41 protein-coding genes (2 of these 41 cut by a window edge) are annotated in these 57,671 nt (G+C 66.7%); 28 read left to right on the forward strand and 13 right to left on the reverse strand.

The window, feature by feature from the left end; all coding sequences use genetic code 11:
* The 10 genes from IEQ11_RS12030 to IEQ11_RS12080 all read right to left on the reverse strand — a co-directional run.
* Positions 1 to 1,807, reverse strand: partial view of a bi-domain-containing oxidoreductase gene (locus IEQ11_RS12030; RefSeq protein ID WP_191820568.1) — the 5' portion only. 347 nt of this gene lie to the left of the window's left edge; the window shows 1,807 of its 2,154 coding nt (coding positions 1-1,807); the start codon lies at positions 1,805 to 1,807; its stop codon lies off the left edge, out of view.
* Positions 1,808 to 1,861: 54 nt separating this feature from the next.
* Positions 1,862 to 2,626 (reverse strand): hypothetical protein, encoded by a 765-nt coding sequence (locus IEQ11_RS12035; protein ID WP_036107299.1) that lies wholly within the window; start codon positions 2,624 to 2,626, stop codon positions 1,862 to 1,864.
* Entirely contained in the window at positions 2,623 to 3,720 is a 1,098-nt protein-coding gene (locus tag IEQ11_RS12040) for a glycosyltransferase family protein (RefSeq protein WP_057921621.1), read from the reverse strand. The genes IEQ11_RS12035 and IEQ11_RS12040 overlap by 4 nt, the downstream gene beginning before the upstream one ends.
* Positions 3,721 to 3,774: 54 nt before the next feature.
* Positions 3,775 to 4,968 (reverse strand): O-antigen ligase family protein, encoded by a 1,194-nt coding sequence (locus IEQ11_RS12045; protein ID WP_191820569.1) that lies wholly within the window; start codon positions 4,966 to 4,968, stop codon positions 3,775 to 3,777.
* A 7-nt stretch (positions 4,969 to 4,975) separates the two neighbouring features.
* A complete protein-coding gene (locus IEQ11_RS12050; protein ID WP_051547375.1) occupies positions 4,976 to 5,494 on the reverse strand; it encodes an acyltransferase in 519 nt (172 codons plus the stop codon).
* 10 nt (positions 5,495 to 5,504) lie between these two features.
* Positions 5,505 to 6,797, reverse strand: coding sequence for an oligosaccharide flippase family protein (locus tag IEQ11_RS12055; protein WP_096414512.1), 1,293 nt, complete (start codon positions 6,795 to 6,797; stop codon positions 5,505 to 5,507).
* Positions 6,798 to 6,828: 31 nt separating this feature from the next.
* On the reverse strand, positions 6,829 to 8,085 hold the full coding sequence (wecC, locus tag IEQ11_RS12060) for a UDP-N-acetyl-D-mannosamine dehydrogenase (protein ID WP_191820570.1): 1,257 nt from the start codon (positions 8,083 to 8,085) through the stop codon (positions 6,829 to 6,831).
* An 85-nt stretch (positions 8,086 to 8,170) separates the two neighbouring features.
* Positions 8,171 to 10,528 (reverse strand): non-hydrolyzing UDP-N-acetylglucosamine 2-epimerase, encoded by a 2,358-nt coding sequence (gene wecB / locus IEQ11_RS25950; RefSeq protein WP_191820571.1) that lies wholly within the window; start codon positions 10,526 to 10,528, stop codon positions 8,171 to 8,173.
* Between the two features lie 608 nt (positions 10,529 to 11,136).
* The gene (locus tag IEQ11_RS12075) at positions 11,137 to 13,362 is read right to left on the reverse strand and encodes a polysaccharide biosynthesis tyrosine autokinase (protein ID WP_191820572.1); all 2,226 of its coding nucleotides are present in this window, start codon (positions 13,360 to 13,362) and stop codon (positions 11,137 to 11,139) included.
* A gap of 51 nt (positions 13,363 to 13,413) precedes the next feature.
* Entirely contained in the window at positions 13,414 to 13,848 is a 435-nt protein-coding gene (locus IEQ11_RS12080; RefSeq protein ID WP_046656608.1) for a low molecular weight protein-tyrosine-phosphatase, read from the reverse strand.
* A gap of 646 nt (positions 13,849 to 14,494) precedes the next feature.
* Here IEQ11_RS12080 and IEQ11_RS12085 point away from each other — a divergent pair.
* The 14 genes from IEQ11_RS12085 (at position 14,495) to IEQ11_RS12150 (ending at position 31,812) form a co-directional block, all read left to right on the forward strand.
* Positions 14,495 to 15,598 (forward strand): polysaccharide biosynthesis/export family protein, encoded by a 1,104-nt coding sequence (locus tag IEQ11_RS12085; RefSeq protein WP_191820573.1) that lies wholly within the window; start codon positions 14,495 to 14,497, stop codon positions 15,596 to 15,598.
* 178 nt (positions 15,599 to 15,776) lie between these two features.
* Positions 15,777 to 17,612: a CocE/NonD family hydrolase gene (locus IEQ11_RS12090; protein WP_191820574.1), complete on the forward strand. Its 1,836-nt coding sequence runs from the start codon at positions 15,777 to 15,779 to the stop codon at positions 17,610 to 17,612.
* Between the two features lie 631 nt (positions 17,613 to 18,243).
* Positions 18,244 to 19,863 carry a methyl-accepting chemotaxis protein gene (locus tag IEQ11_RS12095; protein WP_191820575.1) on the forward strand — a complete coding sequence of 540 codons (1,620 nt, stop codon included), beginning with the start codon at positions 18,244 to 18,246 and terminating at the stop codon, positions 19,861 to 19,863.
* 105 nt (positions 19,864 to 19,968) lie between these two features.
* Positions 19,969 to 20,430, forward strand: coding sequence for a chemotaxis protein CheW (locus IEQ11_RS12100; RefSeq protein ID WP_247024817.1), 462 nt, complete (start codon positions 19,969 to 19,971; stop codon positions 20,428 to 20,430).
* Complete coding sequence (locus IEQ11_RS12105; RefSeq protein ID WP_191820577.1) at positions 20,427 to 21,719, forward strand: CheR family methyltransferase; 1,293 nt, start codon at positions 20,427 to 20,429, stop codon at positions 21,717 to 21,719. Before IEQ11_RS12100 ends, IEQ11_RS12105 begins: the two co-directional genes overlap by 4 nt.
* Positions 21,720 to 21,729: 10 nt before the next feature.
* Complete coding sequence (locus IEQ11_RS12110) at positions 21,730 to 22,332, forward strand: chemotaxis protein CheW (RefSeq protein ID WP_191820578.1); 603 nt, start codon at positions 21,730 to 21,732, stop codon at positions 22,330 to 22,332.
* On the forward strand, positions 22,329 to 24,638 hold the full coding sequence (locus IEQ11_RS12115; protein ID WP_191820579.1) for a hybrid sensor histidine kinase/response regulator: 2,310 nt from the start codon (positions 22,329 to 22,331) through the stop codon (positions 24,636 to 24,638). Before IEQ11_RS12110 ends, IEQ11_RS12115 begins: the two co-directional genes overlap by 4 nt.
* Positions 24,635 to 25,654: a chemotaxis response regulator protein-glutamate methylesterase gene (gene cheB, locus IEQ11_RS12120; protein ID WP_046656614.1), complete on the forward strand. Its 1,020-nt coding sequence runs from the start codon at positions 24,635 to 24,637 to the stop codon at positions 25,652 to 25,654. Before IEQ11_RS12115 ends, cheB begins: the two co-directional genes overlap by 4 nt.
* Positions 25,651 to 26,664 (forward strand): GGDEF domain-containing response regulator, encoded by a 1,014-nt coding sequence (locus IEQ11_RS12125; RefSeq protein WP_046656615.1) that lies wholly within the window; start codon positions 25,651 to 25,653, stop codon positions 26,662 to 26,664. The genes cheB and IEQ11_RS12125 overlap by 4 nt, the downstream gene beginning before the upstream one ends.
* 201 nt (positions 26,665 to 26,865) lie before the next feature.
* Entirely contained in the window at positions 26,866 to 28,365 is a 1,500-nt protein-coding gene (locus tag IEQ11_RS12130; RefSeq protein ID WP_191820580.1) for an XVIPCD domain-containing protein, read from the forward strand.
* A gap of 213 nt (positions 28,366 to 28,578) precedes the next feature.
* Positions 28,579 to 29,814, forward strand: a complete 1,236-nt coding sequence (locus tag IEQ11_RS12135) for a DUF4331 family protein (protein ID WP_191820581.1) — start codon at positions 28,579 to 28,581, stop codon at positions 29,812 to 29,814.
* Positions 29,811 to 30,416: a HupE/UreJ family protein gene (locus IEQ11_RS12140; RefSeq protein ID WP_191820582.1), complete on the forward strand. Its 606-nt coding sequence runs from the start codon at positions 29,811 to 29,813 to the stop codon at positions 30,414 to 30,416. Before IEQ11_RS12135 ends, IEQ11_RS12140 begins: the two co-directional genes overlap by 4 nt.
* Complete coding sequence (locus IEQ11_RS12145) at positions 30,413 to 30,931, forward strand: hypothetical protein (protein ID WP_191820583.1); 519 nt, start codon at positions 30,413 to 30,415, stop codon at positions 30,929 to 30,931. Before IEQ11_RS12140 ends, IEQ11_RS12145 begins: the two co-directional genes overlap by 4 nt.
* 50 nt (positions 30,932 to 30,981) lie before the next feature.
* Positions 30,982 to 31,812, forward strand: coding sequence for a DUF4198 domain-containing protein (locus IEQ11_RS12150; RefSeq protein ID WP_247024819.1), 831 nt, complete (start codon positions 30,982 to 30,984; stop codon positions 31,810 to 31,812).
* 91 nt (positions 31,813 to 31,903) lie between these two features.
* Here IEQ11_RS12150 and IEQ11_RS12155 read toward each other — a convergent pair whose 3' ends face one another.
* Complete coding sequence (locus tag IEQ11_RS12155; protein ID WP_191820584.1) at positions 31,904 to 32,290, reverse strand: hypothetical protein; 387 nt, start codon at positions 32,288 to 32,290, stop codon at positions 31,904 to 31,906.
* Between the two features lie 227 nt (positions 32,291 to 32,517).
* Positions 32,518 to 33,354 carry a hypothetical protein gene (locus IEQ11_RS12160; RefSeq protein ID WP_191820585.1) on the reverse strand — a complete coding sequence of 279 codons (837 nt, stop codon included), beginning with the start codon at positions 33,352 to 33,354 and terminating at the stop codon, positions 32,518 to 32,520.
* A gap of 240 nt (positions 33,355 to 33,594) precedes the next feature.
* Here IEQ11_RS12160 and IEQ11_RS12165 point away from each other — a divergent pair, with 240 nt between their 5' ends.
* The 11 genes from IEQ11_RS12165 to IEQ11_RS12215 all read left to right on the forward strand — a co-directional run bounded on the left by IEQ11_RS12165 (position 33,595) and on the right by IEQ11_RS12215 (position 52,277).
* Positions 33,595 to 34,488 (forward strand): M15 family metallopeptidase, encoded by an 894-nt coding sequence (locus IEQ11_RS12165; protein WP_247024821.1) that lies wholly within the window; start codon positions 33,595 to 33,597, stop codon positions 34,486 to 34,488.
* A gap of 134 nt (positions 34,489 to 34,622) precedes the next feature.
* Positions 34,623 to 34,886: a PAAR domain-containing protein gene (locus tag IEQ11_RS12170; RefSeq protein WP_096418357.1), complete on the forward strand. Its 264-nt coding sequence runs from the start codon at positions 34,623 to 34,625 to the stop codon at positions 34,884 to 34,886.
* 101 nt (positions 34,887 to 34,987) lie between these two features.
* Positions 34,988 to 36,478, forward strand: coding sequence for a hypothetical protein (locus tag IEQ11_RS12175; protein WP_191820586.1), 1,491 nt, complete (start codon positions 34,988 to 34,990; stop codon positions 36,476 to 36,478).
* 39 nt (positions 36,479 to 36,517) lie between these two features.
* A complete protein-coding gene (gene tssM / locus IEQ11_RS12180) occupies positions 36,518 to 40,300 on the forward strand; it encodes a type VI secretion system membrane subunit TssM (protein ID WP_228464378.1) in 3,783 nt (1,260 codons plus the stop codon).
* Positions 40,300 to 41,286 (forward strand): type VI secretion system-associated protein TagF, encoded by a 987-nt coding sequence (gene tagF, locus IEQ11_RS12185; protein WP_191820588.1) that lies wholly within the window; start codon positions 40,300 to 40,302, stop codon positions 41,284 to 41,286. The genes tssM and tagF overlap by 1 nt, the downstream gene beginning before the upstream one ends.
* A 2-nt stretch (positions 41,287 to 41,288) precedes the next feature.
* On the forward strand, positions 41,289 to 42,107 hold the full coding sequence (locus tag IEQ11_RS12190) for an OmpA family protein (RefSeq protein ID WP_191820589.1): 819 nt from the start codon (positions 41,289 to 41,291) through the stop codon (positions 42,105 to 42,107).
* A gap of 573 nt (positions 42,108 to 42,680) precedes the next feature.
* Positions 42,681 to 44,927, forward strand: coding sequence for a type VI secretion system Vgr family protein (locus IEQ11_RS12195; RefSeq protein WP_191820590.1), 2,247 nt, complete (start codon positions 42,681 to 42,683; stop codon positions 44,925 to 44,927).
* Between the two features lie 11 nt (positions 44,928 to 44,938).
* Positions 44,939 to 46,558: a hypothetical protein gene (locus tag IEQ11_RS12200; protein ID WP_191820591.1), complete on the forward strand. Its 1,620-nt coding sequence runs from the start codon at positions 44,939 to 44,941 to the stop codon at positions 46,556 to 46,558.
* A 164-nt stretch (positions 46,559 to 46,722) separates the two neighbouring features.
* Positions 46,723 to 51,462 carry an RHS repeat-associated core domain-containing protein gene (locus IEQ11_RS12205; protein ID WP_191820592.1) on the forward strand — a complete coding sequence of 1,580 codons (4,740 nt, stop codon included), beginning with the start codon at positions 46,723 to 46,725 and terminating at the stop codon, positions 51,460 to 51,462.
* On the forward strand, positions 51,463 to 51,942 hold the full coding sequence (locus IEQ11_RS12210) for an Imm26 family immunity protein (protein WP_096414536.1): 480 nt from the start codon (positions 51,463 to 51,465) through the stop codon (positions 51,940 to 51,942). It begins immediately after the preceding gene.
* Complete coding sequence (locus IEQ11_RS12215) at positions 51,942 to 52,277, forward strand: Imm51 family immunity protein (protein ID WP_191820593.1); 336 nt, start codon at positions 51,942 to 51,944, stop codon at positions 52,275 to 52,277. Before IEQ11_RS12210 ends, IEQ11_RS12215 begins: the two co-directional genes overlap by 1 nt.
* Before the next feature lie 298 nt (positions 52,278 to 52,575).
* Here the strand turns inward: IEQ11_RS12215 and tssA are convergent, their stop codons facing one another.
* Positions 52,576 to 53,634 (reverse strand): type VI secretion system protein TssA, encoded by a 1,059-nt coding sequence (tssA, locus tag IEQ11_RS12220; RefSeq protein WP_191820594.1) that lies wholly within the window; start codon positions 53,632 to 53,634, stop codon positions 52,576 to 52,578.
* A 313-nt stretch (positions 53,635 to 53,947) separates the two neighbouring features.
* Between tssA and IEQ11_RS12225 the strand changes: the two genes are divergently transcribed.
* From IEQ11_RS12225 to IEQ11_RS12235, 3 genes are all read left to right on the forward strand, one after another.
* Positions 53,948 to 56,791 (forward strand): type VI secretion system Vgr family protein, encoded by a 2,844-nt coding sequence (locus IEQ11_RS12225; RefSeq protein WP_191820715.1) that lies wholly within the window; start codon positions 53,948 to 53,950, stop codon positions 56,789 to 56,791.
* A 68-nt stretch (positions 56,792 to 56,859) separates the two neighbouring features.
* On the forward strand, positions 56,860 to 57,402 hold the full coding sequence (locus IEQ11_RS12230) for a hypothetical protein (protein ID WP_191820595.1): 543 nt from the start codon (positions 56,860 to 56,862) through the stop codon (positions 57,400 to 57,402).
* 13 nt (positions 57,403 to 57,415) lie between these two features.
* On the forward strand, positions 57,416 to 57,671 hold the 5' end (the start) of the coding sequence (locus IEQ11_RS12235) for a M23 family metallopeptidase (RefSeq protein ID WP_191820596.1). Its footprint extends 1,013 nt past the window's final position; only the first 256 of its 1,269 coding nucleotides appear in the window; the start codon lies at positions 57,416 to 57,418; the stop codon falls past the right edge of the window.

The raw sequence follows: 57,671 nt of genomic DNA on the forward strand, positions 1-57,671 counted from the left end.
CGTTGCCGACCGCGGTGAGTTGATGGCTCACGATCGGCGAATCGGCGAGGAAGCGCAGCAAGTCGACGAAGTGGCAGGCTTCGCCGATCAGGCGTCCGCCGCCGAGCTGCGGGTCCTGGGTCCAATGATCGGCCGGGATCGCGCCGGCATTGACGGTCATGACGAAGGCCTTGGGTTCGCGCACGCCGGCCAGCAGCGCGTGCATCTTGCGCACCTGCGGGGCGAAGCGGCGGTTGAAGCCGACCATCAGCACCGGCGGGATGCCGTATACCGATTGCTCCGAATGGGCCTTTTCGATGGTCTGCAGTTCTTCAAGCGTCAGGCACAGCGGTTTTTCGACGAACACGTGCTTGCCGCGGCGCAGCGACTTGAACACCAGTTCGGCGTGGCTGCCGTGCTGGGTCGCGATCACCATCGAGCCCACGCTGGCATCGCGCAACACCGCGTCGGTATCGGTGCTGGCGTTGCGGAAACCGAACTTCTTGCCGTAATGGACGCTGCCGACGCCGTTGTTGGTGATCAGCGTGTGCAGCTTGGCGCCGGTGCGCGCGAACGCCGGGATCAGCACCCGGCCGGCGTAATTGCCGGCGCCGACGAAGGCGATCGCGCTGCCGCCGGCCTCGCTGGGCACTTCGTTCGCGGACGGTTTTGCGTGCAGCGGCACCTTGCGCCGCATCAGCTGTTCGGGAATGTCTTCGCCCAGGCCGTAATCGAGCACGATGCCGAGCGAAGGTTCGCCGCCGCCGAGCACGGCGTAGGCGTGCTCGGCCTCGGCGATGCCGTAGCGATGGGTGACCAGCGACTGCACCTGCACCGCGCGGCTGGCCATCATGTCGAGCACGGCCTCGAAATTGCGTTGCTCGGTCCAGCGCACGAAGCCGACCGGATAATCGTTGCCGCGTTCTTCGTAGGACGGGTCGTAGCGGCCCGGGCCGTACGAGCACGAAACCTGAAACGACAGCTCCTTTTCGTAGAAATCCGCGCGCGACAGTTCCAGCCCGGTCACGCCGATCAGGACGATGCGGCCGCGCTTGCGGCACATGTGCGCGGCCTGCGCGACCGGTTCGTTGCTCTTGGTCGAGGCGGTGATCAGCACCGCATCGACGCCGCGCCCGCGCGAGAACGCCGCCGCGGCCGCGAGCGGGTCCTCGTTTTTGGACAGATCGACGGTTTCCGCGCCGTACTCGCGCGCGATCGCCAGCTTGGCCGGGTCGTAGTCGATGCCGAGCACACGACAGCCGTGCGCGCGCAGCAACTGCACGGTGATCAGGCCGATCAGGCCCAGGCCGGTAACGACCACGGTTTCGCCCAGGGTCGGCTGGACCAGGCGGATGCCCTGCAGCGCGATCGCGCCGAGCACGGTGAACGCCGCGGCCTCGTCGCCGACGTTGTCGGGAATCTTCGCGCACAGGTTGACCGGCACCGCGACCACTTCGGCGTGCTTGCCGTTGGACGCGACCCGGTCGCCGATCTCAAAACCACTGACGCCGGGGCCGACGCCGATCACCGTGCCGACGTTGCAATAGCCCAGCGCGAGCGGTTGATCGAGCTTGCTGCGCACCGCGTCGAGGGTGGTGGCCAGGCCGTCGGTGCGGATCTTCTCCAGCACCATGCGCACCTTGTCGGGCTGCTGGCGCGCCTTCTGCAGCATGTTGGCCTTGCCGAACTCGACCAGCATGCGCTCGGTGCCGGCCGACACCAGGGTGATGTGGCTGCGGATCAGCAGATGACCGCGGCGCAGGGCCGGGGCGGGCACGTCGGCGACTTCGGTGCTGCCGTCGCGCAGGTTTTGCAGGACTTGTTGCATGGTGATTCCAATGCGTGAGCGAGTATTCGGGAAGGGACAGGGCGTTGCGTGCGCTCAGCGCTCGGGCGCGGCGCGCGCGGCCTTGTCGAGGAAACTGCGGGTGACCGGCACCCAGTCGCGGTCGCCGCCGTCCACGCGCTTGCTCCAGATCACCGCGCCGTCGGCGGCGCGCTGGAGCTGATCGAGCTGGAAGCGCCAGTAATCGGCGGGCACGAACTGCGCGCTGCGCGGGGTGGCGTCGTGGTACTGCGGCCAGATGAAGGCCAGCACCGGTTTGCTCGGATCGAGCTTGCGCGCCGCGGCGACCATGTTGTCCATGCGCCGGCGCCAGCGATCGCGGTCGTCGTCGACGGTGTACAGCGAGGGGAAAAACAGATCGACCGAGGCCGCCAGTTGCCTGGCGCGTTGCGGATCGGCGTGGTCGATCGCGCCGGGAAAACCGTAGTAGCCGATCTTGCGGCCCGGCGCGGCCTCGTGCGCCCAGCGCGCCAGGGTCTGCAGCATCTGCAGATGCTTGGCCGACACCTCGGCGTCGCGGCTGAGGTTGATGTGTTCGAAATCCAGCACCAGCGGGCCGGGATTCTTCACGTTCGCCTTGACCGCGGCCTTGAAGCGCTGCTCGTCGGGCATGATGCCGTCGCGCAGTTCGGGCAGGTGCGGTTCGCCGACCAGGTTGGAGCGCGCGATCGCCAGGCGCTGGTCGACCAGGTCGGTGTACTTGGTGTTGTTGTACAGGACGAAGCCGCGCTCGCCGGCGCGCGCGCCGAGCGGCGCGGTGACCAGCAGCATCGTCAACAACAGCGTGCCGCGCCGGCTCATGGCGCCAGCCTCACGCATTCGGCGATCACCCGCGCCATCGCGGTGTCCCAGGCTTCGTAGCGCAGCTGGCGCAGGCCGGCGCGGCGCGTTTCCAGCAAGGAACGGTCGGCGGCGATCCGCAGCAGTTGCTCGGCCAGTCGCTCGCCGTCGCCGTACTCGCACAGGAAGCACGCGTCGTGCTGCTCGAACGGCGCCGAGGTCAGCAGGCCGGGGTTGGTGACGAAGGGAATCTGCAGCGCCGCGCAGTCGAACCATTTGTTCGGCTCGGCCAGGCGATTGATCTCAAGCGCGGGATCGTAGAACGCCAGCACCAGGTCGGCGCTCAGCAGCAGCGCCAGCGCATCCTCGTTGCTGACGATGCCGCGATAGTCCGGACCCATGCGTTCGGCCAGGCGTTGCGCGTCCTCGCCGAGCAGGCGGCCGGCGCCGATGAATTCGACCTGGCCGGCGGTGCGTTCGATCGCCTCGCGCATCATCCGCGCGCCGCGTTCGGGCGAGATCAGCCCGCTGATCAGCACCCGCAGGCGGCCGCTGCGCGGCGGCAGGCGCTCGGCCAGACTGCGCGCGCGTTCGATCACCTCGGTGTGCGGGGTGTTGCGCACGATCCGCAGATTCTCGCTGTCGTTGTCGCCAGCGCGCGAGGACCCGGGCACCACGTGCAGGCTGGCGCGACGGCCGACGAAGCCCTCGATCGCTTCGATCATGCGCTTGACCGGCGCCGGCCAGGCATAACTCTTGGACAGCTTGTCGCGATCGAGAAACACATACCGGCAGCGGCGCACCGAGGCGACGATCGCGCACGGCAGCGCCGCGTCCAGGCGCGAGCAGAAGTACACCCCGGCGCGCGGCTGGGCGAACACGCGCACGGTCAGCCAGGCCACCCATAGCGCGTAGCCCAACGCATTGACCGCGCCGCCGCCCCAGGAGCCGAAGTTCAGCAGCACCTTGACCTTGGGCAGATCGGCGGGCTGTTTGTCGCGGCTCCATATCCAGAACTCGTACGGCACGCTGGCGCTGTCGAGCACTTTCGACAGTTTGCTCAGGTACGGATTCTTCAGGTAGGGATTGCCTTGGCCCAGGATGATCGCTTGCATGGCTGGCTCGGGATTCGTGATTGGGGATTCGAGATTCGGGATGGGGCGATTCGCTCAGGTCGGGATTGGATGCCGGGGTGGTGGCGATGGCTGCGGCGTCCGCCGCACCACCAGCGCGGTCGACAGCGCGAAGAACAGGCACAGGTACAGTTCCTTCGGGCTGGTGATGTCGCCGCTGAACATCGCGTTGGCCAGCGAATAGATCGCCAGCGCGCACAGGAAGGTCGGCACCAGCTCGCGGCCCTGATCGCGCTTGGCGCTGAGGTACAGGCGCCGGATCGCGTAACCGATCAAGGCGAAGAAAAACACGCTGAAGATCAGTCCCGGCTCGATCAGCGCTTCGATCAGCAGGTTGTGCGGATACGGCTGCAGCGCGCCGCTGGCCTCGAACGCGCCGAAGCCGTGGCCGAACAAGGTTTCGCGCAACATGCCGAACGAGACCTCGTACAGATTCATGCGCAGCACGTCGCTGCCGCTGTAGTTGCTGACGAACAGGCTGGCGAGGCGATCCTGGATGCCCTGCGGCGCCAGCACCACCGCCGCGATCGCCAGCAGCACGACCACAAGCCCCGCCGCCCAGACCTTGCGCGACAGCAGCAGCGCGCCGCGGTTGGTCATCAGCAGCAGCGCGCCCAGGCCGAGCATCAAGGACAGGATCGGGCCGCGCGAACCGGCCAGGATCAAGGCCGCCACGCACGGCAGCAGCGCGAGCAGGCGCAGGCCGCGATGACGCGGCTCGATCAACAAGCGGTAGGCGAAGTACATGATCGCGGTGCCGGCGGCGCGCGCGATCCAGATCGGGTTGCCGTCGCCCTGCATCAGGCGCTGCGCGCCGGTGTCGGCGGTGCGGTTGAAGCCCAGCGCGGCCAGGCTCAGGGCGAAGCACAACGCCACGTAGATGCGCACGAAATGCTCGGCCGCCGCGCCGCGCAGCACGAAGCAGGCGCAGTAGGCGCAGAACACCAGGATCAGATAGAACTTCAGTTCCTTGGGCGGATGCGGCTGGCGCGTGTCCAGAAAAGAAATCTGCGCGAACACGATCAAGGTGGCGATGATCGGCAGCAGGAACGCGAACCGGTTCAAGCCCGAATACGACAGCGAAAACGCACCCAGCACGATGGTCGCGGCGATCGCCGCGTACTGCACCAGTTCGGTGTCCACGCTGAAGAACACCGAGGCCCAGCCCGACAGCAGGAACGCGCCGAGCGCGGCCGGTGCCAGGAACAGGCGGGGAGCGGGAATGCGCATGGACGGCTCAGGCCTCGCGGCCCTTGCGCAGCGATTTGTCGACGTAGTCGCTGACCGAGCCGACGATCTGGCTGGGATTGCCGATCACGATGCTCAACGGCGGAATCGTGCCGCGCACCACCGTGCCGGCGCCGACGATGCAGCCCGCGCCGATGTCGGTGCCGGGCATGATGATCGAGCCGGTGCCGATGAAGGCGTGGCGGCCGATCGAAATCGGCCGGATCCGCCCTTGCGGCGTGTCGAACTTGAGCCCGAGTTCCTTGGCGACGGTGTGGATCGCCCAGTCGTGGGTGAGGATGCGCACGTTGCTGGAGATGGTGCAGCCGCGGCCGAGGCTGATCAGCGAATAGTCGGTGCCGTCGAACCAGATCTTGGCCGACAGGTAATTCGGATCGGCCTCGACGTTGGCGCCTTCCGAACGCAGGAACCAGGCGTACAGACGCGTCACCAGGCCGGGCTTGATGAACCAGCCGACCCGGATCACGGTCAGGACCACGGCTTTCTTGATCAATCGCAGGACTTTCATGGGAATGCTCTCATCGGCTGCCGCCGGGGGCCGAGTTCCAGCGGAACTCGTGGCGGTTGCACAGGGAATAGGTCGCCAGTTGCAGGCTCGAAGCGATCAGGTAGGCGATCGCCAGCCCGGTCGCGCCGCCGTGCAGATGCAGCGAGGCCACGCTGGCGCCGATCAACGCCAGCGCGAACACGCCGTTGCCGGCCAGCAGCACGCCGGGGCGTCCGTCGGCGGTGGCCTTGCGCATCAGCACCGTGGTCGGCGCGGTCGCGATGGCCGACAACAGCAGCCATTGCAGCGGCACGATCGCGTCGATGTAAGCCGGCGCGAGGCGATGGATGAAGAACGGCGCGGCCATCGCCAGCACCATCGCGATCGCGCTGGTGGCGATCACCAGCAGGGCGATCGAATGGCGCAGGGCGGTACTGGCTTCGCCGCTGGCGCCGCGCGCGGCCGCCGAGGCCAGCAGGGGCAGGGTGGCGTTGGCGACCACGCCCATGCCGAACAGCAGGATCGAGCGGGCCTGATTGCCGAGCGAGAAATTGCCCAGCTCGGTCGCGCCGCCGACGCTGTGCGACAGCATCGCCATCGACAGCCAGATCGCCGGCATGGTCAGCAGGCCCGACAGCGACGAGGGCAGGCCCAGCCGCCACACCACCGACCAGTCCTCGCGCCGGGGCGCCGACCACGACAAGGCGCAATCGTGCTCGCGACGGTAGCGGCGCAATACGCGTTCCTGACCGATCACGATCAGCCATTGCGCCGCGATCGATCCGTACACCGCCCAGCCGATATCGCGCCGGCTCGCCGCCAGCAGCATGATCGCGAACACCAGCGGCGCGGTGATCAGGTTCGCCAGCGCCTGCTGCTTGACCTTGTGCAAGGCCAGCGCGACCCCGTTCTGGACCGCGCCGATGAAACCGGTCAGCACCAGCAACGAAGAACTCGCGTACACCGCGACCAGGTCCGCCGATCCGCCGACGCGCAGCGCCAACGGCTGCGAAAACACCAGCAGCAGACCGGCGAACAGCAGCGACGCCAGCAGCGCCGAGCCGTAGGACACGGTCAGCGCCGCGGCGATGCGATCGGGCCGGGTCGCCACCGCCTCGGACACGATCTTGGTCGCCATCTGGCCCAGGCTCAGCGCGCAGAACGTGGTGAACAGCAGCGCGGTGGTCTGGATCAGGGTGAACTGGCCGAACGCGGTCGGGCCGAGGAAATGCGCGGCCGCGAGCACGCCGGCGAACAGCGCGCCGCGCGAGGCGAGCGCGCTGAGCGCGGACAGACTGGCGGTGCCGATCAGGCGTCGCATCATGGGCCGTGGTCCGAATCGAGCGCGCGGGCGCTCAGGTCCAGATGCCCTTGGTGTCGATGATCTTCATATGGCTGGGCAGGCTGTGGTCCTTGAACGGTTTGTGATCGACCAGCAGCACCGCGATATCGGCCTGGGCGCTGGCGGTCGGCAGATCCACCAGAATCAACTTCGATGAATCGAGCTTGGCCGGCAGCACCGAGATATGCGGCTCGACCGCGAGCACGCGGCCGGGATGGCGGCCGGCCAGTTCGACCGCGATGTCCAGCGCCGGGCTTTCGCGCAGATCGTCGATATCGGGCTTGAACGCCAGGCCGAACACCGCGATGGTCAGGTCCTCGTTCTGTTTGCCGTCGGCCTTGGCCTGCGCGATCGCTTCGTCGATCTTGTTGATGACCCAGCCGGGCTTGCCGTTGTTGACCTCGCGCGCGGTGCGGATCAGTCGCGCTTCTTCCGGCGCGCTGTCGACGATGAACCACGGGTCGACCGCGATGCAGTGGCCGCCGACGCCCGGACCGGGCTGAAGGATATTCACGCGCGGATGGCGATTGGCCAGACCGACCAGGTCCCAAACGTTGATGCCGAGCTTGTCGCAGATGATCGACAGCTCGTTGGCGAAGGCGATGTTGACGTCGCGGAACGCGTTCTCGGTGAGCTTGCACATCTCCGCGGTGCGCGCGTTGGTGACGATGCATTCGCCGCGCACGAAGCTCTTGTACAACTCGCAGGCGCGCTGCGAGCAACGCGCGGTCATGCCGCCGATCACCCGGTCGTTCTCGATCAGTTCGCGCATCACATGCCCGGGCAGCACGCGCTCGGGGCAGTAGGCGATGTTGACGTCGGCCTGCTCGCCGGCGTCCTGCGGAAAGCTCAGGTCGGGACGCGCGGCGGCCAGCCAGGCGGCCAGCTGTTCGGTCGCGCCGACCGGCGAGGTCGATTCGAGCACCACCAGATCACCCTTGCGCAGCACCGGCGCCAGCGATTTCGCCGCCGCTTCGATATAGCTCAGGTCGGGTTCGTGATCGTTCTTGAACGGCGTCGGCACCGCGATCAGGAAGGCGTCGGCGGCCTCGGGCCGCAGCGAGGCGCGCAGGAAGCCGCCGGATACCGCGGCGCGCACCGCGGTGTCGAGCTCGGGTTCGATGATGTGGATCTCGCCGCGGTTGATGGTGTCGACGATCGAGGCGGTGACGTCGATGCCGATCACGCGCTTGCGCGCGGCCGCGAAGGCGGCGGCGGTGGGAAGCCCGATGTAACCCAGGCCGATGACGCTGACGGTGTCGAAACTCATGGAAACTCCGGTAGGCCCCGTGGGGAGGCGCAATGGGTGTCGTATCCGCCGCGGACGCAGAGGTCCGCGGCGAAGGGAAGGGAACTCAGGCGGCCAGGCGCGATTCGCCGTGCTTGAACAGGGCCAGCGCTTCGACGATGCGCTGGCAGGCCTTGCCGTCGCCGTAGGGGTTATGCGCGAAGCTCATCGCCTCGTAGGCGGCGCGGTCTTCGAGCAACGCGGTGATGCCGTCGGCGATCAGCTTGCGGTCGGTGCCGACCAGCTTGACCGTGCCGGCCGACACCGCTTCGGGACGTTCGGTGGTGTCGCGCATGACCAGCACCGGCTTGCCGAGCGACGGCGCTTCTTCCTGGATGCCGCCCGAGTCGGTCAGGATGATGTACGCGGCGTTCATCAGGTAGACGAAGGGCAGGTAGTCCAGCGGCTCGATCAGGTGGATGGTCGGAATATCGCGCAGCAGACGGTTGACCGGTTCGCGTACCTGCGGATTGAGATGCACCGGGTAGACGATGTCGACATCGGGATGGCGCAGCGCGGTGTCGCGCAGCGCGTGGCAGATGCGTTCGAAACCGCCGCCGAAGCTTTCGCGACGGTGACCGGTGACCAGCACCACCCGCCGCTTCGGATCGAGGAACGCGAACTGCGACTCGAGCTCGCTGCGCAACGCGGGGGTGTTCTCGATTCTGAGCAGCACCTCGCGCAAGGCATCGATCACGGTATTGCCGGTGATCTGGATGCGCCCGGTCGGAATGCCTTCGTCGAGCAGGTTGCGCCCGGACAGTTCGGTCGGTGCGAAATGCATCGACGCCAGCGCGCCGGTGAGCTTGCGGTTGGCTTCTTCCGGCCACGGCGAATACAGGTTGCCGGTACGCAGACCGGCCTCGACGTGGGCGACCGGAATCTGCTGGTAGTACGCGGCCAAGGTGGTCGCCATGGTGGTCGAGGTGTCGCCGTGGACCAGCACCACATCGGGCTTGAGTTCCGACAGCACCTTCTTCATGCCGGTCAGGATCGCGGTGGTGATGTCGGTCAGGTCCTGGCCGGGCTTCATGATGTCCAGATCGAAATGCGGCTGGATCTCGAACAACTGCAGCACCTGGTCGAGCATCTGCCGATGCTGGCCGGTGACGCACACGCGGGCGTCGAAGCGCGGGTCCTGGGCCAGCATCAGAGCCAGCGGCCCCATCTTGATCGCTTCGGGACGGGTGCCGAACACGCACAGGGTCTTGATCGTGCGCGCGGCCTGCGGCATCGCGCCGGCAGGCATCGGCGCGGGCGCGGCCGCGAGTTCGCCGGCCAGACCGTTGCGGGCGTACGCCAGCGGCACCGGCGCTTCGGCGTCGGGCAGTTTGACCGGGTTCTGCGGCGAAAACGCCAGTTCGCCGTCGTTGTCCGCGGCCGGTTCGAGCAAGGCGCGCTTGAGCTTGCCGCCGTACGACAGAGTGATCGCATACACGCACAGCGCCGCGGCGAACAGCAGCAGGCCGATCCCGACCGGTTGCTGGCGCAGCGCATAGCCCAGCGCGATCAGGCTGCAGGCGATCCCGATCATGGTCAGCAGCGCATTGTTCGGCGAACGGCCCTGGTCGATCAGCATGTAGTGCAGGTGCTGTCGATCGGGCTTGAACGGCGACAGGCCCTTGCGCACGCGGCGGTACATCACGGTGAGGGTTTCGAACACCGGCAGGGCCACGCACCATGCCGCCTCGGCCGCGTCGATGCGCGGCGAGCCGCGCTGGCTCAGCCAGATCAGGCTCCAGGCGAGCACATAGCCGATCAGCATGCTGCCGGCGTCGCCCATGAACAGTTTGCGCCCGGGCACGCCGCCGAGATTGACGAACAAATACGGCGTCAATGCGGTGAACAGCAGCAACAGCACCGGCAGCGCGCCGCCCACGCCGGCGCTGCCGCCGCCGAACAGGAAGATCGCGCCGATGCAGACCAGGGCCAGGCTGCCGGCGAGTCCGTCGATGCCGTCGAGCATGTTGAAGGCATTGATCATGCCGACCACCGCGATCAGCGTGACCGGAATGCCGAGCCAGCCCAGGCGGATCGCGCCGGTGCCGAACAGATCGCCGAGGTGATCCAGATACAGGCCGCTGCCGGACATCATCAAGGCGGCCGCGCCGGTCTGCACCAGCAACCGGGTGCGCACGCTCAAGTCCCTGGCGTCGTCGACCGCGCCGATCACCACGATCAGCGCGGCGCTGCCGAGCAGGCATAGCGCGAAACGATCGTGCAGGCCCAGATAGACCGCGCCGGCGAGCAGCCCGGCGAAGAAACACAGGCCGCCGATCACCGGCACATGGCCTTTGTGTTTTTTGCGCGCGTTGGGACGGTCGATCAGCCCCAGCGCGTTGGCGGCGGGGTACATCGCGTACATCGCGATGCAGGTGACCAATAAAGTCAGCGCGCACGCTATGACGAATTGTTCTTTCAACATGACCGTGAGTCCAAGGAAAGTCTTCGGTGTGACCAGCCGACGACCGCCCCCTCGGTCAATCCTGTTCTTTATTTTTGCTTGTTTCGCTTCGCTGCTTTGGTTGCTTTGCGCGGCTACCCGTTGCTCCTGTCGATCCGGCGGAGCGTTCGATCTTGTTGAAACGTTATGGCGATGCCGGCTTGTTATGGTTGTTGTCGCCGCCGCATCCCTGCAGCCGTATGTGCACGCTGCTCAAGTCGAGCATGGTCAAGTCGATGTGGTGCGCGTCGCGTCGAGAGAATCGGATGGATCCGCCTCGAATACCATCCTGCCACTTCGGGTTGCGCGATACTGTGAGTTGGTAAGGAGTTTATCGCTGTTTTCACGATTGCTTCCCGGAAACGTGCGCGAAGTTCATAAGCTGTAAACAGATGTTTCGTGGTTGATGGTGTCGTGCAAATGTTTCTGTTGTTAGCGATTGATGCTCGCCGGGCATGCCGTTATTGCGATGCGTTATCAAGCGCTCATTTTGATTGCGATCGCGCGCTTGGAATCGCGCGATCCCGTGGCGGCGGTCGCGCTGTTTCCGGGCCGCGCGACGCGGCTTCGCGAACAGGCTGCCCGCGTGCTCACGCATCGGTCTTGCCCTGGTACTGATAGCCGTAGACGTAATGGGTGTCGTGACGGCGCTCGACCGCGTTGAAGATCGCGCCGCGCAGTTCGATGCCGTTGTGTTCGAAGCGCTGTTTGGCCAGCGCCAGTTCCTTGGCCGGATTGAGGCCGAAGCGGGCGACCATCAGGCTGGTCGCGGCGTGGCGGCCGATGATCGCCGCGTCGGTCACCGCCAGGATCGGCGGCGTGTCGACGATCACCAGGTCGTACTGCTGCGCGGTGGTCTGCAGCAGCGCGGCCAGATTGGGGCGCATCAACAGTTCGGACGGATTCGGCGGCGCTTCGCCGCGCGGGATGAAGTGCAGCCCGTCGATGGCCGACGCGCGCGTGGCCCTGGCCAGATCGATCTTGCCGGCCAGAAGGTCGGCCAGGCCGTTGTCGTTGCTGTGTCCCATCACCCGGTGCAGGGTGCCGCGGCGCATGTCGCCGTCGATCAGCAGCACGCGCTGGCCGCCCTGGGTGATCACCGCGGCCAGGTTGGTCGAGACGAAGGTCTTGCCGGCGCCGGGGCTGGAGCCGCAGATCATCAGGATGTTGTTCTTCGCTTCCAGCCGGGCGAAATGCAGCGAAGTGCGCAGGCTGCGGATCGCTTCGATCGCCAGATCCGACGGCGCGTCCAGGGCCAGCAGGTGCGGACGGTTGCTGCGTCCATTGCCGTTGCGCAGCTTGCGGCCGTTGCTTTCGTGGTCGCGCTGGTAATCGCTCATCGGGATCGAGGCGTACACCGGCAGGCCGAGTTCCTCGATCTGCTTCACGTCCTCGATGCCGCGGTTGAGCATCTGCCGCAGGAACACCCAGGCGACCGCGAGAAAACCGGCGAGGAAGGTGCCGATCACCAGCAACTGCAGGCGCTTGGGCTTGATCGGCTGGCTCACGTCGACCACCGACTTGTCGACCACGCGCGCATTGCCGACCGTGCCGGCGCGGGCGATGTCGAGCTGCTGCGCCTGGTTCAACAGATTGGTATAGGTCAGCGTGCTGACCTGGACCTCGCGGGTCAGCCCGAGCAGTTGCTGCTGGGTCTGCGGCAGGCCGCCGATGCGGTCGTTGATTTCCTGCTTTTTCCCTTCCAATTCGCCCAATTGCGCCATCAGGGCGCGATAGGCCGGGTGCTGCGGAGTGAAGCGGCGGCTGACTTCGGCCTGTTGCAGCTTCAACTGCGAGACGTTGTTGTCCAGCGCGACGACCTGGTCGAGCAGCGACTTGGCTTCCAGGGTCACATCGACGGTATGCGCCTGCGACTGATACTCGGCCAGCGCGTGCTCGGCCTTTTCCAGATCGGCGCGCACGTTGGGCAACTGCTTCTGCACGAACTCCAGGCTGCTGGCGGCTTCGGCGGAATTGCGCTCGACGTTCTGGCGGGTGTATTGGCGGGTGATCGCGTCCAGCGTCGCCACCGCGAGATCGGGATCGCCGTTCTCGTAGCTGAGCTGGATGATCCCCGAGTCCTTGGCCTTCTCGCTCGCGGTCAGGTTGTTCTGCAGCGCGGTGAGGATGGCCAGCCGCGGCAGTTGGGTGATCTCAAAGCGCATGCCCGGATGCGCGCTCATCTGTTCCACGCGCAGGCTGACCGCGCCCGCGCTGGCCTTCTCGCCGACCTTGCCGTTGAGCAGCAATCGGTCTTCATCGTCGTACAGCGCGTATGCACCGGATTCGGCGGCGACCAGCACCAGCGGCTTGGCGACCAGTTCCTCGGGCACGCTCAACTGCGACAGCGCCAGGGTTTCGCCGCCCCAGCCGTAGCTGGTCATGCCGAGCCACGGCGCGGCCAGATCGCCCGGCGCGGCGGGCTGAAAGCGCCGCGCCAGCAACGAGCCGATCAAGGGAAAGCGCTTGGGCTCGACCTGCACGTCGAGCCTGAGATCGTCGACGGCCTTGCCGACCACGGTGCGCGAAGTCATCAGCGCGATCTCGGTGACCGCCTGCGGCGCCGAATCGGTCAGCGCCTGCGAGACCGCGGTCAGGCCGGGCAGGGTGGGCGAGTTCGACTCCACCTGCACCATCGCATTGGCCTGATACACCGGCGAGGCCAGCAGCACATACATCAGGCTCAGCACGAAACCGGCCGCGGTGACGGTGCCGATCAGCCAGCGATGGTCGAGCAAGGTGCCGAGCAACGCGGCCAGATCGATCTCGTCGTTGCTGTCCTGGCGCGAGCCAGGTGGCGTTGATACTGCCGACATTAGGGTGAGTACCTGTTAGGTGAAGCCTGCCGCGAACTACGATGCGACAACTTATAGATAGCCCCGCCAGCTACTCACCCCTGAGCTGATCAACTGGTAGGACTGTTCGAAAACGCTGTGCGATTGCCGGTACGGATCGGGAATGCTGGTGTTGTCCAGCCATTTCCCGAGCAGATACGTCTTGCCTCGCGCATGCGGCGAAATCCGGAGCACGGCATCGATATGCCATGGCTCCATGGTCAACACCAGATCGGCCGCGTCGATCATCGCGCGGTCGATCTGTCGAGCAACATGCGATTGCCCCGACATTCCATGTTGATTGAGCACAGCCTGCGCTGTGGCGTCGATCGGGTGGCCCTTGACGGCGGCCAGCCCCGCGGATTCGACGGTGACGTCCAGGTCGTGGAGTTGTTGGCGCAACAGCACTTCAGCGGTGGGACTTCGGCAGATATTGCCGACGCATACGATCAGAACTCGACGGAACACACGTTATGAGACCTCAATCGTTGCGGAACTATCGTTTCAGTACGGCGACGACCGCGAAACTTTCCTTGCGATCGTGCGTGCATCGCTGCGCGAGGCACATCGGATGTGACGGCCGAAAATGTAAGAGCTGACCGTGACAGGGTCAACACACACGTGAATTTTCGCCATGAAGCCGTGACGCAAGTCACCGCGATGTTTGCGACATGAGGGCAGAGGCTTGCTGGGCGGGGCATTGCGCTCGCGTCGCGTCGCGTCGGCAATGCGAAGGCGTCGTTAAATAAACGTCAAATGCAGCGTAAATTCATGCGTATTCCGAATGCGAGCTGTACCCGGCGCGCGCGCGATGACTAAAACGTGATCGCGTTCCGATCGTCGCGACGATGAAGTAGAAGCGCTCGCTATACTTTCGCGACAGGGCGGCAAGATCGATTTCATCGTTGAGGTTTCATGCAAGATCCGTACCGCGACTGCCTCGCCCGCGCAGTCGACCGCCCGCATCGCTCGCCGCGCGTCGCCACGCCGGCCGCGCCGTCCCATCAAACCGTAACGTCGCGTCGACAGGATCGTCGATTCCACGCGCGTGCCTGATCTCGAGCTCTCACCCAGAGTTCTCACCTTGAGTTCGCGACTTAGAGACGATCCACTCATGAGAAAGCTTTCGCGCGCCCTGGCCCTCACGGCCATCGCCGGCCTCGGCGGCTGCATGTGGGCGCCCGGGCAGTACATGTCGCCCAAGCAGTTCGCGCCAGGCAAGACGATCGAGGACGGGCATATCCAGTTGGTCACGATCACCCCGCAGTTCCTGGCGAGCGAGCATGCGGCCAGCGCCGCCGCAGCGCTGCCGACCGAATTGCTGAGCTATCAGCCCGAGCCGTATCGCATCGGCGCCGGCGATACCTTGTACATCACCATCTGGGATCATCCCGAACTCACTTCGCCGGCCGGCACCCAGCAGCAGCCAGCGGCGAACGGGCGCCTGGTCCGGCCCGACGGCACCTTGTTCTATCCCTACGTCGGCGTGGTCGAGGCGCGCGGCAAGACCATCGAGGAACTGCGCACGATCATCACCCAGCGCATCGCGCGCGTGGTCGAAAGCCCGCAGGTCGACGTCAGCATCATCGACTACGGCAGTCAGCGGGTGACCTTGCAGGGCGCGTTCGTGAAGACCGATCGCCAGCCGATCACCGCCACGCCGCTGACCTTGTCGCAGGCGATCGGCGCGGCCACCGTCGATCCCTTGCGCGCGGACCTGTCCGGGCTGGTGCTCACGCGCGCGGGGCGCCAGTACCGGCTCGATCTGGATGCGCTCAATCGCGGCGACAGCAATGCGCCCGACATCTATCTCAAGGCCGGCGATCATCTGTTCCTGCCGTACAACGACCGCAAGGAAGTGTATGTGGTCGGCGAGGTGATGCGCCCGCAGGCGCTCAACTTCAAGACCACCGACATGACCCTGACCCAGGCCCTGGGCCGGGTCGGCGGGCTCAACCCGCAGACCTCCAAGGGCGAGGCGGTGTATGTGATCCGCGGGGTCGAGGACATGCAGCAGAAGCCGGCGACGATCTATCACCTCAACGCCAAATCGCCGGCGTCCTACGCGCTGGCCAGCCAGTTCGCGGTGCGGCCCGGCGACGTGGTGTTCGTCGGTCCGGCAGGGGTGACCCGCTGGAACCGCTTCGTCAATCAGCTGCTGCCGTTGTCGAACGTGATCAACAACGCGGCCAATACCCAGGATCTGTTGGGGCGCTGAGTCGCGTCGTCGTCCGGCTCGCCATGCGGGCCGGCGCGAGTCGGCATGCCGTGAACCGCGCAGCGAGCCTGCGCGGTTCGCGGCGCGGGCGTTTTTCGCAATTCCGGCACGATGCCGCATGGTCCGGGTCTGCTAGCCTGCGCGCATCCCGTGTTACCTCTCGTGACGGAGCGCAATCATGAAGGCAGGCGTCGCAAGCTGGATGCTCGGCGGGCTACTCGCCGCCGTGAGCCTCGCGTCGATGGATGCGTACGCGCAGGACGCCAAGCCCGACAGCAAGCCCGACGCCAAACCCGAGCCCGGACCGTTCGATTTCCGCTGGGACGTGCGCATCCCCTTGCGCGACGGCGTCAAGCTCAGCGCGACCCAATACCTGCCGCGCGGGCTCAAGCGCGCCGGCCCCTGCGTGTTCTCGCTGACCCCGTACACCGCGCAGCGCAATCACGAACGCGGCAAGTACTTCGCCAGCCACGGCTACGCCTATTACGCGGTCGACGTGCGCGGCCGCGGCAATTCCGAAGGCGAGTTCACCCCGTTGCTGCAGGAGGCGCGCGACGGCCACGACGTGGTCGAATGGCTGGCGCGGCAGCCCTCGTGCAACGGCAAGGTGGCGATGAGCGGCGGCTCCTATCTGGGCTACGCGCAATGGGCCACGGTGAAGGAATTGCCGCCGCATCTGGCCACGATCGTGCCGATCGCATCGGTCGGGCCGGGTGTGGACTTCCCGATCCTCAACAATATTCCCTACACCTACAACATGCAGTGGCTGACCTTCGTCAGCGGCCACACCTCGCAGGACCGGATCTTCGGTGACTTCGGCTTCTGGGCCTCGCAGTACCGGCGCTGGTACGAGGCGCATGCGCCGTACACGCAACTCGATCAGTACATCGGCAACCCGTCGCCGACCTTCCAGACCTGGAACGCGCATCCGTACCAGGACGCCTATTGGGACAGCCACCGGCCCACGCCGGAGCAGTACGCCAAGCTCGAGGTGCCGATCCTCAGCGTCACCGGCCATTACGACGACGATCAGCCCGGCGCGATGAGTTATTACAAAGGCCATATGCGCTACGGCAACGAGCGCGCCAAGGCCATGCATTACCTGGTGATCGGGCCGTGGGATCACACCGGCACCAGCAGCCCGCAGGCCGAGGTCGGCGGACTGAAGTTCGGCGAGGCCTCGCTGGTCGACATCAACGCGCTGCACGTCGCCTGGTACGACTGGACGATGAAGCAGGGCAGCAGGCCGGAATTCCTCAAGGACAAGGTCGCGTTCTACGTGGTCGGCGAAGAGGCCTGGCGTTATGCGCCGTCACTGCAGGCGGTGACCGCGAGCACCCAGACCTGGTACCTGGATTCGCAAGGCCGCGCCAACGACGTGTTCGAATCGGGCCAGCTGCGCGCGACCCAGTCCGGCGGCGGCGTCGATCGCTACGTTTACGATCCGCTCGACACCAGTCCGCTGGAATACGAGGACCGGCCGGACGTGCTCACGCCGACCTATGCCTACCTCACCGATCAGCGCGGGCTGGTGATGTCCTCGGGCAAGCAGCTGATCTATCACACGCCCGCGCTGGATCGCGACACCGACATCGCCGGCTTCTTCAAGTTGTCGGCGTACATCGCCCTGGATCAGCCCGACACCGATTTCTCGGCCAAGATCTATGAGATCAAGGCCGACGGCGGCAGCGTGTTCCTGGCCCAGGAACTGATGCGCGCGCGGTATCGCAAGAGCCTGCATCAACCTGAGCTGGTCACGCCCGGGCAGGTCGAGCGTTACGACTTCGAGCGTTTCAACTTCACCGCGCGGCGTCTGGCCAAGGGCAGCCGCCTGCGGCTGGTGATCGCGCCGCTCAATAGCCTGAGCATGCAGAAGAACTACAACAGCGGCGGCGTGGTCGCCGAAGAATCGGGCAAGGACGCGCGCAAGGTCACCGTGTCGCTGTACCACGACGCGCAGCATCCCAGCGCCTTGTACGTTCCGATCGCGGCGAAGTCGTCGGTGCGCAAGTAAGCCCGACCTGAGCACCGAACCGATCGGCCACACCCGGTCTCCGCCAGCCTCGCCCGTCAGCACAGCCCGCCCCCTGTAGGAGCGGCGCAAGCCGCGACCGCGACACCGCGCCCACGACGCAAGCATCGGCGGGCGCGATTCGCGCCGTGCCTGCGATGCAAGCCACAACACTCATGGCAAACGGCCGGGCGACCCCGTCTGCGCAGCCCGGCCACGGCCCGCGTCCGTCATGGCGGACGACCGCGCCGCCACGCGATCGGGCAACCACCCGCCGACACCGCCCTCAGCGAAACCGTTCCCCGAAGCATTCACCTCGACGCATCGGTCGCGTCCGATCCGTATGCAACGTATCCGTATGGAAGTGGCTCGAGCGAACGTGCCCATAGCGGCCGGGCCGCGGCCGCCCAGGGCTGTCGATAATCACCATAAAAGGTGTGTTTTAAGTGCCAATTACTGGCATCAGGTATAACTTATGCTGCAAGAATATACGTGCTGGAGCAGGTCGGCGTCGCCGGCCTGAGGCGACCGGACTCCAGTGGAATCAAGCACATACCTTAATCGGCGTGGCCGCCGTTCGGCCATCGCCAGGGCGCGCGGGCAGGGCGTTCGGACGACACAACGGGAACCGGTCATGAGCCAATTCACGATCCGCCAGCGGATCATGTTCAGTTTCGCGATGATTATCGCGGTGATGGTGTTGATGGGCGCGATCGCCCTGCAGCGGCTGAATCACATCCAGATCGAAGAAAGCGCCCTGCGCAGCGATTCGATTCCCGGCCTGTATTCCTCGGGCACGATCGAGACCGAATGGCATGCCTATTACACGGCCCTGCACGGGCTGTCGGCGCCGGCCGCGAGCGACCGGGCGGCGGCGGTGGAGAACCTGCGCGCCCGCCACGACGCGTTCGAGGAGGCGATGGGGCGCTATCGGGTGACCATCCACGCGGCCGAGGACCGGCGCAGCTTCGAGCAGTTCGGCCGCCTGACCGCCTCGGTGTTCGCCCTGCAGCCCGAACTGATCAAGGCCGGCGAGACCAGCGATCAGGCGTTGCAGGAGGCGCTGCGCACGCGGATCAGCCCGACCTTCCACAAGTCGGCCGAGCAGATCCGTTCGATCATCCAGTACAACTACAAGCAGTCGGTGGCCTCGGGCATCCGCATCGACGACGCGGTCAAGTCGGCCCAGTTCGGCATCGCCCTGGCCTTCGCCGGCGCGCTGCTGCTGGCGGCGCTGGCCGGTTTCTTCCTGTGGCGGGCGATCACCCGGCCGCTGGATCAGCTGGCGCGCGCGTCGGCGGTGATGGCCAAGGGCGATTTCAGTCAGCGCCTGGGCTTCGCCCGCAGCGACGAGTTCGGCGCGGTCGCGCAAGGCTACGACCGCATGAGCACCGATCTGTCGGAGCTGGTCGGGCAGATCCAGACCTCGGGCATCCAGGTCAATTCCTCGATCAACGAGATCACCGCGACCCTGCGCGAACAGCACGCCACCGCCGCCCAGATCGCCGCGACCACCACCGAGATCGGCGCGACCTCGCGCGAGATCGCCGCCACCTCCAAGGAGCTGGCGCGGGCGATGCGCGATGTCGCCGGCAGCGCCGAGCAGACCGCCGACCTCGCCGGCGACGGCCAGGAGGGCGTGGCGCAGATGGAAGACACCATGGGCCGGATGATCGACGCGACCGCGGCGATCAGCAGCAAGCTCGCGGTGCTGGCCGAGAAGGCCAGCAACATCAGCCAGGTCGTCACCACCATTACCAAGGTCGCCGACCAGACCAATCTGCTCTCGCTCAACGCCGCGATCGAGGCCGAGAAGGCCGGCGAATACGGCCGCGGCTTCTCGGTGGTGGCGGTGGAAATCCGCCGTCTGGCCGATCAGACCGCGGTCGCCACCCTCGACATCGAGCAGATGGTGCGCGAGATCCAGTCGGCGGTGTCGGCCGGCGTGATGGGCATGGACAAATTCTCCGAGGAAGTCCGCCGCGGCACCGGCGACGTGCAGAAGGTCGGCGGCCAGTTGTCGAAGGTGATCGAGCACGTGCAGGCGATGGTGCCGCGTTTCGAAACCGTCAACGAGGGCGTGCAGGCGCAGACCGCCGGCGCCGAGCAGATCAACCTGGCCCTGGCCCAGCTCAGCGAAGCCGCGCAGCAGACCGTCGACGCGCTCAAGCAATCCAATCAGGCGATCGACGAACTGCATCAGGTCAGCGCCGGTCTGCGCGACGGCGTGTCGAAGTTCAAGCTGCTGGCTTGATTGTCCGCGTTCGATGCAGGCCGGTCGAAGCAAGTCAGTCGAATCAAGTCAGTTGAAGCAGGCGCGATGATGGTTGCGCGGACTCAGGCTCGGGAGAACGATGCCGTGTTATTGCTGGTGTTCCATCTCGATCGCGACCGCTACGCCATCGACGCGGCGCAGGTCGTGTCGGTGCTGCCGCTGGTGCGGATCAAGACGATCCCGCAGGCGCCGGCCGCGGTCGCCGGCCTGTTCGATTACCGCGGCGAACTGGTGCCGGTGATCGATCTGTGCCAGTTGGCCCTGGGCCGCGCGGCGCGGCAGTTGCTGAGCACGCGGATCATCGTGGTGGACTACCCGGGCGACGACGGCCGCATGCGCAAGCTCGGCCTGATCGCCGAGCAGGTGCTGGAAACGCTGCGGCGCGATGCGCACCAATTCGAAGCCAGCGGCATCGACAGCCCGGATGCGTCCTACCTGGGCCCGGTCGTCAGCGATGCGCGCGGGCCGATCCAACTTGTCGGCGTGGCCGAGCTGTTGCCCGAATCGGTGCGCGAACTGCTGTTCAAGGTGGCGGCGCAGGCATGAAACTCGACGGCTTCCAGCAATGGCTCAAGGACACGATGGGGCTGGACGCCAGCACCATCGGCCCGACCCTGGTCGAGCGCGCGGTGCAGCGGCGCATGAGCGCCTGCGGTCGCGCCGGCCTGGCCGATTATTGGCAATGGCTGCGCGACTCCACGCTGGAACAGCAGGAGCTGATCGAAGCGGTGGTGGTGCCGGAGACCTGGTTCTTCCGCGACGCGCAGGCGTTCGCCACCCTGGCCCGGCATTTCGATCCGCTATGGGCCGCGACCCATGCGGGCGAGCGGCTGCGGCTGCTGAGCCTGCCGTGTTCGAGCGGCGAAGAACCCTACACGATGGTGATGAGCCTGTTCGAGGCCGGGTTTCCGATCGAACGGCTCGACATCGACGCGGTCGACATCAGCGAACAGGCGCTGGGCAAGGCGCGACGCGGGCTGTACGGCAGCAACTCCTTCCGCGGCGGCGATCTGGGATTTCGCGACCGGCATTTCCAGGCCGTGGCCGGCGGCTGGCAGTTGCCGGCCTCGATCCGCGCACGGGTCAATTTCATTCAGGGCAATGTGCTCGACCTGGGGTTCCTGCCGGGCGAAGCGCGTTACGACGCGATTTTCTGCCGCAATCTGCTGATCTATTTCGACGAGCCGACCCAGGTGCGCACGGTGGAAATCCTGGCGCGGCTGCTGAAACCCGACGGGCTGTTGTATGTCGGTCCGTCCGAGGCGAGCCTGCTGCTGTCGCGCGGGATGAGTTCGGCGCAGTTCCCGATGGCGTTCGCGTTTCGCAAGGCCGCGCCCGCGCCGAACCCACTCGCCGGCACGGCGCTGCAGACGAACAGGCGCGTCGCGAGCGAGCCGCCGCGTCGCGCCGCCACGCCGCTCGCGTCCGTGCCTGCGTCGTCGTCGCGGGTTTCGTCGGCATCGCAGCGCAAGCCCGCGCCGGCGACACCGATGTCGACCAAGCCGGCGTCCGCCGCCACACAGTCGTCGCTGCTCGACACCGCGCAATCCCTCGCCGACGGCGGACGTTTCGTCGAAGCCGCCGCGGCCTGCGACGCGTATCTGCAGGCGAAGGGGCCGTCGGCGCGCGCCTTGTATCTGTCCGGCCTCATTCACGGCGCGATGGGCCGCGATGCGCAGGCCGAGGACCATCTGCGCAAGGCCTTGTACCTGGATCCCTGCCACGAGGAAGCGTTGATGCATCTGGCCCTGTTGCTGGAAACCCGCGGCGACGCGGCCGCCGGCCGCGTGCTGCGACTGCGCGCGCAGCGTTGCCGCACGGCGGCGAGCCGATAGGACCGCATCGATGACCGACCATCCCGCCATCGACGCCTCGGCCAGCGCGGTCGCGCAACTGCTCGGCCGCGCGCCCGATTCCGACGCGCTCAGCCGCGCCACCGGCGAAGTCGCGGCCCAGGCCGAGGACTTGCGCGCGTTGACCCGTTCGCTGTTCGTGTTCCGCCTGCGCGGCGAATGGCTCGGGTTGCCCGCGGCGATCGTCGACGAAGTGCTGGAGCCGCGCCCGATCCACAGCCTGCCGCATCGCCGCGAAGGCCTGGTGCGCGGCCTGGTCAACGTGCGCGGGCAGCTCACGGTGTGCGTGGCGCTCGAATCGCTGCTGCAGATAGACGCGGCGCGCGCCGATCCGGAGCGCTCCGCCGCCGGCGCGGCCAGCGTGCTCGGGCGGCGGCTGGTGGTGCTGTCGATGCAGGACCAGCGGCTGGCGTTCGAATCCGACGAAGTGCACGGCGCGCATCGCTACGATCCGGCGCTGGTCGGCGAGGTGCCCGGCACCGTCGCCCTGGCCAGCGCGGCCTTCAGCACCGGCGTGCTGGCGATGCAGGCCCGCAGCGTGGGTCTGCTTGACGACGGCCTGATGCTGAGCGCAATCAATCGGCGGCTGGGATGAGCACGGGCGACCTGCGGGATTTTTCGCTGCACGACCTGTTCCGCATGGAGGTGGACGGGCAGGCGCAGTTGCTGACCGACGGCCTGCTGGTGCTGGAAGGCCAGCCCGATGCCGCCGCGCAACTGGAGTCGTGCATGCGCGCGGCGCATTCGGTCAAGGGCGCGGCGCGGGTGGTCGGCTTGTCTGCGGCGGTGACCATCGCGCATGCGATGGAGGATTGCCTGGTCGCGGCGCAGGAACATCGGCTGGTTCTCGATCATGCCGCGATCGACGCGTTGTTCAACGGCGTCGATCTGCTCAGCCGCATCGCCGCCACGCCGGCCGAACAGGCCGAGCCGTGGATGCGCGACGACGCGCCCGAGGCGAAGCGCTACTGCGAGGTATTGGCGCAGGCCTTGCGTTCGGGCGTCAGTCCCGCGCGCGAATCCGCCGCCGCGCCGCATACCCAAACGCCGCTCGCCAATTTCGCTCAAGCAGACACAACCGCGGTGGGCCCGAGCGAATCGCATCGCACCGAATCGCCGCGCAATGAATTGGTCGGCGATCCGATCGGCGAGGAACGGGTCCTGCGCATCACCGCGCGCAGCCTCAACCGCCTGCTCGGATTGGCCGGCGAATCGCTGGTCGCCTCGCGCTGGCTGGACCCGTACATCCACTCGCTCGGGCGGCTCAAGCGCCTGCAAGGCGACAGCGCGGCCGCGCTGGACCGGCTCGCCGAGGTCGCGCCGAGTCTGGCGCGCGATCAGCACGCCGCCGCGCTGTTGGCCCAGGCGCGTTCGCAGATCGCCGAATCGCAGCGCCTGCTGGCCGATCGCATCGCCCAGCTCGATCTGTTCGAGCGCCGCACCGCCAGCGTCGCTCATCGCTTGTACGACGAAGCGCTGTCCAGCCACATGCGCCCGTTCGCCGACGGCACCCGCGGCTTCAAGCGAATGGTCCGCGACCTGGCGCGCGAGTTGGGCAAGCAGGCGCAGCTCGAGATCGCCGGTGCCAAGACCCAGGTCGACCGCGACGTGCTCGCGCGTCTGGAAGCGCCACTCGCGCATCTGCTGCGCAACGCGGTCGATCACGGCATCGAGTCAGCCCAGGCGCGTCGCGCCGCCGGCAAACCCGATGCCGGCACGATCCGGCTCGAAGCCCATCACGTGTCGGGCCTGCTGGAAATCGTGGTCGAAGACGACGGCCGCGGCATCGACCTGGAACGCATCCGCGAGACCGTCGTCGTGCGTCGCCTCACCGATGCCGACACCGCTTCGCGCCTGAGCCCGGCCGAACTGATGGAGTTCCTGTTCCTGCCGGGCTTCACCCTGCGCGAGGTGGTCACCGAGATTTCCGGACGCGGCGTCGGCCTCGACGCGGTCCAGACCATGGTCAAGGAACTGCGCGGCAGCGTGCGGCTGTCGTCGCGGCCCGGCGGCGGTTCGCGTTTCCAGCTGCAACTGCCGTTGACCACCTCGGTGCTGCGCGGCCTGGTGGTGGAGATCGGCGGCGAGCCGTACGCGTTTCCGCTGACCCAGATCAGCAGCACCGCGATGGTTCCGCGCGAACAGGTGCAGTGGCTGGAAGGTCGGCAGCATTTTCAATTGAACACACGCAGCATCGGCCTGGTGTCGGCGGCGCAGGTGCTCGGCGGCGCCGAATCGCAGTCTTCGCCGGAACAACTGCAAGTGATCGTGGTCGCCGCCAGCGGCGGCGGGCACGAATACGGACTGGCGGTCGAACGCTTCATCGGCGTCAACGAACTGGTGGTGCAACCGCTGCCCGGTCAGCTCGGCAAGGTCAAGGACATCAGCGCCGGCGCCTTGCTCGACGACGGCACGCCGGTGCTGATCGTCGACGTGGACGATCTGGTGCGTTCGGTCGAACGCCTGGTCTCCACCGGTCGTCTGACCCAATTGCGTTACCACGACCACGCGCAGACGGTGACGCGCAAACGCGTGCTGGTGGTCGACGATTCGCTGACCGTGCGCGAACTCGAGCGCAAGCTGATCGAGAACGGCGGCTATGCGGTCGAGGTCGCGGTCGACGGCATGGACGGCTGGAACGCGGTGCGCTCGGGGCATTTCGATCTGGTGGTTACCGACATCGACATGCCGCGCATGGACGGCATCGAACTGGTCGGCCTGATCAAGAAAGACCCGCGCCTGCGCGCGCTGCCGGTGATGATCGTGTCGTACAAGGACCGCGAGGAGGACCGCCGCCGCGGTCTCGACGCCGGCGCCGATTTCTATCTGACCAAGGGCGGGTTCCATGAAGAGGCGTTGTTGCAGGCGGTGGTCGACTTGATCGGCGAGGCCTCGGCATGAGGATCGCCATCGTCAACGATCTGGCCCTGGTGGTGGAGGCGCTGCGCCGCGCGATCGGCGTGCGCGGCGAACACAGCGTGGCCTGGACCGCGTCCAGCGGCGAGCAGGCGGTCGAGCGCTGCGCGCAGGACGTTCCCGATCTGGTGCTGATGGATCTGCTGATGCCCGGCATCGGCGGGGTCGAGGCCACGCGCCGGATCATGGCCGCCAGCCCATGCCCGATCCTGATCGTGACCGCCAGCGTCGGCGGCAATGCGCCGCTGGTGTTCGAAGCCATGGGCCACGGCGCGATGGACGCCACCGATGTTCCCTCGCTTGGCGTCGACAACTCGGTCGGGGTGCGGCAGCTGCTGGCCAAGATCGATCTGATCGGGCGTCTGATCGGCGATGCGCCGGCGCAGCCGGCCCGCGCGCCGCTGGTGCGCAGCCCCGGCGCGCGGCGCCTGATCGCGATCGGCGCATCCGCCGGCGGCCCGGCCGCATTGGCCGATCTGCTGCGCGCATTGCCGGCGAAATTTCCGGCCGCGATCGTGATCGTCCAGCACATCGACGAGAAATTCGCCTTGAGCATGGCCGAGTGGCTCAATCGTTTCTCGCCCAATCCGGTGCGCCTGGCCATGGCCGGCGACCGGCCGCTCGCCGGCACGGTGCTGTTGGCCGGCACCAACGAACACCTGGTCCTCGACCCGCGCGGCGCGCTCGCATACACGCCCGATCCGGTCGATCAACCCTACCGTCCCTCGGTCGATGTGTTCTTCGACAGCATCAACGCGAACTGGCCCGGCGATATCGTCGGCGTGCTGTTGACCGGCATGGGCCGCGACGGCGCCAAGGGGCTGCAGGCGCTGCGGTTGCGCGGCCATCACACCATTGCCCAGGACCAGGCCAGCAGCGCCGTGTACGGCATGCCCAAGGCCGCCGCCGACCGCGGCGCCGCGGTCGACATTCTTCCGTTGAACGCAATCGCTCCGAAGCTGGAATCCCTCTTCGGAGACACCAGGAACACAAGCTCATGACCCTGCCTCCCAGCCTCCGTCCCGCCGGACTGCCGCACGAACGCCGCATCGTGGTGTTGCTGGTCGACGACCAGCCCTTCATCGGCGAAGCGGTGCGCCGCGCGCTCGCCAAGGAACGCGACATCGATTTCCATTACTGCAGCTCGGCGAGCGACGCGGTCGCGATGGCCGAATCGCTGCAGCCCACGGTGATCATGCAGGACCTGATCATGCCCGACGTCGACGGCATGACCCTGGTGCATCTGTACAAACTGCATCCGGGCCTGAGCAGCGTGCCGGTAGTGGTGCTGTCGAGCAAGGAGGACGCGGCGGTCAAGAGCCAGGCGTTCGCCACCGGCGCCACCGACTATCTGGTCAAGCTGCCCGATCCGATCGAACTGATCGCGCGGGTGCGCCATTACTCGCAGTCCTATCTCAATCAGGTCGAGCGCGATCTGGCCTATCAGGCGCTGCACGAAAGCCAGCAGAAATTGCTGGAAATGAACGAGACCCTGCGCCGGCTCAGCGACGTGGACGGCCTGACCGGGCTCAACAACCGGCGTTACCTCGATCGTTATCTGGATCAGGAATGGCGCCGCGCCGCGCGCGAACGCCGCGATTTCTCGATCCTCATGATCGATGTCGACAACTTCAAGGCCTACAACGACGTCTACGGCCATCTGGCCGGCGACGAAGCGCTCAAGACCGTCGCCAGCGAGATCCAGCGCTGCGCGCATCGCCCGGCCGACGTGGCGGCGCGCTTCGGCGGCGAGGAGTTCTCGTTGATCCTGCCGGCGACTTCGATGGAAGGCGCCAGGCTGGTGGCCGACCTGATCTGCACCAGCGTCTATCAACTCGGCATTCCCAATCGTGGCGCGCCGCTGGAACGCGTCACCGTCAGCATCGGCGGCGCGACCTGTTCGCTCAGTCAGGTCGAATCGCACGAAACCTTGCTGGAAGCCGCCGATCTCGCCCTGTACGAAGCCAAGCGGATGGGCAAGAATCAGGCGGTCTTGCGCGAGTTGGGATGAACGCGGCAGTCCATCCACGCGGCGCTTGAGCCGACGGCAATCGCGGAGCGCTGATCCGAACAAGCAAATTCGATATTCATCACAGTCTGTCGCGACCCCGCGAGCGCGGCGCGCAAGCACGCTCGCATCGCCCGCGGCGATGGCCGCCCGTTCGCGCCGATCGCGTTTGTGCAGACATCAAAGCCAGAGGACACCCATCGAATGGGAACGTATCGACAAACCCTCAGCAGCGGCGGTCAAGTGCAGCTTGCGACCTGGGACGACATGCAGCCGCCCGTGCACGGGCCCGACTTGCAGCAGCGCGCCTGGAACCCCGATGCCAGCCGCACCGGCCTGGCGTTCTACGATTCGACCGTCCACTACATGCGCAACGACTGGGCCAGCGCGAACATGGACGTGGTGCCGGTCAGCGCCGGTCAGCACAATCTGCTGCTGTACCGCAATCGCGAAAGCGACACCTGGCATACCGCCGAAGCGCTCGACATCGACCACGTGCAGCCGTGGAAACAACACCTGCACGACGTCGGCACGCGCAGCATGGCCGACGCCCAGCAGGCCTATAACGACGTCGGCAACCTGCGCGCGCTGCCCGGGGTGATCAATCGCGCCCGCACCAGCGCCGAGCGCGCGCTCGAACAGGGCCTGGACTCGGAGGCGTGGCGCAACTGGTCCGATCAACATTTCCGCTACGACCCGAACGAAGCGCATCCGGCCTTCGACCCGCAACGCGACGCCGCCCGCCGCACCGCCACCACGCTCAACCAGCCGTGGACGCTCGAAGACGGCCGTTCGACACTGAGTTTCGACACCCGCGTGCAGGGCAAGTGGTTCGAACACCAGCTATCGCAGCATTACGCCGGTTCGGTCGAGATGGTCTCCGACGAGGACGGCTCGCGGCGCAACGTGCATCTGTTCCAGTGCCCGGTGACCCGGCAACTGGTGACCCGCGACGCCTTCGACATCGACCATGTCCGGCCGTTCGAGGACGTGGCGCGCGAGCGGCTGGAGCAATCGGGCGGTTCGATCAGCAAGGCCGAAGCCTTGAACCTGTACAACGACACCAGCAATCTTCGTCTGGTCAGCCGCAGCGCGAATTGCTCGCACGAGTGGGAACTCGACGCGCACGGCGAATACCGCGACCGCGAGGCGCCCGAGACCGACGAGGACCGCGCCTTCATCGAACACGGGCCGGTGACCGAGGAAGATCAGCACGCGCTCGACGACCTGCGCGGCATGCTCGACCGCAACGCGCATCCGACGCGGACCTTCGGCGACGACGCGCCGGTGCATACGCCACAGGTGCATTACCGGCTCAACGACGAGCGCAATCCCGATCACGCGCTGTTCGGCCAGGCCCGGCAGCAGATGGGCGTGTTGAACGGCCAGCACGGCTGGAACCTGGGTGAGCAGCAACTCGACAACGCCTCGGCCGCATTGACCGTCGCGGCCAAGCAGAACCATCTGCCGGCGATCGACAGCGTGCTGTTCCAACAGCCGGACAAGTTGTTCGCGGTGCGCGGGCAGGGCGAGGCGATGCAGTGGGCCGGGGTCGATGCGCAGGCGGCGATCAACAAGCCGATCGCGTTGAGTTCGCGCGAGGCGCGCGAGATCGCGCCCACCGTGCAGGCGCCGCCGACCGCGCAGGCGCAGGGTATGGACGTCGACGTGCAACCGATGCAGATCGGGCGCCACGGACACTAGGGTCCGCCGGTCAGGACGGATCGCATGACCCGCGACGCGTCGTTATCGTCGCGTCGCGGGTCGTTGCCGCAATGCCGCCGGCAGACGGCGCGCGGGCAGGGCAGGCGTTCGGGCACCGACCGCCGCGCGGCGGGACACGATCGCTAAAGATTCCGATAGCGGCGCGCGGCCGCCGAATCTCTACTGTGCGCCTTCCCGCCAGGCGCCGATCCCATGTCCGATCCATCGCGATTTCCCGTCTCCCGCCGGCGCTTCGCCGCGGTCGTATTCGCCGTCGCTGTGTTCGCGGTCTTGACCGGCCAGCCCGCCAGGGCCTCGGATCATCTCGACTCGCCGAGCGTGATCGCCGACCCGCGCGCCGACATCGGCGACCTGTACGCATGGATGGCGCCCGACGGCCGCCATCTGAATCTGGTCATGACCATCGTCGGGCACGGCTTCTCCGACAAGCTCGATTACGTGTTCCATATCGACAGCGCCAGGCGTTTTGGCCGGACCGGCAAGACCACCCGGATCAGCTGCCGCTTCGCCGCGCCCGAACGCGCCGACTGCTCCCTCGGCGAGATCGACAGCGCCCAAGGCGATGCCAGCGACGAACAAGGCCTGTGGAGCCGGGACCGCCGTTTTCGCGTGTTCGCCGGACTGCGCGACGATCCGTTCTTCAATAACGTCAAGGGCACGCGCGCGGCCTACAACATCGCCGATGCCGCCTTGAAGCGCGGCGTCGCGGTCGATGCCGCGCATTGCCCGCGGTTCGATCGCGCGACTTCCGATGCGATTTTCGAACAGTGGAAACACACCGACGGCGGCCCGGCGCGCAATTTGCTCGCCGGCTGGACCCCTGCGTCGATCGTGATCCAGGTCGATCTGGATGCGGTGAATCGCGGCGGCAAGTTGCTCGCGGTGTGGGCGGCGACGCGATCGGCCGAACGCCAGATCGACCGCGCCGGCCGCACCCTGACCGGCAACGCGCTGCTAGGAACGCTGGACAGCGAGGAGGTCAGCGATGCGCTCAAGGAGCGCTACAACGCCGCCACCCCGGCCACCGGCGCGCCGTTCGTGGCGGAGATCGAGAAGTCGCTGGGCCTGTACGACGGCTTCGACGGCCGCTGCGGCAATCAATGGCTGGCGCGGCCTGCGTCGTCGTCGCCGTATCGCGCCCTGGCCGAGTTGCTCGCCGACGACCGGCTGTGGATCAACAGCGCGTCCAAGGTCTGCGCGCAACCGTTCGCGGTCGAACTGGCGCGGTTCGATCGACACAACCAGGTCTGGCGTCGCGATTGCGGCGGCCGTACGCCGAATGTCGGCGCGATCAATGTGTACCGATCGTTGCTGGTCGATGCGAGCACCGATAGCGTCGACGACGGCGTGGAACGCGACGACAAGCTGCATTCGATCTCGCGGTTTCCGTTTCTGGCGCCGGCCGATGCGGCGGGGTATCCCCAATGAGCGCCACGCGCCGCACCGCGCTGCGCGTGCATGCGCTGACGGCGTTGTCGCTGTTCGCCGGTTCCGCCGCGGCGCATAGCGGCACCGGCCTGGCCGGCGGTTTCGCCTCGGGCTTCGCTCATCCGTTCGGCGGCGGCGATCATCTGCTTGCGATGGTGTGCGTGGGCATCTGGGGCGCGTTGTTGGGCGCGCGATTACGGTATGCGTTGCCGGTGGTGTTTCCGCTGCTCATGGTCGCCGGCGCGATCGCCGGCATGTTCGCGCTGCCGATGCCGCCGGTCGAACTCGGCATCGCGCTGTCGGTCGTGGTGCTGGGCGGCTGCATCGCCATGGCGTGGCGCGCGCCGGCGTGGCTGGCGATCGCGATCGTGTCGCTGTTCGCCGTGTTCCATGGCTATGCGCATGGCCGCGAATTGCCGTCGGCGGCCGATCCGGTCGGCTACAGCCTGGGATTCGTATTCGCGACCGGATTGCTGCATGTGCTCGGCATCGGTCTGGGCGAGGGCGCGTTGCGCAAGGGCCAAGTGTGGCTCGTCCGTGCGCTGGGCGCGGCGATCGGCCTGGTCGGAGCGTTTTACCTGTGGTCGGCGATCCTCGCTTGAACGCCGATGCGCTCGCGCCGTCGTTGCTTTGCGCCGCATGCGGCCTGGCGCTGGCATTCGCGCCGTTGCCAGTGAGGTGGACGAGCGCGGCGCTCGCCGCCGTCGCCGCGATCGCCGCGGTGATCGTGAGCGCGTACCTCATGCGCCCGGCGTGGACCGCGATGGCCGCGCGACAGGCGACGCACGTGTGTTGGTTCGGCGTCGTCGTGTGTGCGGCGAGCGTGTATCTGCCGGTCGCGGTGTCGCGAAGGTTCGCGCCCAAAGTCGCACCGCTGCTCGCGGCGGGCGTGGGCCTGTGCTGCGGCGTCGCGATGTCGGGGCAGGGCGGTGGCAGCGGCCTGTTGCATGCATTGCCGTGCTTGCTGCTGTCGTGGCCGGCGGCGTGGTTGATCGATCGCGGCGCGGCGGTCGCGGTCAAAGTCGTCTGCAGTTGGCTGCTGGCGGTCGCGGTGCTGGCCGCGACGCTGGCGTGGCTGCCGGTCACACCGGGTTATCTGCCCGATCATCTCGAATAGAGGTCGTCATGTTCGCTTTCGATAGGTCGCAACGTGTCGGATCGCAAGGCGTGCGCATCGCGTTGGCGATGAGCCTGTGGTCGTTCGCCGCCGCCGCGCAGGCCCACGATTTCTGGATCCAGCCCGAACGCTATCGGATCGCGCCGGACACGCCGACTGCATTGACCCTGCAGGTGGGCCACGGTGGCGATCGTCAGCGGTCGAAGATCGGCCTGCGCCGAATCACCCGCTTCGCCGCCGTCGCCGCGGATGGACGCAGCATCGATCTGCGCGACCGGCTGCATCCCGGCGATGCCAGCGACGCGAACTTCGAGCTGCCGGTCGGCGGCTACTTGCTGGTGCTGGAAACCGATGCGCGCGCGCAGAGCCATCTGCCGGCGATCCGTTTCAACGATTACCTGCGAGCGGAAGGATTGACGCCGGCCTTGCAGGATCGCCAGCGCAACGGGCGCATGCAGGCGGATGGTTCGGAAAACTACAGCCGACGCAGCAAGGCGATCGTGCGGGTCGGCGCAGCCGACGCGATGACGCAGGCGCAATGGCGCGCGCTGCTGAGCCGGCCGCTCGGTCTGCCCCTGGAAATCGTGCTCGATCAGGACCCGTACGCGCAGCCGCGGCCGTCGCGATTGCCGCTGCGGGTGATCTACCAAGGCCGCACGCTCGCCGGCGCGCAGGTCAAGTTGACCCGGCTGGAAGACGACGCGCAACCGTTCGCGACCCGATACACCGACGCCGACGGCCGCGCCGACTTCGCCATGCCCGGGCCAGGCCGCTGGTTGCTCAACGTGATCTGGACCAGACCGCTGCCGGCGTCGAGCGAAACCGACTACGAGACGGTGTTTTCCAGTCTGAGTTTCGAACTGGACGATGCGCGGCGGTGATGTTGCGCGCGCTTCAAATTTTCGCGATGCGATTCGGTGCCGCAAGTCCCGGCAACGCGGGCTGAGCGAAAGACCGTCGAAACTGGCGGTATCAGCAATGCCCCGCGGACGACCAACTGTTGCCGCGCCTCACCACCAGTTCGCCGTTGATGCAGCGCAGGGACGCTTGCTCCTGCGGTTGCGCGCTGCGCTCGGCGAGCAACTGCGTTTCCAGTTCCAGCACCCGGTCGCGCAATGCGTTGCGCTCGGCGACGATCTGCGCGACCTGAGTCTGCGCGACCTGACGTTCGCCCAGGGCCGCGCGCTCGGCCGACAGTTTGTTGCGCTCGTCGGCCGCGGCCTGCTGCTTGCCGATCTGGTACGCCGTGCCGCCGGCCGCGCCGATGATGCCGATGAAAACGACCGCGGCCAATGCCACGCCCATCCAGCCCCATGAGGCGCGTTCGTCGGTGTTGCGGCGGTGTCCGGACTCTTGCATGCGCCTGCCCATTGAGGTGGCGAACGCAGGCGCCGCGCCGGGTTGGCGGGGCCGGATCTGCGTTCGAAAGCGAACGTTTCGAACTACCGCGTATGCGCAGGGCCAATCGCCCTCGTGGCCACGAACCGCGATGGCGAACCCGATGCGCGAGTACGGATCGAGCTTGCGCGAAAACCGCGTCGATCGCTACCGCAGCGACCACCCGCGCAGTGCCGCGGCCGCGGCATTCAGACCGGGCAGGCCGGGTCCTGGCCGGCGTATTTGGCGCAGACCTTCTGCCGACACTGCAAGCCCTTGGTCGTATTCGCCTTCGGGCATTTGCGCAGGCTGGCCTGGACCGGGTTCGTCGGCGTGGTCGAGCTGGTTTTCGGGGATGCGCTCTTGGCCGGCGCCGCGTTCTTGGGGGCCGGCGCGGGTTTGCTCACGGGTTTGGTCGCGGCCTTCTTCGCCACCACCGCGTTTTCGGCGTTGACCTTGCGGATCAACTGTTCGAGCGCGTCCTGATCTTCCTTCGCGTTGGCGTTGCGCGGCTTGGCCGTGCGCTTGCCGCCGGATTGCGCATCGGTGTCGATGTTGCCGAGCAACGCCGCCATCAGGCCGTCGTCGTCGCTTTTCGCCGAACTGCTGCGTTTGCCGCCGGTGGTGGCGCGGGCCGGCGCGATCGCCGGTTTGGCGGCGGCCTTGGGCGGCGTCGCCGAAGCCACGAGTTTGGGCGCGGGCCTCGCCGGTTTGACGTCGGGCTGGTGCGCGGGCGATGGATCGCCGGCGCTGAAGGGATTGGCATCGGCCGGATCGTCGTCGAGCACGATCTTGGCCGGCGTGGTCGCCGCAGGTGCCGGCACCGCGCGGGCGGGCGCGACCGGTGTGGGCGCGGCGACGGCGGGCGCGGCGGGTGTCTTGTCGACGACCGCGGGCATTGGCGTCGGATCGAACGGTCTTTCGTCGCCGCGCAACAGCAGGTAAGCGCTGGCGAAAAACACCGCGGCGACACCGACGACCAGCACGATCGGCGCGATCCGGCGTCGTGGTCCGGGCGCGACCGGCCGCTCTTTCCGGCTTTCCATGTCTGCTAGGATTCGACCCGCAGGCGCGGCGCTACTGGAGCGATTTTCGGCTCCCGAGATCAGGCTCGGACGATTCGGCTTTCCCTCTTGCCGATCCACGTGGACTCCTTTCCATGCAGGCTGGGCCGGAACCGGCCTCGTCGGCATTCTGGGCGAACGCCGACGCAGGCGTCAATTCGAGCGGACGCGGGAGCTTGCGCGCCGCTTGCGGAGCACTAACCCAAGGATGAGGCGCGGCGCGTGGTCTGGATCGTGATCGGGTGTTTCTTCGTGATTCTGAGCGTCGCCGCGTGGCTGGCGATGTTTCCCGATGCGCGCGACGCAGCCGCAGACGTGGTGGCGCGAATGCTGCATCGCGGCAGCGCGGCCGGCGACCGTCTGCGCCGACGCGCATCGACCCAGGCCAGCGATTCGGGCCAAATATTGCGTAAAAAAGGCACGCGCTATGCGCGGCACATGTCGCGCAACAAGTATCTGTTCATCGCCGCGGCGGCGATGGTGGTGCTGCCGGTGGCGTTGATCCTCGGGCTGCGGCAAAAGGTGATTCTCGACGGCGGCGTCGATCCGATTCCGGTGGCGTCCAGTTCGCAGATACGCGAACTGCTGGAAGGCGAGAACCTGGTTCCGCCCGAACCGCCGCCGCCGGAGGTGTTCGTCGAGGCAGAACGTGAACTGGCGCAACTTTCGCCAACCGCGCGCCTGAGCATCGCCGCGCCGGAACAGATCGTCAGCGCCGACCGTCGCTGGGAACAGATCGATCCGGATTTCAAGCAACGCGTGCTCGCCATCTACAAGGTCATGGAAGGTCGTGGCATCAAAATGGTGCTGGTTGAGGGCTTCCGCAGCGCGCAACGCCAGGCCGAGCTGGCCGCCGGCGGCAAGGCCACCCGCGCCGGCGCCGGTCAAAGTTGCCATCAGTACGGCCTGGCCGTGGACAGCGCCCCGATGCGCAACGGCAAGCTGCAGTGGGACATGAACGATGCCTGGACCCGCGATGCCTACTTCCTCTACGGCCAGTTGGCCCAGGAGGCCGGGCTGGAATGGGGCGGGCAGTGGCGCAGCATCAAGGACTACGTGCATCTGGAGCACAAGACCCAGTGCCGGGCCGCGCGGCGGGCGGCCGGTGCCGGCTGAACCGGGCGCCCGCGGCAGCGATCGGCGGCCGGTCCGGGACGCCGGGCCGACCAGGGCGGGGTGATAAAGCCGACCCAGTCCTGCTATCGTCCCGGCTGACATCTGGATCGTCACTCGCCAACAGGAGCATGGCCATGTCCCGCCCTTTCATTCTCGTCGGTGACCCCATCGACCACGGCGGCGCCGTGGTCAGCGGCTCGCAAGCCTCGGACGTGGACGGCCGCCCGGTCGCACGCATCGGCGATCAAGTGATCTGCAGCCTGCACGGCCCCACCGTGATCGTCAGCGGCGATACGACCTTGATCGTCGACGGCCAGCCGATCGCGCGCCACGGCGACACGACCGCCTGCGGCGCGCATCTGATCGCCGGACAATTCCACGCATCGGTCGACGCCTGATGGATACGCCGGCGCGATAAAACGGATAGGCACTCAAGGATGAAGCACGTGCATTGGTCTGACATGGACGCAGGCAAGACCGGGACGAGGACGCTCCCGGCATGAAAGCCTTCAAGATGATCCTGCTGCTGGCGCTGCTGACCGGCGCGATCTGGTTCGCGATCGTGGTGGCCTGGCAGGTCAACGACGTGCAGCCCAGCGGATCGGATCTGGCGCTGTACCTGGGCGGTTTGCCGCTGCTCGCGATCGGCGCGGTGCTGCTGGTGCGTTACGGCCTGCGCCAGCGTCGCGAGCGCGCCGCCGAGCGCGCGGCCGCGCCCGCATCGGCGGCGCGAGGCGCGGCCGAACCCGGCGAACACGACGCGCCCGCCGTTGCCTACGTGCTGCATCTGCATGCCGCCGCCGTGCATCTGGCCGTCGGCACGAGTCCCGAGGAGGCCGCGGCGAATCTGCTCGAGCCCAGGCGGCCGGGGTTGCATCCGAGCTTGAAGAACGCCCAGGGCATGCCGGTGATGGCCGCGCCGGTGGACGATGTGGACACCGATGCCGTGGCCGAGGCGCTGCGCGCCATCGCCCAGGAGCAACACCAGGAGCAGGACTTCGATCGCTTGTTCGCGGAAGAACGGCTGCGCGCGGTCGCCTTGCTCGAACCGGTGGCCGAGCAATTGCTGATGCGCGAATCCGAAGTGGTGGCCGGACTGACGCCGCCGGGCGGCGAGCCCGCGCCGTCGTTGTCCGGTCGCCGTTCCGATGCGGTCGCGCCGGCGAAATCGCGACTGCGCACCTTGCTGCTGGTCGCCGAATCCTGGCCGCAGTCGGTCCGCCAGATCCTCGGCGACTGGTTGCTGGGCAAGGCCGAATCGCTGGGTCTGCCGGCCGACCGGATCGCGGTGGAGGTCGTGCCGATCGACGGCGCGAGCCAGGGCTGGAGCCTGATCGACCAGATCGGCCGGCGCTACCACGGCGAAGTCACGCCCGATCGTTATCTGCTGCTGGCCTGCGCGTCGCAGCTCGGCGAGACCAGCATCGAGACCCTCGAAGCGTCGCAGCGCCTGCTCGGCAGTGGCCGTCCCGAGGGCCTGGTTCCCGGCGAAGGCGCGGCCGGCCTGTGGCTCAGCGGTCCGCCCGAACCGGGCCGCGACGCCTCGGCCGAGGCCCTGGAACTGCACGTGCTGCAGCGCGGCCATGTCGCCGCCGGCACCTCCAGCCGCAACGCCACCCGACAAAGCTCCGAACTGATGAGCAAGGCGCTGGCCTGCGCGGCGCGATCGCCGGATACGGTCGCGGCGGTGGTCAGCGATGCCGATCACCGGCCCAGCCGGGCGATCGAGATCGCCAGCGCGATCGCGGTGGTGTGCCCCGAACTCGATCCGATCGCCCAGAGCCTCAACCTCGGCGTGGCCTGCGGCCATCTCGGTGCGGTCGCGCCGTGGGCGGTGATCGCCGTCGCCGCCGCGCAGGCGCGAAGCGCCGACGCGCCGGTGCTCGCGGTCGGCCTGGCCGACGGCGAAGCGCGCGCGGCGATCGCGGTCACACCGGTTCCTCCGCCTTCCACCACCCCAGCCGATCGCAGCGACGATCAGGCCGCCTAACGCAGCCCACTTAAGCAGCCCACACGGACGACGTACTTGATGAGCAGGCTCAGATATTTTCTTACCGACTACCGGGTGATCGCCGCGATTGGCGTGTTCGCCGTGGGTGGGGTGGCGTATTTCGGCGCCGACAAACTCAAGACCATCGGCGGCTGGATCCTCGCCCTGGCATTGCTCGCGTTGCTGGTGTGGATCGTGGTGTGGATCGTGCGTCGGATCCTCGCCGCGCGCGCCGCCAAGCAGCTCGACGCGATGGTGCAACAGCACGCCGAGCAGGCGGTGGTCGCGGCCAAGCCGGCCGCGCGCGCCGACACCGAGCAACTGCGCGAACGCATGGCCGAGGCGGTCAAGGCGATCAAGTCGTCCAAGCTGGGCCTGCTCAAGGGCAATGCGGCGCTGTACGAACTGCCGTGGTACGCGATCATCGGCAATCCGGCCGCCGGCAAGAGCACCGCGATCCTCAACTCGGGCCTGCGTTTCCCGTTCGAGGACAACCGCAGCAACGTCATCCAGGGCCTGGGCGGCACCCGCAACTGCGATTGGTATTTCACCACCGAAGGCATCGTGCTCGACACCGCCGGCCGCTATACGGTGAGCCCGGAGGATCGCCTGGAGTGGCTGACCTTCCTCGACCTGCTGAAGAAGAACCGGCCGCGCGCGCCGATCAACGGCGTGATCATCGCCGCCTCGATCGCCGAGCTGTCGGGCAGCAAGCCCGAATTCGCGATCGAACTGGCCAAGAACCTGCGCCAGCGCGTGCAGGAACTGACCGAGCGGCTGGAAGTGTTCGTGCCGGTCTACGTGGTGTTCACCAAGGCCGATCTGATCGCCGGTTTCGCCGATTTCTTCCAGGGCCTGGACCCGGCCGAGCGCGAGAACGTGTGGGGCGCGACCTTGCCCTACGACGCCAAGGGGGAGACCGATGCGCTGGCCGCGTTCGACAGCCATTTCGACGAGCTGTCCGAAGGCCTCAAGGAAATGAGCCTGTCGCAGATGGCGATGCAGCGCGGGCGCGAAGTCGGCCCGGGCCTGCTGACCCTGCCTATGGAGTTCACCGGCATCAAGCCGGCACTGCGCACCTTCATCGCCACCTTGTTCGAGGAAAATCCCTACCAGTTCAAACCGGTGTTCCGCGGTTTCTATTTCACCAGCGCGCTGCAGGAAGGCGTGTCGGTGCAGCACGCGTCCGAGCGCATCGCCCGCCAGTTCTCGTTGCGTCCGCGCGCCAGCGCCGCCGAGCGCGCGCCGATGTCGGACAACGGCCACTTTTTGCTCGGCCTGTTCCGCAAGGTGATCTTCGCCGACAAGCAACTGGTGCGGCAGTACTCCAGCCCCGGCAGCAACCGCCTGCGCAAGTTGATGTTCCTGGCCTCGTTCGCGCTGCTCGGGCTGTGCCTGGCTGGCTGGGCCTGGTCGTATCGCAGCAACGGGCAGCTGGTGGCCAACTCAGTGCAGGACCTGCGCCAGGCCAAGGCCTTGCAGGAAGGGCGCTTCGACGTGCAATCGCGGATCCAGGCGCTGCTGGTGCTGCAGGCGCGGCTGGAGCAGTTGCAGAGCTATCGCGAGCAGCATTCGCTGTCGATGGGCCTGGGCCTGTACCAGGGCGACCGGATCGAGAAGAAGGTGCGCGAGGAGTATTTCCACGGCATGCGCCAGCTGATGCTCACGCCGGTGCAGACCAAGCTGGAGGCCTATCTGAGCGAGGTCCTGGCCAACCGCGCGCGGGTCAAGGTCGCCGATGCGGCCAGCGCGACCGCGCAGGTGGCCGCGCAGGTCAACGTCGGCCAGAGCCTGTACCAGGACGCGTCGCCGACCGACGCCAACGACGCCTACAACGCGCTCAAGACCTATCTGATGCTGGCCGACAGCAGCAAGGTCGAAGGCAGTCACCTGAGCGATCAGCTGACCCGGTTCTGGCGCGGCTGGCTCGACGACAACCGCGGCACCATGTCGCGCGAGGAACTCGCGCGTTCGGCCGAGCGGCTGATGGCGTTCTACGTCAGCCAGTACGAACAACCCGGCTGGCCGACCATCGACGAGAAGTTCGCCCTGGTCAGCGACAGCCGCAGCGTGCTCAAGGGCGTCATGAAGGGCACCCCGGCGCGCGATCGCGTCTACGACCAGATCAAGCAGCGCGCCTCGGTGCGGTTCCCGCAGATCACCGTGGCCTCGCTGATCGGCGAGGAGAACGCGCGCACCGGCGTGGCCGGCAGCTACCGCGTGTCGGGCGCGTTCTCGCGCAAGGCCTACGACGACTACGTCAAGGATGCGATCAAGCAGGCCGCCAACGAACAGCTCAGCGCCACCGACTGGGTGCTGGCCGACACCGTGCAGGGCGATCTCACCCTCAGCGGCAGTCCCGAGCACATCGCGCGCGAACTCACCCAGTTGTACAAGGCCGAGTACGCGCAGGAATGGCGCAAGTTCATGCAGGGCGTGACGGTCAGCGACTTCGGCAATTTCGATCAGGCCGTGACCCGCATGAACGCGATCGGCGATCCGCAGAACTCGCCGTTGCGCAAGATTCTCGAGGCGGTCAACAACGAAACCATCTGGGACAACCCCGAGGCCGCGAACAAGGCCTTCGGCGTGGCCAAAAAGGGCGTCGTGGAATGGTTCAACCGCACCATCCTGCGGCGCCAGCCGGCCGGCATGAACGTGCAGGTCGACCCCAACACCGGCAAGCAGGTCGCGGTGCAGATGGGGCCGATCGGCGCGGAATTCGCCGGTCTGGCGCGGCTGTTCGCGCAGCGCGACAGCAGCCCGCCGATGATCAACGCCTACTTCGATGCGATGGGCAAGCTGCGTTCGCGCCTGAACGGGATCAAGACCCAGGGCGACCCGGGGCCGGGCGCGCGCAAGCTGATGCAGGAAACGCTGGAGCGCGGCAGCGGCTCGGAGATCTTCGAAATCGAGAAGATCATCGACGAGCAGATGCTCAACGGCCTCAACGAAAGCCAGCGCGACGCGATGCGTCCGCTGCTGGTGCGTCCGTTGATGCAGACCTTCGCCGCGCTGATCCGCCCGACCGAGGGCGAGATCAACCGCACCTGGGTCGAGCAGGTCTACCAGCCGTTCGAGGACGGCATCGGCAAGCTGTATCCGTACAACGCCGGCGCCACCGCCGAGGCCACCCAGGCCGACCGCGACGCGGTGTTCGGCGCGAGCGGCTCGATCGCCAAGTTCGGTAACGAGGCGCTGGGCGCGCTGGTGATTCGCCGCGGCACGGTGATGACCTCGCAGCAATGGGCCAACATGGGCGTCAGCTTGCGGCCTGAGTTCACCGCCAATTATTCGGCGTGGGTCGGCGGCAGCGGCGCCACCTCGGGCGCCGGCGCCGGCTCGAACATGGTCATCGAGATCCTGCCCGGCGCGGCCACCGGCCGCGAGTACACGATCACCATCGACGGCCAAGTGCTGCGCTACCGCAACGAACCGCCGCAGTGGAAGACGATCGAACTGGTCAATTCCAACAGCGTGCGCGTCGACGCGGTCACCCTCGATGGCCGCAGCGTGGAAGTGTTCAACGAGCAGGGCTCGCGCGGCATGTCTGAGCTGTATTCCAAGGGCAAGCAAGGCGATCCGATCGGCGACAAGCATTACCGCATGTCGTTGAGCAAGGACGGCGCCACGGTCGACTTCGAGCTGCGCATCGTGCGTCTGCCGGTCCGCGCCGCGGCCAATAACGATGTCGCCGGCAGCCAGCGCGGACAGCGTCTGCCGCGCGAAGTGGCAGGCGCGGTGGCGGTTGCCCCGACCGCTCCGACCGCGCCCGCGGCACCGACCACGCCCACCGCCGCCGCCCCGGCAGGAGGTCTGTAATGGCGACCGTCGAAGCCATGGCCCAGGTGAGTTACTTCGGCAAATTGCCCTCGCGCGGCGATTTCGTGCGCACGCCCGAGAGCCATCAGCTGATGGTGCTGCTCGATCGCTGGGCCGGCGCCGGAGTCGAGCTGCTGGCTCAGGACCCGGCGTGGAAACAGCTCTACGACCGCGCGCCGCCGATGCATTTCGCGTTTCTGGGCTCGCGCAGCCGGCTCGCGATCGGCGGCCACTTCCTGCCCAGCCGCGACGCCACCGAACGGCGTTTTCCGTTCCTGTCGGCGACCCGCCTGGACATCGCCCAGCCGCTGGCGTTCATCGCCCGCAGCCCGCTGGCGCTGGCGCGCATGTGGACCGGCATGGCCAAGCTCGGCAAACAGGCGGTGCAGGCCGAGGACGCCGCCGACCTGCTGCGCGAACTGTCCGAGAACAAGATCGCGGTCAACACCGATCCGGGCGTCTACGACGCGGCGTTCACCGATTTCCTCGACCTGCAGGACGTGGGGTCGTTGCAGGACCTGCTGCAGCAGTCCGGCCACACCCATGTGCAACTGCGCTGGGTGCTGCCGGCGCTCGGCCTGCTGCTGCAGCCGGTGTTGACCGGCGCGGCGTCGCAGATCGACAAGGCGCTGTCGCTGCCGCTGCCGCGCGATGCCTTGTACCGTCCGATGGTCGCCGCGTTCTGGCTCGACCTGATCAGCGGCTTCATCGCGCGCGCCGACTTCGAACTGGCGATCCTGATCCAGGACGAGGCGACGCCGCGCCTGATCATCGGTTTCAACGGCGCCGACGGCCGCACCTTGCAGGCGGTGCTCGACCCGCAAGTCGCCGGCGAGCAGATCATCCGCGTCGACGACGCCGAGTGGGTGGACGAGCATGTGGCCGGCGATTACGCCCTCAACAAGCTTGTCAGCTACATCGGACGCGACGACCTCTCGCTGCGCGTGGCCCGCAAGGCCTTCGGCGAAACCTTTCTCGGAGCGTGAGCATGCGCCGCACTTTCTTATTTCCGCACCGTGCCGTCGCGCTGGTCGCATTGACGCTGGCCGTCGCCGCGTTCGGCGTTCAGGCGCAGACCGTCTTGCCCGTCGCCGGCGCCGCGGCGCCCAAGCCGATCATCGCCTCGGGCAAGGTGCCCGACGAAGCCAGCAAGCAAGCGGTGCTCACGCGCTTGCGCGAGCTGTATGGCAACGAGCGGGTGATCGACCGCATCGAGGTCAGCCCCGGCGTCGTCGCGCCGCCGAACTGGCGCCAGAACGTGGTCAACATGCTCGCACCCGACCTGCAGCAGGTCACCTCCGGCAAGCTGGAGATCAACGGCAATGCGGTGCGGGTCAGCGGCAACGTCGCCAACGAGCTGCAACGCCAGCAGATCGTCAGCGGCCTGTCGACGCGGATCAACAACCCGACCTATTCGGTGGACGGCAAGCAATTGCGCATCGCCGCGGGCGCGCAGCAGAACCTGCTCGACAACGCGCTGGCCAATCGCATCGTCGAATTCGAAAGCGGCAGCGCGACGCTGACGCCGAAGGGCGAGCTGATCCTCGACGAGATGGCTGCGGCGATGAAGCAGATCGGCAACAAGCGGGTGCTGATCGTCGGCCATACCGACGCCGCCGGCGGCCGCGAATCGAACCTGGCGCTGAGCCTGGCCCGGGCGAATTCGGTCAAGCAGTACCTGCAAGTGCGCGGCGTCAACGGCGGCCTGCTCAACGTGCTCGGCGCCGGCCCGGATCAGCCGGTCGCCGACAACGCCACCGCGGAAGGCCGCGCGCGCAACCGGCGGATCGCGTTCAAGGTGCTGTAAGCGACCGACGCGGCTGCGTGCTGCGCGGATCGCGCTCGCGAACCCAGGCCCGCCGCGAGACGGGCCTGGCGTTCATGACATGCAGGCGATGGCTACGGCCGCGCTCACGCTGAGCTGAATGCGTGCGAGCCGAACCGGATACTCGACGCCGACGGCGCGCAACGACCGCCATCGGCGCACCGCGGGTATGCATCCATGTCGGTCCATTCGTTCATCGTGTGCCTGCATATGGCAAAACCTCGCGTTCCGATGATTTTCCCGATCGATGTCGCAATTCACGCGCCGGCTGGCGAATACGCTGAACCGGCATACGCAAGGCGTCGACCTGGGGACGAACCGGGCTTGTCCGCGGCGGGCGGGTGCGGCACATAATCGCCGAACCGGCCGTACATGCCGCGGAACAACCCGCGCCCTGTCCGCAACCACCGTCGGCGTTCGTACTCAATAAGGCAGGCATTCAAGAAGGCAGGTATTCAAGAAAGGCAGGCAGCACGGCCCGTAGAACCGTTCCACCCGCGGGTCCGGCCGAGCCGCTCCCGCAATACGCAACCACCATAAAACAGGACGTCCCCCGTGTACGGATACACACCGGCCTCCCTGGCCAAGCTCGTTCAGCTCAATCAGGACACGCGCCTGATCCGGGTCAAATCCTCGCTCGAACCCGAAGCCTTCGTCGTGCGCCGCATGACCGGCACCGAATCGCTGTCGCGGCCGTTCGCGTTCGATGTCGAATTGTTGTCGCTCGACGCGCATCTGGAACTCAAGCAGGTGATCGGCCAGCCGATGCGCCTGAGTCTGCGCACCCAGAACGGCGAAGAGCGCCATTTCCACGGCTACGTCAAGGAATTCGGCCGCAGCGGCGCCGAAGGCGGCATGGCCGTGTATCAGGCGCAGTTGCGGCCTTGGTTCGAGTTTCTCGACTACACCAGCAACTGCCGCATCTTCCAGGACCTGACCGTGCTGGAGATCGTCGAGGAGGTGTTCGCCGGCTACGGCGACCTGGCCAAGTGCAAGTACGACGTGCAATCGGGCAAGTACCCCAAGCTGCCGTACTGCGTGCAATACAACGAATCGGATTTCGCCTTCGTCTCGCGTCTGCTCGAGGACGCCGGCATCCACTACAGCTTCGAACACGGCGAAGACGAGCATGTGATGTTCATCGCCGACGATTCCACCCAGGCCAAGGTTATCGACGGCAATGCGCGGGTGAATTTCGTCGCCGACGATTCGGTGCGCGACGACTACGGCCTGGATCAATGGCTGACCCGCCGCCGCGTCGGCACCAGCGTGCAGGCGCTCAAGAGCTTCGACTTCAAGCAGCCCAAGAGCGCGCTGTCGGTCGACCGTCCGTTGGACATTCCGCTGGGCCGCCTGCCGCAGCTGGCCTCGTACCGTTACGAAGGCGCCGCGCGTTACCTCGACAGCGCGATCGGCGATGCGCTCGCCAGCCTGCGCGGCGAGGAATCGGCGTGGCAGACCAAGCTGTTCGAAGGCAGCGGCAATCACGGCATGCTGCTGGCCGGCCGCCATTTCGTCTTCAACGGTCACTTTGAACACAGCGAGGGCGACGAGGAGGAACGCAAGTTCCTGCTGGTCCAGGTCGGCCACGACGTGCGCAACAATTTCAACGAGGATTTCACCGTCAGCGAAGGCGCGAGCTACCGCTGCAGCGTCACCTGCCTGCGTCTGAAGATTCCGTTCCGGCCGCTGCGCGCCACGCCGCAGCCGCGCATGCCCGGCCCGCAGACCGCCACCGTGGTCGGGCCGGCCGGCGAGGAGATCCATGCCGACAAATACGGCCGGGTCAAAGTGCAGTTCCACTGGGACCGGCTGGGCGAATTCAACGAACGCAGCTCGTGCTGGGTGCGCGTGGCCAGCCCCTGGGCCGGCAGCGACATGGGCGGGGTGTCGCCGCCGCGGATCGATCAGGAGGTCGTGGTCGATTTCCTCGACGGCGATCCGGATCGCCCGCTAATCGTCAATCGCGTCTACAACGAACTCAACATGCCGCCGTTCGGCAACGAGGTCAGCGGCATCAAGTCCAAGACCGTCAAGGGCGAGGGCTTCAACGAACTGAGCATGCACGACAGCGACGGCAAGCAGATGTTCAACATGCATGCCCAGCGCGACATGATGACCACCGTGCTCAACGACCAGACCGCGGCGATCACCAGCAACAAGGCCACCACGGTCGGCCAGAACCAGACCCTGGCCGTCGGCGTCGACCAGAGCATCACGGTCGGCGGCAAGCGCGCGATCAGCGTCACCGGCGACGACACCCACGACGTCACCGGCACCCGCACCAGCACCGTCACCGGCGCGGTCACCGAGACCTACAAGAACGGCCAGACCCTGACCATTCCCGCGGTCGGCTACACCGAGACCATCACCGGCCCGCTGTCGACCACGCTGACCGGCGACTTCACCAGCGTGCGCACCGGCGCCTGGAAGGAAACGGTCACCGGCACCTCCGAGCGCATCGTCACCGCGGCGCTGACCGAGCAGTACGGCGCGGGGCGCACGACGACGATCACCGGGGTCGACGTGCGCAACGTGCTCGGCGCGGTCGAAGACGCCAACGAAGGCGCGCGCACCGTGTCGGTGACCGGCAACCTCGAACACGGCGTCACCGGCACGCATGCGGCGTTTTCCGGCGGCGACATGAGTCTGGGGTCGGGCACCCTGGTCGCGCTCGGGGTCGGCGAAGCCTCGGGCATCACCATCACCGGCGGCGAGATCGTGATCGCCTCGGGCGGCTCGACCATCGTCATCAATGCCGCGGGCGTGACCGTCAACGGCGCCAAGATCAACCTCAACTGATCGCGGCGACCATGAGCACCCCCAAGAATCCCGTCGAAAAACGCATCGACGACCTGGCCGTGGCGTGGCTGCGGGCCTGTGAGTCGCCCGACGTGCGCGTGATCGTCTGGCGCGCGCCCGGCAATGCGGGCCGGATGATGTCCGCGTTCTTCGAAGCGCAAAAACACCTCGAGCCCGCATCGACTCCGGACCTGTTCCAGAACTTCGACGCGCCGTTCGAAACCGGCTTCGGCTACAGCCGCGAGTTGATGAGCGCGCTGCGCGACGGCTATGTCGCCAGCCGCGGCGAACTCAAGCAGCAGGGCCTGCCGATCGACTGGCGCGGCGCGCACGGCGACTATCCCGACAGCGCCGCCGGCGTGCTCGCGATGTTCCAGTCCTTCGCCGAGTACTACCAGGGGCAGATGCGTTACTTCGCCCCGGTGCTGTCGCCCGCACAGATCGCCTCGTCCAGCGGCCTGGAGCAATGGCTGGACGCGGCGCTGCGCGCGCCGATCCCCGATCGGCTGCGGCTGTGCCTCGTCGATCACGTCGAAGACAAGCGCTGGCAGGCCCTGGCCGAACGTCACGGCAAGGCCGTGCGGGTGATCGACGCGCCGATCGACATGTTCGACATCGCCCGTCAGACCGCCGCGCAATCCAGCGGCGGCGCCGGCCCGGGCACCGCCTACCGGGCCATGCTCGCCGACGTGATGACCTTGCTGGAGAAGGGCAGCGCCGCGCAGACCGCGGCCCGCGCCGACAAGGCGATGAAACTCGTCCAGCGCGAGCAATGGCACGATCAGCAAGTGGTGCTGCACATGGCCGTGGCCGGCGCGCATCTCAAGCAGGCCGAGCATTCCGAGGCGATTCACCGCTATCGCGCCGCGCGCGAATGCGCGGTCGCCGCCGAGGCCGCGCGCCACCCGGCGGGCACCAACCTGATCATGCAGACCTGGTTCGGCGAAGCCGGCGTGTGGTTGTCGGCGCGGCAGCCGGTGCGCGCGTCGGAGGCCTATGCGCAGGCCGCCGCGGTCGCCCGGCGCGTGCCGAACACGATGTTCGCGCTAGAAGGCCTGCGCATGGCCGGTTATTGCCTGGCCCAGGACGGTCAGGTCGAGCCGGCGCGCGAACGTTATCTGGCCGCGGTCGCCGAGGCCCGGGCGATGCCGCCAGCGGATCGGCCGCTGACCACGCTGGCCTTGTTGTTGCAGGACATGCTGCGGCTGCAGGATGCGCCGCGCGCCGAACGCATCGCCCAATGCGCGCCGGCGTATCAGCAGGAGGTGGCCGAAGCGCTGCAACAGGCCGAGGCGCAGTCGGCCAGGCTCGGGCCGCAACCAGCATCGGCCGCGCTGGAGAAGATCGAACACGAACTGCTGACACGTTACGAACTCGCGTTCCGCAAACTGTGCGACCAGCGCGAGCGTCTGATCGGCGGCGGCGACGTGTTCTTCCGCAAGGTGGTCGCGCTCGCCCGCGACTACCTGCATCCGGCCTGGAACGGCGTGCCCGAGGTCAAGCATCCGCTCGACAAGGACTTGCCCGAATGGAGCCAGCCGCCGCGGTTCGCGCAACTGCCCGAGCCGGACGATTTGCTCGACCCAGCCGCCACATCCGCTCAGCCCGTGCCCGCCGAGGCCGGCGTTTGAGCCGGCGCGGCTGGATCGTCCTGGTCGTGGCCACCCTGATCGCCATGGGCATGGTGGCGTGGCTGGGCCAGGAATACGGCGACGAAGCCCGCGCGTTCCTGCGCGGGTTGCGCCGCCTCGTGTAGACGTCGACGCCGCATCGCGACCAAGGAAGGAAGCCCGTCATGACCATCGCCGCCAAGCATTTCGATCCGCAACTCGGGATCGACATCCACACCTATCTGATCCCGCCGTCGCCGATTCCGATCCCGCTGCCGACGCCGCATATCGGCATCGTGCTCGATCCGTTCGACTACCTGCCGTTCATCGGCGGCACCGTCCACGTCAACGGCCTCAAGCGCGCCACCGCCGGCACCGGCGGCCTGGACATCCATATCCCGGTCGGCGGCGCATGGATGCCGCCGCTGAAGATCGCCGCCGGCCCGCAGTGGGACGACGAACTGTTCATGGGCAGCAAGACGGTGCTCGCCGACGGCGACCCGTTCTCGAAGATCACCATGCCGGTGCTGGCTTGCAACATCGTCGGCATGATCGCGCCGTTCCGGATCCGCAAGCCGAAGAAACCGCATATGTCGTTGCTGTTGCCGACGACCTTCAACATCGCCATCCCGACCAACGTATTCGTCGGCGGGCCGCCGACGGTGTCGTGGACGGCGCTGGCGATGGCGGCGGGGCTGTCCATCTTCGGCAAGATATTGAAGAAGACCGGCATCGCCGGCGCCGCGGGCGCGGCGTTCAAGAAGCTGCGGCAGAAGCTGTTCGCGAACATGAAGCCGGGGTTTTTGAAGTGCAAGGTGCTGCGCGCCGAGCCGGTCGACATCCGCGACGGCAGCGTGTCGGTGACGCACGAGGATTTCGCGATTCCCGGCCGCCTGCCGCTGACATGGACGCGCGAATACCGCTCGACCGATACCCACGCCGGCCACTGCGGCCACGGCTGGCACACGCCGGCCGACGTGCGCCTGGAACTCGACGCCGACGGCAGCGTGCTGTTCCACGGACCGGACATGCCGGCGTTGTTCCCGCACCTGCCGCACGGCGAGGGCATCGACAACGCGGTGCGCGAATTCGTCGACGGCGCGCGCCTGATCCGCGAAGGCTACGAACTGTGGGTGAGAACCAAGGACGGCCTGCGCTACGGCTTCGCCGCCGGCCCGGCAAACGTGACGACGCTGCAAACGCGCGCGCTGCCGATCGAACGCATCGAAGACCTGTGCGGCAACCATTGGCGGTTCGAACGCGGCAACGGCCAACTCGTGCGCATCGTGGAAAGCGGCGTCGACGGCTTGCAGGGCCGCTTCCTGGAAATCGATTCGCGCCACGGCCGCATTGATCGCATGCAATTGCACGACCCGGCCACCGGCCTGAACTACCCGTTGGTGAGCTACCGCTACCAGGACGGCGACCTGATCGTCGCATTGGACGCACTGGATGCCGCGCGCACCTTCGAATACCGCCAGCACCGCATGGTCCGCCACACCGACCGCGTCGGCCTGTCCTTCCACTACGCCTACGACGCCCAGTGGCGCGTCGTCCGCGCCTGGGGCGACGGCGGGCTGCACGATTACAAATTCCGCTACGACGACCTGCTGGACGAAACCGAAATCACCGACTCGCTGGGGTACGTCTCGATCGTCAAGTTCGACGAGAACGGATTGCCGCTGTGCGAGATCGATCCGCTCGACGGGGTGACGGTGTTCGAGTACGACGAGGTCGGGCGGACCACGGCGGTGGTCGATCCGATGGGGTTGCGGATGGAGTTCGCGTATGACGAGCGGGGTAATCTGCTCAAGTTGACGCGGGCGGATGGCAGCGTACTCACGACACAGTACGACCCCGATGATCGCCCCGTTGTCATCGTCGACCCGCTCCAGGCCGGTTGGCGGCAGCGTTGGAATGATCGTGGCCTGCTCGTTGAGCAGGCCACGCCGATGGGAGCGGTGTCGTTGTACGAGTACGACGCCGCCGGCCAGCTTTCTGCTCATACCAATGCACTCGGCGCGAAAACGGGATTGCACTTTGACCGCCACGGCCAACTGCGAGGAATTACCGACCCATTGGGTTTTGTCCTTGTCTTCCAGCACGACGCGATGGGCCGTTTGACGTTCAAAGCCGACGCGAATGAAGCCAAGACCCTCTACACGTATGACCGGAAGGGGCGCTTGTCGCGGATCCAGCAAGCCGATGGCAGCCGGGTGACGGCCGACTATGACGCAGAGGACCAACTGGTTCGCTACGAAGACGAAAGCGGCGCGGTGACGAGGCTGGACTACGTTGGAACCGGTCAGGTTAGCAAGCGCACCCAGCCCGACGGTCAAGCGGTACGTTACGAATACGACACCGAGCAGCAACTGATTGCTGTCATCAACCCGCGCGGCGAACGTTACGGACTCAAGCGCGACGCCCTGGGTCGCATCGCCGAAGAAGTCGACTATTGGGGGCAGGCACGCCAGTACACCTACGACGCAGCCAATCGGCTGATGAGAACCGTGGACCCGCTGGGCCAGTGCGTTATCTATGCCACCGATTCGCTGGGCCGCATCACCGCCAAGACGCTTCCCGACCCGGATCGCGCCGGATGCGTATTCAAGGAGTCCTTCAAGTTCGACGCGCGAGGTCAATTGGTCGAACTGCATAATCCCCATCGTCAAGTGCGGCGTGTCTTTGATGCCGATGGACGCCTGGTGGACGAGGTGCAGGGCAGCTTTCGCATCGCCAATACCTTCGATGCGGTCGGCAACCGCCTCATGCGTGAAACCAGCGCGGGAAACCGCGTGGAATTCTCATTCGACCTGCGTGGACATTTGCGGGCCGTGGCGATCAATGACGATGCGCCCATCGAGATCGAACGCGACGCCTTGGGCCGCGCGATGCTGGAGAAGCTGGGGCCGCATGTGGAGCGTCACCTGAGCTACGACGCGCGGGGGCGGCTCACGGCGCAAAGTATCCTGCGCGATGACGCGGCATTGTTCGATACCGTCTACACATACGATGCCGTCGGCAACCTGACCCAACGCGACGATAGTGCCCAAGGTGCCGATCGCTACACTCACGACCCCATGGGGCGTGTGCTCTCCCACACCGATCCGCGCGGAAAGCTTACCCACTTCCTCAACGATCCCGCCGGCGATCGCTTGCGTACGCGCGTGCAGGAAACCCGCATGAAGCAGGTGGTCGGTGGTGAATCGCAGCCAGAACTTTGGACCAGGGAAGGCGAGTACGGCGGACTGAACTACGTGTTCGACCGGGCCGGCAATCTGGTCCGGCGGGCGCGGTCGTACGGCGCACACGAAGACGGTGGTCGCGATCGCGACCTGCACTTGCGCTGGGATGCCAACCACCGTCTGATCGAAAGTCGCAACAACGGCCAGGTCACGCGATACGGCTATGACCCGTTAGGCCGCCGTGTCTTCAAACGCAATGCCACTCAAACCACCTGGTTCTTCTGGGATGGCGATGCCTTGCTGGGCGAGGTGCGGCATGCCAACGATGCCTCGGACCTTCCGCAGGCAGGAGTCGCCGCCAACAACTTGGTGGACTTCGTCGCTGCGCGCAAACGAAGGCAAGCCCTCGCGCAACTGCATCGGGGGGCGAGGGAATATGTTTATTACCCCAGCGGTTTTGTGCCATTGGCGTTGATCGACAGAAAGAAGGTGGAATCGGTAACGGTGGAAGCGGTAGTTCCGGGCGCTTGCGCATCGACGTCCGCCTCCGGAGCGTCGGTGATTTTCACCGACGGCGATTCGCTGGCGACTGACCCTTCGCCGTCGCTTACCGCCCCTCCTGTCGACGAACCATTGGGTCGCCTTTCCCGCGAACGCACACGACCTTCGCCTGTGGTTTCATCGCCCGATCAGAAGAAGAACTTCGACATCGGCTTCGGTGCCCTGGGCTCCGTTCCCCTCGGCGTGCGCGCTTCGCTGGCATTCGAGGAGTCCGCGCCCGGCACGGCCATTCCCGACGACAATCGTTTAGGCGCGATGCGCCTGGGCCGCGGTAACGCATCGCCCGCGTCCCCGCCTTCAAGATTCACGGTTACGCCCACACAGGCAGCCGTAGCAGAGGAGGCGCAAAGCCAGGCAGGCGCCGCGCCCGTCGAGATCCCACAGTTCCAATCCTTCGCTCGCGCCGTTGCGCCGTCGCCGTCGGAAGCCGAATACATTCCCCAGACTTACCACTACCACGTCGACCCCAATGGCTGTCCAACACGGTTGACTTCGTCGGTGGGAGAAGTGGTCTGGTCGGTGAGCTACACCGCCTGGGGCAGCATCGCCCAAACCCATGTTTCCGAACTGGTGAACCCGATCCGTTTTCAGGGTCAGTACTATGACGAAGAATCGGGCCTGCATTACAACAGGCATCGGTATTACGATCCCGCGATTGGGCAATATGTGGGGCTGGACCCGGTCAGGTTGTTGGGCGGCTATAGCCTGTATGCATATACTGCGAACCCGCAGGTTCTATCCGATCCGCTCGGGTTGGTGCCCGAGACGACACCTGGGTACACGGTTTATCACCTGTATGCGCCTGGCGCCGACACTCCGTACTATGTCGGGATAACCGAGGACAATAGATTCGATCAACGCCGGCTCGAACACAAAGAAAGCTCGCGCTTGGCGGATGGAGCAAGGATGGAACGCGTCGAGACAGGCGTCACCTATGGAGAAGCGCGCGGGATCGAACGCGCCCACATCGAGCACTACGGGACCAATACGGGTGTGGTGGGGGCAGACATGCCCGGCAAGGGAACCAACGATTTTACCGGAAGAGGCAATCGCAATCTGGGCTTCGACGTCGACAGCCCTGTCAGGCCAGCGACGAGGCAGAAATATTTTCAAGCGGCGTATGAGGCGGCGGGCGGTAAGGCCCGTCCAAACAAAGCTACGGTGGCGAGGTGCGGCTGAATGAAAAAGAAGAAGGTAAAGCTGGGTGATATCAAGTCGGGAGACGTCGTTTCTTTCGAGTGCGCGCCCGGGACGTTTGGTTATGGCGTTATCGTTTCGAGAATCATGGACGGCCATGTCGCGGAGCTGTGCAAGTACTTTGGGCCTGGGCCGGAGATGCCACCGGAGTCGAATTTGGCCGATACGTTCTTCCCGCCAGTGATCCTGGATGCATTCTCGCTCATCGAGAAAGCAGTCGAAGGTGACTGGCGCATAGTGGGGCATATTTCCAATTACTTACCGGACGATCGTGTAAGCAACATCAGATTCAGATGGGGTGTAAAGGGCAAGCAAAGCACCACCGACATCCATAACCATCACGAGAAGGTTTCGGATGAAGAGGCCGCTAAGTGGCCGAATGCCAGCCCTTCTGGCGACTGGGACGTGAAGAATTATCTCAAGGACCAAGGCGTGGACCCTGAGCTGCTCGGATTGGCCTAATGAAGAACGATAGCTACGCGCCATTCATTATTTATGGTGAGGACGATGACGATGAGGCGCGTCTAAGCCTTCTCGATAACGGGATGTTTGCTCGCAGGCATGTGTTTGCTGGTCTTGGCCGCGAGAGCAACGGCTACAGCTGGGCAAGTCTGGCCAAGTCGGTGGCCAAATCCTTGTCTGCCGAATCGCAACAGTTGGATTTCAATCCTGAGGCGGACATGCTCTCGATTTATGGCCCTGCATCTGTTTTGCTGCAATTGGCTCGCGCCCTGCAGGAGCTGTATATGAACGAGCGCGCGCTGGGGCATGCAATCGAATTGTCCGAGGTTGATTGATTCAACTGGCGGGCCTGCTCTCAAGACGTGGCCGATCTTGCGAAGGAAGTTGAGGCTTGAATGGCGGCCTCATCGCGGCTTCGCGTGCCAGGCAAAAGAACGAATGGCTCCAGCGAGTCTGCGTCCGAAACCCTCCTGCGTATCAGATGCTGATGGCGCTCAGGAAGCGTTATGTTGTTGTCTGGACGTGACGCATCCGGATCGTTCGGGATAAATGGCAGGCTACAAGTGCTCGACACCAGGGACGCAAAACGCCGCCCTTGAGGCGGCGTTTCCACAAGTGCGGGGCCGACCGAAGCTAGTCGTTGTTGCCGCCGTCGTTGCTATCGAGCAACTCCTCGATCTGACTAAGCGTGCTCTCATCCTTGATCACCCGCTTGAGCCACACATGCAGCGGCATCTCGCCCCAGCGCGCGGCCTTGTCGGCGAGGTAGGCGACCGGGCTGTGCGGCTCGGTACGACGGAAGAAATCGGCCACGCGCCGCAGTTGCGCGATCGCGTCGCGGCGCGATTCGATCGCGCCGGGCGGCGAGGCGGCGGCCTGGCTGCGCGCCGGCGCGGTGTCGCTCTCTAACGCGCCATCGATCCGTTCGCCCGGCGATTGCGGGTCGGATGCGACCCCGTCGATCAGCACGCCGGCCTCGCGGGCGAAGCGTCGGGTGGTGTCGACCAGGTGCTCGAGCTGCTCGCGCGCCTGGGCGAAGCTCGGGCCTTCGTGGCCCAGGCGGGCGTCGATAATCTGTTCGAGTTCGCGCAGCGCCTCGCGGCAATCGGGCACGACTTCGATCAGCTTGAGGTAGTACTCGCGCGGCGTGGCGCGTCGCGCCGTTTCGATCTGTTCGACGGTCGGGCCGTTGCCGTCCTCGCTGCCGCGACGCGCGTGCGCCAGTTCGATGTCGGCGATGCCGTAGCGTCCCTGCGGCGATTGCATCAGCGGCAAACGCCGCGCCCATTTGGTCGAGTGTTCGAGCAACCAGATCAGGTTGCCGATGCGCTGTTCCTGATCGCCGTCCTCGGCCTGCGGATGAATATCGTCCCAGAAGCGCTCGCACAGCGCGGCCGCGAGGCGGTAGCCGCGCGCCAGGCCGGCGAAGCCGTGGATCTGGGTCTGGCTCTCGATCCACCACGACACCAGGCGCAGGTCCTTGGTGCTGGTCTTGAGCAACTTGGTGGTTTGAGTGGCGACCGATTGCCAGTCGGCGACTTTCAGATCGGTGACCCATTCGCCCTGTTCGAGCGAGGGGTCGTCGGCGCGGCGCGCCTCTTGAATGACGTCGTACTCGATCGAGAACGACATATCCGCGCCCGACGGGGCGGCGTCGGAAATCGGCGCCAACAACTCTTCCAGATCCTGCATGACAGTCCATTGAAGTGCGGGAAAGACGACCCGGATTCTACAGAACGCGGCGCCGGCGTCGCGGCGGCCGCGGGCGGCGGACCGGCGAGGGCGGGTTTCGGGCGGAATCTGGCTGAATCCGGGGGTAAAAAAGCCGCTGCCAGTCACGGTTTCAAGGCTATGGCGGGGCGCCGGGCCCGGGTCTTCTACCGGCCCTCGGTTCCGATACACTGGGACCTTGAGGGAGAGGTCGCCATGGAGGCGGCCTGCCGAGGCTGGCATGGGCCGACACGGTCCGTGCGCGCGCAAGGAGAAGGGCGTGAGCAGCGAAGGAATGCAGCAGATTCTGGCGGGATTGTCCCGCTTCATCGGGGCGCAGCGGTTGTACACGCTGGCGTTGCCGCAGGACGAAGGCGCCGGCGAAGACTGGGCCGTGGAGCGCTGGCAGGGCTGGGAGGCCTTGTCGGGCGGCTTCGAATGGTGGATCGACGTGCTGTCGGTCGATGCGCGGCGTCCGCTGGACGCGTTCCTCGGGCGCCATGCGGTGTTGACCACCCGACTCGCCGACGGCGGCCAGACGCCGCGCTCGGGCCTGGTGCGCGAAGCGCAATGCCTGGGCAGCGAAGGCGGGCTCGCGCGCTACCGGCTGTGCCTGGTGCCGTGGACCTGGCTGCTCAGCCAGGGCCGTCACAGCCGCGTGTATCAGGACAAGACCGTCGCCCAGATCGTCGAGGCGGTATTCGCCGCGTACACGCCGCTGGCGGTGTGGCAGTGGAGCGACGAGGCCGGCCCGTTCCTGGCCGGCGCGCGGCCGCGCAGCTACTGCGTTCAATACCGCGAGACCGATGCGGCCTTCGTCGATCGCCTGCTGGCCGAGGAAGGCCTGGGCTGGAGGCTGGAAGAAGACTCCGAGGCGCCCGGCGGCCATCGCATGGTGCTGTTCGCGCAGAGCGGGCAAAACCCGCGGGAGCCCAGCGATGCCGCGTATGGCGCGACCCGCTTCCATCGCAGCGATACCACCGAGGACAGCGACACCGTGCAGAGCTTCGGCGCGGTGCGGCGGATCGCATCGACCGCGCTGACCTTGCTCAGCGGCGATTACAAAGGCCTGCAGACCCAGGTGGCGAGCGTGCCGCTGGGCGAGCAAGCCGACGCCGCGGCGCAACTGGAGGTCTACGACCCGGTCGGCCTGTATGCCTTCGCCGATCGCGCCGAGGCCGAGCGTTACGCCGGTTTGCTCGCGCAGGCGAGGGCGTCGGAACGCACGATCTGGCTCGGTCGCGGCACGGTGCGCACGTTTCGCAGCGGCACATGGTTCGCATTGACCGATGCGCCGCAATCGGAAGCCGACACGCCGCGCGAAGCGCTGCTGGTCGCGGTGCAGCATGCCGGCGTCAACAACCTGCCCAAGAGCGTGACCGAGGGCATCACCGCGCGTTTCGGCGCGGCGCCGCGGGTCCCGCTGCGGGCCTTGCCGGGCGCGTCGGATTCGACCTGGAACGCGGTGCTCGCGCGCGCCGAAGCGGTCGGTTACGCCAACAGCTTCGTGGCCGTGCCGCGCGAGCAGCCGTGGCGACCGGTCCTGCACGACGGCACCGGCGCGCGCCTGAACCCGCGCCCGACCGCGCCGGGCTACCAGACCGCGATCGTGGTCGGCCCGGAAGGCGCGACCAGCCCGCAGGGCGCGCATGAGCTGTATTGCGATCGCTTGGGGCGGCTGCGGGTCAAGTTCCACTTCCAGCAAAGCGGCGGCGACGCCGGCTCCAATCAAGCCGAATCCAATCACAGCTGTTGGTTGCGCGTGGCCCAGCGGTATGCCGGCCCCGGCGTGGGCACCCAGTTCCTGCCGCGTATCGGCCAGGAAGTGCTGGTGGCCTTCCTCGACGGCGATATCGACCGGCCGGTGATCGTGGGCGCGCTGTACAACGGCCAAGGCGAGGCCGGTGTGCTGGCCACGCCCGGCGAGGCCTCGCGCGACGGCGACGCGGCCGTGTATGCGCAGGCCAGCGACCATGGTCCCAGCGCCCAGGCCAACAGCGCCGGCGGCCATGCGCCGGCCTGGCACGGCATGAGCCAGGATGCCGACGGCCACCGCAATGCCGCCGCGCTGGTCGGCATCAAGTCCAAGGAATTCGGTGGCGGCGGCCACAACCGGCTGGTGTTCGACGACAGCGACCGGCAACTGCGCCTGCAACTCGCCACCACCCAGGCCGCGACCCAGCTCAACCTGGGCCATCTGATCCATCAGGCCGACAACTACCGCGGCAGCTTCCGTGGCGAAGGCTTCGAACTGCGCACCGACCAATGGGGCGCGGTGCGCGCCCAGGCCGGGTTGTGGATCAGCGCCTACGACATCAACGGCGAAACCCCGGCCGGCGAAACCGTCGCCGCGACCGCGCTGTTGAAGCAGGCCAGCCAACTGGGCGAAGTGCTGTCGAAAGTGGCCGGCACCCATCAGACCGTGAAACTCGCCGCGCATGAAGGCGTGACCCAGGCCGGGCAATCGGCCTTGATCGGCGATCAACCGCCGCTGCGCGCGCTGCTGACCAGCGCCAAGACCACGGTCGATGGCGCGAGCTTCGACGGCGCGCTCGGCCAGGCACCGGAGCGCAAATCCGCGCCCGGCGAGGGCAAGGTCCCGCATAGCGGCGACGCCTTGCTGGGCCTGGCGGCCCCGGCCGGCGTCGGCTTCATCGCCGGACAGAGCCTGCAATGGGCGGCCGGCGAAACCTTGACCCTGGCCAGCGGCCAGTCGAGCAACCTCGCCGTCGCCAAGGACCTGCGCATCCACACCGGCCAGGCGATCGGCTGGCTGGCGAACGCGGTGGAAGGCGCATCGGCCGGCAACGATCCGGCGCTGAGTCTGGTCGCCGGCAGCGGCAAGCTGGAATTCGAAGCGCAGCACGATCAGCTCAGCCTGCAATCGCGCGATCAACTCAAGATCGTCTCGGCCAACGCCGAGGTCGAACTGGCGGCCGGCAAGACCGTGCATCTGGCCACCGCCGGCGGCGCCAGCCTGACCATCGAGGGCGGCAATATCGTCATCAGCTGTCCGGGGACGATTACGGTGCATGCGGCTAAGAAGTCGTTCGTGGGGCCGGCGAACCTCAAGAGCGAACTGCCGCAGTGGGCCAAGTCGGAGACCAAGGGCAAGCGGCTGACCAGTTTCTCGGGATAGCCGGCATGCCGCTCGAATCATCGCGAAAGCAAGCAATCGGCAGCAACAGATCGAAGCAGGGAGATGGAATGAGGCTTTCGTTCAAATCGTTCATGGTGGCCGCCGCGTTGGCCGCATGCGGGTGCTCCCAGGCGAAGCCGCTGGCTGTCGCGTCCGCGCCCGAGCCAGCCACGAGCCCGGCCGTCCAGCCGCAGGCATCGGCACCGCCATCGGCATCGACACCGGTGAGCTTCGAGCAAGCGGTCGCGGGATTTCCAGGCTGCGACCTGCCGGGCCTGTACATCGACCTGGAGACCGGCCAACCCGCCAGTCCGTACTTCGCCCAGCACGGGCTCGCCCCTTGCGAGACCACGGACAAGCTGACGACGTATTGCATCAAGGAACGGTTCCACGGCCTGCCGGTCGTCAGGATGGCCATTCCAAACACCACCTTCCCGGTGTTCGCGCTGTATTTCGATGCGGACCTGGCGACTGCGCGCAAAAGCTTGAAACGCGCGCTGGGTTCGGAGTTCAAGGCTTCGGGGAAATCGCGCGACGGCATCGTTCCGGAACTGCTCGCCGATCCGAAGGACGGCAAGCGATCGATTCTGGTCTGCACCAAGGAATTTTGACGGGAGGAGCGACATGCCGGCCTACAATCCAGGAGCGGGGTTCCGCGCGCGTTCGCGGTTCTTCGGCGTCCAGAAGCATCCGATCACCGGCAAGGTGAGCAAGCACGGCGGCGACGACTGGCCGGCACCGGCGGGCACGCCTATTCCCGCGGCCTACGCCGGCACCGTCAAGGCGGTGGATTTCCAGTACAACAAGGAAAAGAAAACGGGGTGGGGCTGGTACGTCCTGCTCGAGCACTCCATCGGCGGCAAGACGGTGCTCACGCGTT

The sequence above is a fragment of the Lysobacter capsici genome (genome assembly GCF_014779555.2).
GTDB classification, from domain to species: Bacteria; Pseudomonadota; Gammaproteobacteria; order Xanthomonadales; family Xanthomonadaceae; genus Lysobacter; species Lysobacter capsici.

Bases quoted from the DNA above. Each gene is read 5' to 3' on its own strand.
- IEQ11_RS12160 (WP_191820585.1), bottom strand. From the start codon at position 33,354: ATGGAAAGCCGGAAAGAGCGGCCGGTCGCGCCCGGACCACGACGCCGG.
- IEQ11_RS12115 (WP_191820579.1), top strand. From the start codon at position 22,329: ATGAGCACGGGCGACCTGCGGGATTTTTCGCTGCACGACCTGTTCCGC.
- wecB (WP_191820571.1), bottom strand. From the start codon at position 10,528: ATGTTGAAAGAACAATTCGTCATAGCGTGCGCGCTGACTTTATTGGTC.
- IEQ11_RS12200 (WP_191820591.1), top strand. From the start codon at position 44,939: ATGAGCACCCCCAAGAATCCCGTCGAAAAACGCATCGACGACCTGGCC.
- tssM (WP_228464378.1), top strand. From the start codon at position 36,518: ATGAGCAGGCTCAGATATTTTCTTACCGACTACCGGGTGATCGCCGCG.
- IEQ11_RS12230 (WP_191820595.1), top strand. From the start codon at position 56,860: ATGAGGCTTTCGTTCAAATCGTTCATGGTGGCCGCCGCGTTGGCCGCA.
- IEQ11_RS12210 (WP_096414536.1), top strand. From the start codon at position 51,463: ATGAAAAAGAAGAAGGTAAAGCTGGGTGATATCAAGTCGGGAGACGTC.
- IEQ11_RS12040 (WP_057921621.1), bottom strand. From the start codon at position 3,720: ATGCAAGCGATCATCCTGGGCCAAGGCAATCCCTACCTGAAGAATCCG.
- IEQ11_RS12130 (WP_191820580.1), top strand. From the start codon at position 26,866: ATGGGAACGTATCGACAAACCCTCAGCAGCGGCGGTCAAGTGCAGCTT.
- IEQ11_RS12055 (WP_096414512.1), bottom strand. From the start codon at position 6,797: ATGATGCGACGCCTGATCGGCACCGCCAGTCTGTCCGCGCTCAGCGCG.
- IEQ11_RS12215 (WP_191820593.1), top strand. From the start codon at position 51,942: ATGAAGAACGATAGCTACGCGCCATTCATTATTTATGGTGAGGACGAT.
- IEQ11_RS12125 (WP_046656615.1), top strand. From the start codon at position 25,651: ATGACCCTGCCTCCCAGCCTCCGTCCCGCCGGACTGCCGCACGAACGC.
- IEQ11_RS12090 (WP_191820574.1), top strand. From the start codon at position 15,777: ATGAAGGCAGGCGTCGCAAGCTGGATGCTCGGCGGGCTACTCGCCGCC.
- IEQ11_RS12170 (WP_096418357.1), top strand. From the start codon at position 34,623: ATGTCCCGCCCTTTCATTCTCGTCGGTGACCCCATCGACCACGGCGGC.
- IEQ11_RS12110 (WP_191820578.1), top strand. From the start codon at position 21,730: ATGACCGACCATCCCGCCATCGACGCCTCGGCCAGCGCGGTCGCGCAA.
- IEQ11_RS12175 (WP_191820586.1), top strand. From the start codon at position 34,988: ATGAAAGCCTTCAAGATGATCCTGCTGCTGGCGCTGCTGACCGGCGCG.
- IEQ11_RS12035 (WP_036107299.1), bottom strand. From the start codon at position 2,626: ATGAGCCGGCGCGGCACGCTGTTGTTGACGATGCTGCTGGTCACCGCG.
- tssA (WP_191820594.1), bottom strand. From the start codon at position 53,634: ATGCAGGATCTGGAAGAGTTGTTGGCGCCGATTTCCGACGCCGCCCCG.
- IEQ11_RS12045 (WP_191820569.1), bottom strand. From the start codon at position 4,968: ATGCGCATTCCCGCTCCCCGCCTGTTCCTGGCACCGGCCGCGCTCGGC.
- IEQ11_RS12135 (WP_191820581.1), top strand. From the start codon at position 28,579: ATGTCCGATCCATCGCGATTTCCCGTCTCCCGCCGGCGCTTCGCCGCG.
- IEQ11_RS12190 (WP_191820589.1), top strand. From the start codon at position 41,289: ATGCGCCGCACTTTCTTATTTCCGCACCGTGCCGTCGCGCTGGTCGCA.
- IEQ11_RS12140 (WP_191820582.1), top strand. From the start codon at position 29,811: ATGAGCGCCACGCGCCGCACCGCGCTGCGCGTGCATGCGCTGACGGCG.
- IEQ11_RS12095 (WP_191820575.1), top strand. From the start codon at position 18,244: ATGAGCCAATTCACGATCCGCCAGCGGATCATGTTCAGTTTCGCGATG.
- wecC (WP_191820570.1), bottom strand. From the start codon at position 8,085: ATGAGTTTCGACACCGTCAGCGTCATCGGCCTGGGTTACATCGGGCTT.
- cheB (WP_046656614.1), top strand. From the start codon at position 24,635: ATGAGGATCGCCATCGTCAACGATCTGGCCCTGGTGGTGGAGGCGCTG.
- IEQ11_RS12050 (WP_051547375.1), bottom strand. From the start codon at position 5,494: ATGAAAGTCCTGCGATTGATCAAGAAAGCCGTGGTCCTGACCGTGATC.
- IEQ11_RS12155 (WP_191820584.1), bottom strand. From the start codon at position 32,290: ATGCAAGAGTCCGGACACCGCCGCAACACCGACGAACGCGCCTCATGG.
- tagF (WP_191820588.1), top strand. From the start codon at position 40,300: ATGGCGACCGTCGAAGCCATGGCCCAGGTGAGTTACTTCGGCAAATTG.
- IEQ11_RS12085 (WP_191820573.1), top strand. From the start codon at position 14,495: ATGAGAAAGCTTTCGCGCGCCCTGGCCCTCACGGCCATCGCCGGCCTC.
- IEQ11_RS12075 (WP_191820572.1), bottom strand. From the start codon at position 13,362: ATGTCGGCAGTATCAACGCCACCTGGCTCGCGCCAGGACAGCAACGAC.
- IEQ11_RS12205 (WP_191820592.1), top strand. From the start codon at position 46,723: ATGACCATCGCCGCCAAGCATTTCGATCCGCAACTCGGGATCGACATC.
- IEQ11_RS12105 (WP_191820577.1), top strand. From the start codon at position 20,427: ATGAAACTCGACGGCTTCCAGCAATGGCTCAAGGACACGATGGGGCTG.
- IEQ11_RS12225 (WP_191820715.1), top strand. From the start codon at position 53,948: ATGCAGCAGATTCTGGCGGGATTGTCCCGCTTCATCGGGGCGCAGCGG.